Genomic DNA, 57,671 nt, shown 5'->3' on the forward strand with positions numbered 1-57,671 from the left:
CAAGTTTATATAGGCTATTTAAAGCCCAATAAATCATTTTATATGAAATTAGCAGCATAGCTGCAGTAAATAACGAATTATGTGGTAGACAAGGTAAAGGAAGAATAGAAAAGAGGATGTATCAATTTTGACACACCCTCTTAATTTAATAATCTGTGAGCGGAATACGGGAGTCGAACCCGCCTCACAGGCTTGGGAAGCCCGTGCACTACCGATGTGCTAATTCCGCTAATGGAGCCGATACCCGGACTCGAACCGGGGACCTACGCATTACGAATGCGTTGCTCTACCAACTGAGCCATATCGGCGGTAATGCGATGCAAAGATACATCAAAAAAAACAAACGACCAAATTTTTGTTTTACGTTTTTGTTTTTACTATTAATGAAAGTACATATTCTGTTTCTTCATAGCGTCATAACTAATTTAATAGCCTCACGTTGTAATCTATAATTATCCAAGGTCTATTCCACAATGATTATTTTTCTTGAGATTTAACAATCTCTTGCAGTGAATTATAGCATTTATTTTTTGTCTTTCTTCATTATTATTGATAACTTTGCAATAGATATAAATAAGTAAGGATAGTAATCTTCTTTTCAGTATTCTTCCTGCTTATATAATTTAATTTGAAAATTCCTGATTTAATTAAAGACCTATGAAGAAAATTATTACACTTTTATTCTTGGCGCTCGCTATGACTGTTTCTGCCCAAGATTTCAGTTCTTATTTCGATGATGCAACTCTTCGTCTGGATTACATTTTTGCTGGTAATGCACAGCATCAGACGATTGCTGTAGACGAGTTGTCACGTATTCCGCACTGGTATGGTAAACATGAACGTTTAGCAGAGGTCCCTGTTGAAGGGAACGGACAGGTAATTGTTCGTGATCATCGTACGCAGAAAGTTATTTATCGCAATTCTTTCTCAACTCTTTTCCAAGAATGGTTAACGTATGATGAAGCAAAGAAGCCGTCAGAAAAATCCTTTGAAAATGTTTTCCTGGTTCCTTTCCCCAAAGATACTGTGGATATCACAGTTGAATTAAGAAACAATCGTCGTCAACCAACTGTGTCTATGAGTCATACAGTTAATCCAAAGGATATTCTTATTCGTCATATTGGCGAGCATTCTGTTACGCCTTACGAAACATTACAGAAAGCTGCCGATACGACACGTTGTATTCATATTGCATACATAGCAGAGGGATATACTGAAGCAGAGATGCCTAATTTTATTGAGGCATGCCAAACTGCTAATGAAGCTCTTTTCGCACACGAGCCGTTTAAATCATTGCGTCAACGCTTTAATGTTATTGCAGTTAAAGCACCTTCTGTAGAGAGTGGCACTTCAGAACCATCAAAAGGTATATGGAAAAACACAGCTCTTCACTCTCATTTCGACACGTTTTATAGTGATCGATATCTTACGACATTGCATTTGAAAGACCTACACGACTGGTTGGCTGGTACGCCTTATGAGCATATTATAGTGCTCGTCAACACAGAAAAGTATGGTGGAGGAGGTATTCTTAACTCATATAACCTCTCAATGGTTCGCAACTCTTATTTCAAACCTGTTGTTGTTCATGAGTTTGGGCATTCTTTTGCAGGTTTGGGAGACGAATATGCGTACGAGAAAGAACAGATTAATATGTACCCTACTGATGTGGAACCTTGGGAGCCAAACTTGACTACCTTAGTAGATTTCCATGGTAAATGGGAAAAGCTTATTGACAAGAAAACCCCTATACCAACACCACAACCAGCCGATCTTGACAAAGCTAATGTTCGTCGAGATAAGTGGAAGGTTGGAGTTTATGAGCCTGCAGGCTATTCTCAGCATGGTGTTTATCGTGCATACCCAGACTGCCGTATGCGTACGAATATGCATCCTGAGTTTTGTCCAGCTTGTAATTTGGGTCTGACAAAGCTTATTAAGTTCTATACGGGAGAGTAGGGGATATTTGTTTAGCTTACATCTCTTTTTAAAGTAATTTATTGATAGTTTTATAACTTGGCTTATGTGTTCCATCAGATATGTTCTGGGAATACATAAGCCATATTGTTTGGGTGAAGTGATTAAGATTCATCTTTTGTGTTATACAAAAATACAATGTCTTTGGGTTCTCCTGTTAAATAGATAGATTTGTGCATTGATTAAGATTTAGAGTATAGCTCCTTAAAATGCAGCTTGGTTGTTTTCAGCTAACAGAATATTGTGCATTGTATAGAAATAGTACGCATTGCTATTTTCTTTAACATTCAAAAGCCTTATCTACGCATTTAATGGAAGAACTAATTATTTTCTATACTATATAAAAAGGTGTGCCATTCATTTGGCACACCTCTGTTGTTGTTTAGTATCTTATAAAGTTGATACCTCTTAATTCTTATGTTTAGTAAGCGAAAAGAGGATAATCCTTCATTGTCTCATTCACTTTCTCACGAACTCGCTTGATAACCTGTTCGTTCTCAGGATCTGATAAGACTTCGTCGATAAGCTCGGCACAGAGAAACATCATATCTTCTTTGCAACCACGAGTAGTCATGGCTGCTGTACCAAGACGTAATCCACTGGTCTGGAAAGCAGAACGCTCATCGTATGGAACCTTATTCTTGTTTGCTGTGATATCTGCTGCAACAAGAGCATTCTCAGCAACTTTACCAGTAAGGTCTGGATACTTTTGACGTAGATCGAGCAACATAGAGTGGTTATCCGTGCCACCGCTAACGATACTGAAGCCCTTGTCAACAAGTGCCTGTGCGAGTACGGACGCATTCTTCTTCACTTGCATTGCATATTCTTTCCAGCTTGGAAGGAGGTTTTCACCAAAACCTACAGCCTTAGCTGCGATAACATGCTCCAATGGTCCGCCCTGATTGCCAGGGAATACAGCAGAGTTGAAGAGCATTGACATAGGCTTTAAGTCGCCCTTCTTTGTTGTTAAACCCCAAGGGTTAGCGAAATCTTTACCCATAAGAATAACACCACCACGAGGACCACGCAATGTCTTATGAGTTGTGGTTGTAACAATATGTGCGTACTTTACAGGATTATCAAGCAAACCTGCTGCGATAAGACCAGCTGGATGAGCCATATCAATCATCAATAAAGCACCAACCTCATCAGCTATCTGACGCATACGCTTGTAATCCCACTCACGACTGTAGGCAGAACCACCACCAATAATGAGCTTAGGTTTATGTTCACGTGCAAGACGCTCCATCTCATCATAGTCTACACGTCCTGTTTCAGGATTGAGCGTATAACCGACGTGATTATAGAGTATACCAGATGTGTTCACCTCGCTACCATGAGAGAGATGGCCACCTTGGTCAAGATCAAGTCCCATGAATGTGTCGCCTGGTTTCAGTACGGCAAGCAAGACTGCTTGGTTAGCTTGTGCACCAGAATGTGGCTGCACGTTGGCATACTCAGCACCAAAGAGTTCTTTTACGCGCTCAATAGCGAGTGTTTCAACTTTGTCAACCACTTGGCAACCACCATAATAGCGTTTACCTGGATAACCTTCAGCATACTTGTTGGTTAAGTAGGAACCCATAGCTTGCATCACTTCGTCACTGACAAAATTCTCAGATGCAATCAGCTCCATTCCTTTGAGCTGGCGCTTGTGTTCCATCTCAATAAGGTCAAAAATTTCTTGATCTCTTCTCATGTGTATTGAATGTTTAGTAGGGAGTCATTTTCTTCAAATTAATCCCTGGTTAGTGATAATGTTGCAAATATACGAATTAATGTTTTAACTTGCAAGTGTATCAAAAAAATAATGTAACTTTGCAATAGAATAGTGTGATTATTATTTGCTTATCTCAGTATTGTAATGTGAGAAAAGTGCTGGTTTACAATATATTATAAGTTTATATATGAAATTAAAAGAATTATTCCAAGCTTACAGTTTTGATGAGATTTATCCTCTAATCGGACTGATGTTTCCTAAAGGTAGGCATTTGCGTACTCAGTTTGGTAATGCATACGACTTGTTGTTAACACTTAATCCTGTCGCATCTAAGAAGCAGATTCGTTATCAGTTGATGGAGGATCCTGATACAAATGAGATGTTTTTCGGAGCTGATGACCATGATTTTAATGGTCCATGGGAAGTATTACTTGGTAAGGAAGTAAAGAAAGAGCCTAAGGTTGACCTTACTAATGAGGAGATGGTGGCTAATTGTTTGTTGAATACAGTATTAATAGGTAGGCATCCACGCTCTTTCGAAAGTGATTTTCAAGTTATAGTCAAGTAAATAATCACGCTACTAAAGTATTTAGTAGATTAACAAAACGAGTTGACAAGTCGCTGTAGTTTAAGGCTCTAATTCCCTTTTTCAAGCAACTTGTCAACTTGTTTATTCTAGTTCTTGAGGTTTTATAAACCTTGATAAACTGTTATCTGATTTATTAAAGAAATTGTTATCTTGTCGAGCAATTTTATTAATCAACTCGTCACCCCACAGTCTTATCCTCTAATCATTGTAATAATCATCTTAAATTTTTCGGGTGCATTTACAGAGTGGGGAGCTCCACTTGGAATGATGAAACTTTCGCCCGTTTTGATGATATGCTTAACCTTATCAACTGTCAGTTCCATCTTTCCGTCGACAACTTGAATAAAAGCATCGAATGGTGCTGTATGTTCTGAAAGTCCTTGACCAGTATCGAAACTGAATAAGGTTACACTACCCGCATTGCTGTGTACCAATTCTTTGCTTACTACGCCACCTTCAGAATAGTCTATAACTTCGTTAGACTTGAATACAACTGCTTTTTCTACTTTAGCCATGTTTTTATCTATTTTGTTTGTAATATGTTATTATCTCTTTATAAACCTACGCAACAAAGTTAATGCCAATGCTGCAGGTAGGAACAAATGTTACTTCTAACCATAAACGCTGAGTCACAATTGTGTGTTCTCGTTTCTTTAAAACTTTTTTACGGTGATATTTCGTTTAAGACCTTCGAACTTAACACGCTTTACAGCTGAACCTTTGAACAAACGCTGATACTCCTCAACGGTAAGATTATGCCACTTTTCTTTACTCATACTAAGTAGTTCGGGCTTTGGTTGCAGCGTTGGTTCCGTGTTTGGTGTTGCATATCTATTCCATGGGCATGCTGTTTGACAACGGTCACAGCCATAGATTGTATCACCCATAGCTGCTTTTGCCTCGTCAGATAATTCTCCTCTGTTTTCTATTAGTTGATAAGATAAGCAGCGTTCGGCATGGAAATCCTCATCAGGAATAATGGCTCTGGTAGGACACGCATCAATGCATCGATGGCATCTGCCACACCGATTGGGCATTGGCTCATCATAATTATCGGTGTCAAATGGGAGGAATATTTCACCTAAAAAGAACATAGATCCAGCATGAGGAATAATGAGTTGATGATTACGCCCAACCCATCCAAGTCCTGCTTTCTGTGCCCAATAGCGTTCAAGGACAGGAGCTGTGTCACAGAAACAACGTATGGTAGGCTTTTCATCTTCTTTATTTTGAGGAATTTGATACTGTTCTGCTATCTTTGTTGCTAATTCTCTCATCTTTCGTTTCATCAAGTCATGGTAATCCTGACCAAGTGCATAGGCTGCTATTTGGTATTCCCCTTCTGGTATCTGTTGAGCAGGTGCATAGTTGAGGGCAAGCGATATGATACTACGTACACCTGGAACAAGGAGACAAGGATTAAGTCGTTTCTCCAAGTAGTTGGCCATATAGGCCATTGAAGCTTCTTCTCCTTTTTTCAACCATTGTCGATATTTCAGTGCAATTACCTCATCAACAGGTGCTGCCTTTGCTATGCCACAAGCAAAGAATCCCATCGAGTGGGCTAAGGACTTAATAACTGATGATTGAACAACAGAGGAGTCCATTCCATGTGTGTTAGTGTTGAAAGTATCTATTGATGACATACAATGAATTTAATATTTTCTTTCTGCACCTTTTCTTAGCAGATACAGGTGAATTAGTGAGGAGATACTCCATGTAGAATGGTATGTTATACCATGAAATGTTATCCTTTTATTTAAATAGTAATGTTGTAAGACAATATATTATTAAAAGGTCTCAGCGGGATCATCGGGGAATACCTTAAACGCATATCCTTGCTCTTTCAACCATTGCAACGATTCTGGAAGTGCTGTACGAAGTTTATCTATACTTTTAAGAGAATCATGGAAAGTAATGATAGAACCATTTCGTGAGTATTTTTTTACATTCTTTACAACATCATCAGCCGTCAACCATTTGGAATAATCTCGTGTTACAAGATCCCACATAACGACGCGATAATTCTGTTTCACCCACCAATAAACTGTATGACGGAGCCATCCATGTGGTGGTCGGAAGTAAGGGGTATTGAGTAAAGCGTCTGCCTTCGTTACATCTACTGCGTATGTCAATGTCCAATGCCTAAAGGAACCAAGGTGATGATAGGTATGGTTACCGACTTTGTGACCTCGTCGAATAACCTCTTCATATAGTTCAGGATGTTTTCTAACGTTGTCAGCAACCATGAAAAACATTGCTTTCGCATTGAATTGGTCGAGTATGTCGAGGATAAAAGGTGTTGCCTCAGGTATAGGTCCGTCATCAAATGTCAGATAGACCGAATGATCCTCCTTGTCCATACGCCAAAGTGCATGTGGATATAGGATACGTAGCCATCGTGCAGGTTGTTCTATTATCATATAATGTAATCCTCTTTGTTCTCCTCTAAATCCATTAATTAGGGAGAGGTTTGTTATTTATACATGGTTTTTCTTTATTTATCTTCCATAGATTTAAAGGAGGATATAAAGCAAAAAGCCAGAGTTTGGTTATCTGTTATGATAACCAGATTCTGGCTTTTAGATAATTATTTTAAATGGAGAGCTTCTGCTCTCTAAGTTTATAATGACCCACCTTTTGCTTTGAAGATCTGGAACAGGTTGTTAAGCTGATTTGCATGCTTCTCAGCCCATGCACGATTGGTCTGGTCATTGTCATTGACAAGATTCATCATTATCTGGAAGTGCATCTTACATGACCCTTCTGACATGTTGAAAAGACGAGGAGGAAGATTCATATAGTAGTTTGCATACTGAAGAGAAATCTTCCACAACGCATCATAGAGTTGACTTGCTTTTGCCTTTTGTCCCAACAATGCGTATGCACGTGCCATATCACCAGAACCACTCATATAGCTGACAGGTACATTATAGGTAGGTATCTCCTTCTCAACCTTCTGTAAGACCTTCAATGCTTTAGCCTTCTCACCCTTTGCAATGAGGTGAAGTGCAAGGTCGGCCATCTCACGACGATGTGTATAGCACATACGAGCTACAGTTTCATCGATGTAAAGTCCTGGCTTGCTAAGGCCACCCCACTTAAAGCGGTTCATCATTACATCGTATGTCTTCTCTGTATCGAAGTTACGCATGTTGATACCTTCTGAATCCTGACTTTGTACTGTTGAGAATGGTGTGATACGATTGACCAAACCTTCTTGAACAAAGTTATCACCTAAGTTCATAAAATTCTCTGAACCAACAGTGATTGCTACGTAGAGAGGACGTGTCCAGTTGCAGTTAGCTATCATCTCAAGCATCATCAAGTCGTTCTTATACAACGCTTGTTTTCCTGCCAGAGAGATGACCATACGGTCTGGAATTGAATCGCCAGGGAGCATCATACCACTTCGACGTACAGCTTCCTTATCGATAGTCATATAAATGGTATCGGTAGGAATACAGTGGGTCTCATCATTCTTTGAGCGTACCCAATATTTGAGGATATTCTTTAACTCAAATGGGTCGTCACCAAATTGTGCCTTTGCAGAAACTGGATCCTGCTTGTAGAATTCCTTAATCTGTTCCTTATACTGTGGTTCAACTCGTACAGCCTCATTAGTACCACTTACATAATCGAGGCGTGGCCATGAGATAGGGACGCTCGGGGATTTATATGCAGGACGTCGCATCTGGTCAATATACCAGTCTGTCTGTAGGTAAGAAAGGTTACATACGCGTGTATCTGTACGTACTCCTTCAACCTCTTGGTTGTACCATAGTGGGAAGGTGTCATTATCACCATTTGTGAAGATGATTGGATTACCCTTCTGCTGTAGTGAGTTAAGGTAGTTCTGACCAAAGTCGCGACATGTGTATCGGCCTGAACGGTCATGGTCGTCCCATGTCTGAGATGCCATCTGAATAGGAACAAGCAGACAGACGAGTGAGATGACTAATGCTGACAATACCGGTGCAACTTTCAATTTACGTACCCAATCGTAGAGTGCCAATACACCTAAACCACACCAAATTGCGTAGGCATAGAATGAACCTGCATAGGCATAGTCGCGCTCACGTGGCTGACTTGGTGTCTGGTTCAAATAGATTACGATAGCAAGACCTGTCATAAAGAACAGGAAGAATACCACCCAGAACTGCTGTATACCTCGTTTGCCACGCCACGCCTGCCAAAAAAGTCCAATAAGACCAAGTAACAGTGGTAAGCAATAGAATACGTTATGACCCTTATTAGCTTTCAGCTCATCGGGCATTAAGTTCTGATTACCATAGAGTGCATTGTCAATGAATGAGATACCAGTAATCCAGTTGCCATGTTCGGGCTCACCATTACCTTGTATATCGTTCTGACGTCCTGCGAAATTCCACATGAAATAACGCCAGTACATGAAATTACACTGATAAGAGAGGAAGAACCTTAGGTTTTCCAATTGTGTTGGCATCTTCACGCCGTCAACGTCATGTCCGACAATACCTCCCATCCACTGCTCATATTGAGCCGCATGGCTAGGGTCATACATACGAGGGAAGAACATATTCTGGTCAAACACCTGTGTTGCTTTATGACGTACAACGAAATAAGAATCTTTCTCATCTTTAGATGCTTTCTCCTTACGTTCATAGACAGGTGCACCCTCATCGAACTTATAATGTGTACCATCATCTGTAACAGAAGGCTGACTTGAGTAAGCCTGTCCGTAGAATAATGGATGGTCACCGTACTGATCACGGCTCAGATAGCTACCCAAGGTAAAGATGTCCTCTGGTGAGTTCTGGTCCATAGGAGGATTGGCTGTTGAGCGAATAACAATCACTGCGTATGAAGAATAGCCGATAATCAACATCAGCATACACAGTAGGGCTGTATTCTTTACACGTGGTGATATAAGAGCAACACGTTGTCTTTTTCCTTCTTTGTTGAATGGACGCTGCCACTGTAGTAGCACATAAACGACAGCCAGTACAACAAGACCTGTGAAGAAAGCAGTCCAACCATAGCCATAGAATGGTATACCAATTAAAGCTAATGCTGCTAAGAATGCAATGTTCTGCCGTCTTGTGTCTTTGTTTTGATATGTCTCATATATACCCCATACAAAGGAAGCAATAAGAAGAGCTATATATACAATGGTACCTGTATTAAATGGCATGCCAAGGGTGTTTGTGAAGAATAGTTCAAACCACCCTCCAACGGTGATAATACCAGGTACAACACCATAGAGTACAGCTGCGACAAGAACCACAGAGAGTACTAAGGCTAATAATGATCCCCTTAGATTAGCCTCAGGAACCTTCTTATAATAGTAAACCAGTACAATAGCTGGGATACAAAGGAGATTGAGCAGGTGAACACCAATAGATAAGCCTGTCATATAGGTAATGAGAATCAGCCAACGATCAGAATGTGGCTTGTCTGCATTATCTTCCCATTTTAAGATGAGCCAGAATACTACTGCGGTAAATGCTGATGAATAAGCATATACCTCTCCTTCAACGGCAGAGAACCAGAAAGTGTCACTGAACGTATAAATCAGTGCACCAACAAGACCTGCACCCTCTATAGCAATGGTTTTTGCAAGTGATGGAGCTTCTCCGTCACGCACGATTAGTCGACGTGAGAGGTGGGTGATGGTCCAGAAAAGGAACATGATACACGTTGCTGAAAGCAATGCGCTCATGGTGTTAACCATGCGTGCTACCTCTGTAGGATCGCTTGCAAAATGTGAGAAAAGATTAGCTGTAAGCATGAAGAACGGTGCCCCAGGAGGGTGTCCAATCTCCAGTTTATAGCCTGTTGTAATGAATTCTGGACAGTCCCAAAAGCTGGCTGTCGGTTCAATTGTGGAGCAATAGACGAAGGCTGCAATAAGGAATGCAATCCATCCGAAGATGTTGTCCACCAGTCTAAATTGTTTCATTTATGCGATTAGAATTTACTGTCTACTCATCTTTCTTGGATAAGCAGAGATATTTATTTCGAAATAATCGGTGCAAAGATAATAATATTAATCAAAACAACGTAAAGAGAGTGGAGAAATTATAATAAAATGTGATGAAAAGGACATGACTAACGTTTGGAATTGACTTTATTTGCTTGGGTTAAAGCATAAAGGTAAGATTATGTAAATGTGTTTTTTGAAGTTTTATACTCGAATAGGAGGATTATATTACACATCTTATAAGAATATTTTTTATTTTAAGTTGCTGTCATTTTTAACATTTAATGTAATACCACTGTAAACTAATAAGTTATATAATGATTTTGGATGACAGTAGTGACAGCAAAATTATTTTTTGAGAAATACTTAGATCTCTTTATACTGAGTTTGGGCGCTTTAAAGAGCATTCGTTTATTATGAATATGCCAATAAGGTTTCGGGAAACGCAAATGATTGTGTTTAAGAATGATGATTAAATTATGGGTCTTCAGGATTTTGGAGTGATAAGTTTTGCCGCTTGTGTTTAGAGTTTGAAGCAATGTCACACGGAGGCACGGAGAGGACGGAGGATTATTAAAACAAAGCAATGGAAGTAACGGAGGCACCGACGGTGCATAGAGCCACGGAGCTTGTTTGCCAATTCTATTAGCAATTTATATACAAAGCGTTTACCTCAAAATAGTTATCAAGAATCTGTACGATATACCTCCGTCGCTCTTTGTGCCGTCGGCACCTCCGTGACATAGCATTACCTCCGTTTCTCCATTACTCCGTGTGCCTATTATATAAGACTTTTAGTTTATCACTCCATATTTCGGAAGAACCCTTTTTAAAGCTCTACCAACCATACGCCATCTTTCTTAAGATAAACGATTGGCTCTACATCAAATTTGAAGCCCTCAATGGGGGTACGTTCTTCCCAAATGTCAGTTACTTCATTCACAAAAGAATCATAAGGTAAATGAATTCTTCTATCATCATAAAGATGTAACCCTAATTTTTTCTTTGTCTCTAATTCAGGAGATAATATAATCTCATTTTTTTCTAAAATGATATTTTCTAAATAATACTTTCCAGCCTGATAGTTACAATAATTCTCCCTCCGAAAAGCACTCTGTATCTGTTCTGCGGATAGAGTTATGAAAACTTTATCTGATAAAAACTCATTTGTTTTGCAATTTTCATATCTTTTAAATCCAATACTCAATAGCCCTTCTTTAAAAGAGGTTTGAAGACGATATAAGTTTTCTTCTACTTTCCAAAACCGACATTCTATACCTTTAAAAAAAGCATAGTCATTATTTTTTATTTTCAACATAACACATCATTTTATGATAATATTTTTTCATCTTCTTTACTGTAGGTTGCCCTTAAATTTCTTTGCCATTATTAGACACCTCCCATATTTCATCACCTTCATTAAATTTTACTCTTCGTAGCAAATTCCATTCAGGTATTCCTAATCTACCATTATTACCAGGGGTAAATCCATATCTTCTGAAGTAGGGATGACAAGTATCTGCGGGGTATCTTCTTATTTAAATCGGATTACTGTTATTCATTCGCGCTTTATTTGATGTTTCTCTTATACCATGCACCATGCAGATTCTCTTCAATATATGAATTATCTTTGAACAGATAAACTAATGGTTCTACATCAAAAACAAAATCAGAAATAGGCTTTCGCTCTTCCCAAATGATTGGAGATGAAGCTATGAATTCCTCATAAGGAACTTCTATTCGGCTATCATCATGGTCATATAATTTTAAGTATCTTCTCGTCTTACGTTCGTTTGGATATAGTATGAATAATCCATGCCATATATTCTCAATATCATACTTGTACCCCAAGTAAATGCAATACATGCGACCCTCATAGGCAGAATAAGGATACTTCTGATCCATTTTAAGGAATAGCTTAAAATACTCTCCGCTTTTTGAGAATAACCTTGAATCAACCTCTTCTTTCGTATAGATATACCAGAACCACATATTGTCATTATTACAGTAAGTATCTAATCGTAGTTCTTTTCCATTTATTAAGATTCGCTTACCTACCTTTTTTTCTATTTTCATCATTTGATAACTATAAATTTTTCTTCTTTAAATACTGCATATAAAGTTTGCTTACCATCACGTGTTGTCTTCCAAATTTCAGTTCCATCTTCAATAGAAACTCCAAGACCTCTTGGTATTGTAAATTCTGAGACTCCGATTCTCCCTTTTATTCCAGCTGTAAAACTATGTGAAGTGAAAGGATAAACCTAATCATCAAATGTACCACCTTTGGGGATAACAATATTCTCAGGAATATCTTTTGATTTGAACTTTATGACCACACAACTATTTTTTGAAAGATGCAACTTAATGTCCTTGTTTTACTCCTCCACCAACCAAATACCATCTTTTTTAAGATAAACGATTGGCTCTACATCAAATTTGAAACCCTCTATTGGTTTGCGTTCCTCCCAAATGTCAGAATTTTCCTCTTCTATCGCCTCATATATGGGGTCATATCCCTGTCTTGGAAAATCTTTAAAATATTTCATTGCTTCTTCTAATGGACGAAGTATAAATTTGCCTTCTGAAGAATTTTCTACAAAGAAATTAAATCCCTTATATTTAACAAAGGTTATTGTATTAAAGGCGCTTGAAATATCTTTTTTTGAAACATATTTATAGCTTATTATATTATTATGTTGCAAGAAACCTATTTTGCTCAACTTTTCATATTGGCACTTTCTATCTATTAATTCAAACATATCAGGATTATCTGTTTTATAAAAATAATACTTTTGCAATAGATAGATAGCAAAATTTCCTCGTTTGTACGTTCTCATAAAATTACTTTATAGATATAAATTTATTTTCGTTCTCGCTAAATATTGCTTTTAATATCTCTCTGCCATCGCTAAAAATTCATACAACTCTGCTCCGTCGTATAGCTCGGCATAAAATTGGTTTCTAAATTTAAATTTGGCAAAGTCAAGTACCAAGTGCGAATTTACTTAATCTTTTTGTTAAAAACAAATTCTGGGGGTCTACATTTCTATTTTTATCTTTATCCTGTGATTTCGATACTTCAATTGGTAACATGGTAAGTGGACAAGTCAATGAGTAGATAAGTGAACAAGTTGCTTGTATCAAAGATAAAGTAACATGGTAAGTGGACAAGTGAACGAGTGGACAAGTTAACAAGTTGCTTGCGAAGCCGAGACCCCGTCCTGTTTCTCCAATGAAAGACGAGATAACAGGTGACCGATGCCAAAAAGATAAAATAAATCATCATTCATTCAAGTTTTAACACTCAAAAGTTTGGATAACTCGCTTATTTTCTTTATTTTTGCTTCCATAATAGTTGTGTTGTCTTGTCTTTAAAATCAGTTGTTTAGCAATTACTAATTTACAAAGAAAATTCGACAAACTGTTATTTTTCTATTTATTAGGGTGGGAAACTTTTGTTAAGTACATATAAGTAAAATATTTGATTATGAAAAGATATATAACGATAACCTTCTTATCATGCATGTGTTTCTTTTCTATGTATGCGCAGCACTCAGCTAAGGATTGTTTATATGATCTTTATAAAGTTCTTAGTACGTGTCATAATAAAGATTACATTGGGATAGGAGACTGTAATTATTCTATTAGCTCCCTTTACCAAGGAAAGAATGAGCGAATAATTTTTGATGCGATAAAAAATGCGTGTATATTTAGCTATGGCAACCCCCTTGACTCTGTTGTAGAAGTTAATTTAGGGAATAAAGTACTATATTTTATGGTGAATACAGAATCACCTCGTAGCTTTAAATATTCTGATATTAATTCTATATATGATGGAAATGGGCTCAGTCTTGTAGATAGAGATGATTATATGAAATTTCCAGCGATTATTAATGACTCTGACGGCTTTACTTACGTTAGAGAGGGGCCTTCTAAAAAGTATAGGGTTAAAGGTAAAATATTGAAAAATGATATTTTTTTGTATACGCCTGTTTTAGACGGAGATTGGTATAGGGCCTATTCTAAAAATGGTAGTGCATACCTTGGATATGTATATCGCAAACGGATTCTACCTTATGATAAATGTCCTATTAATATAAAAAAGAAAATGGAGAAAATTATGTTTGACTAAGTATCCTATATCTTTGATGTTTGTAATTAAGTCAAAGAATATGGCTTGGTAATAAATAACTAAAGTTTCCCACCCCTTCAAACACAGACTTTTCTCATTCCCTTTTGCCTGTCGTTCCCCTAATATCCATTGACTTTTAACACATGACTAACTGAGGTTATTCAGTGTGTCCATATACTTCATCCCGTTTTTCCAATGCTTCAGCCATTACGAGGATTTTGGACATCGCTTTGTTATTACCGCTGATTGTATCCATAAGGTGTTGGGGGTGTCACCCCAAGCGTTTCTCCAATGACAGGCGAGATAACAAGTGACCAATGCCAAACTTATCAAAAAGATGAAATAAATCATCACTTATTCGAGTTTTAACACTCAAAAGTTTGGATAACTCGCTTATTTTCTTTATTTTTGCTTCCATAATAGTTGTGTTGTCTTGTCTTTAAAATCAGTTCTTTAGCGATTACTAATTTACAAAGAAAATTCGGCAAACTGTTATTTCTCTATCTATTTATTAGGGTGGGAAACTTTAGTATATCATTAATGTCCCGATTTTAATGGGACACTAATGACTCGAGAACAAAGATGTCAAACGTGCCCTAAAAAAGGACAAAAATATCTTTGAGAATGATAGTATTTAATAAAAAAATGATATTCCTTCTGAAAAGACAGCCTATTTCAAATAAGCTGTCCAAAGGACTTGCGAATCTTTTAAAAGAAGGAATCACTGTCAATGGACAATGTATTTTCTTTAAACGTTTTTATGTCAATAATCCACATATAACATTAGATTTGTTTGATGATATGGCGGCGTATGAATGTTTTCTCAATAATGTCCACATTGAAGATTTTTGTCGTAAGGATATCTTATCAAATGCTTTTATTTTCGCAGATAGATTGGGGAATATACTAAAAGAAATGAAATGTGAATATGAGATTATATTAACCATAGACAGAGAGTCATGTGTACTTACATTCCATTCGTTACATGAATCTGAAGCAGATTGGATGGATCTCTGTAAAATCGATGATTATAAATGTGGAATAGCTCTTTTTAGGTCTCAAGGGTAATGCTCCGAATCCGAGGACACCAAAATAAAAGATTAGTTACTTTATTGGTAGTAGGGTGAACTTTTTATAATAGTGTTGTGTGTCAAATAAGTGGTTTTGTGGATACTTGGATTTATTTTTGAATGTTGCAGTATGAAATCTATGAAGAGGAATACAAACAAATACGGACACACATAAGCGTGTGTCCGTAAATGATTTTAAGGTGTTAGACGTGAAGTCTGTCAACCCTATTAGTAAGTTAAAGCGTTTTTACAATAATGTTTGTTATGCGTTCTTGGTTTCAGTAACCGTTTCTTTACATAACTTCTCATTTGTTGTATTAACTGTATATTTATCTTCTCCTGCATAGAAACGGCGGTGTGCTTCCTCCTGGCGAGGTACAGAGAAGTTACTAACACGTTTCATGTAACCAATGATGCGAGTGAGATAATCAACATTCTTAGAATGGCAATGTGGACATTCGTGCATATAACGTTTGTCGATATGACCGCAATCATTGCAGATAGTGTTAGGAATATTGAATGTGAAGTAGTTGCAACCTTCCTGTGCAGCGACACGCAACAACTGGCGATACTGTGGCTCAGAGAGGTGCTCTTCGAGGTTCATGTGAAGTGCAGAACCACCAGTTAGATGTTCTATATAAGGTGCTCCGTGCAGTTTGAACTTGTCAAGAATCGTCAGTGAATTGTCTTCTACACGATAGAAATAGCTGTTATAGCAGTTACGCGGAACGAAATAGCCATCTTCGGCATCCCATTTTGCATGCTTAACACCAACATTCTCCGCAGGAATCATCTCGCAGTTGAACATTGCTTCTTTAGTTCGGAAAGCCTTGTTCTGCGTTTCTATCAATCCAAGTACAGTCTGTACGAACTTCTTATACTCCTCATTCGGTGTGATGTCAAGTCCCATGAATTCTGCTGCTTCTACAAGACCATTGATACCAATGGTGAGATACTGGCGATCAATGTTGATGTATCCAGCATCAAAGAGTGGGAGCATGTGATTACGCAGTAACTCCTTGAGGTTTTCATTGTATGCTAATTGTACCTTATGGCACAACTCGATAATACGCGTCAGATACTCCTTGTAATCAAGGTTGTTGTTGACTGCATACTGAATACAGCGATTGAGATTGATTGTCAACACACTCTTTGATCCAGTTGAGACGCCACCAGCACCGAGCGTATAAGAGAATCCATTGTCTTGAATTTCATTACGTAGACGACAGCATGAACTTAGTGAGTCGGCATTGTCGCTCATGTATGTGAAGAAACTATGTCCATCAGAATACATCTTAGCTGCAAAGTCACCCCATTCCTTATCCTTACAATCACCATTCTCTGCTAACAAAGCCATTGTTTCTACAGGGAAGGTGAGAACAGTCTTTAGTCGTTCTTGATTGAACCAAGTCATGAATCGCTTTTGTAACCATGACAAACTCTCCCAGTCAGGTTGTGAACCATCAGGAAAATAGAAGTTCCCGAAGAGTGATTCAAAGTAAGGACGATCATAATAAGAGATATTCCAGAAAACTGCTTGATAGTTACGTGCTCCCGTAGGTTGGTTCAAGGAATAGACTATCTGTTCAAAGTAGTCTGTAATAACCTTGTCTATCGTACGTTTTCTGACGCTCAAGTCAACTACCTCATCGGCATGTTCCCAATAGTCTTTACCATATTCTTTCTGAATAAAGTAGTTCATATACATCAAGAACTCTGGTGTTGCACAGGCACCAGCAAGCATTGATGAGACCATGAAAACCATGTTTATAAATCCACCGCAGAAGCTTTTTAGATTTGTAGGGGCTGTGGAATTTCCTCCGATAGAGGTTGTACCACCAATAAGCCATGGATACATTGTGATAGAAGCACAATAGTTGGCAAGGTTTGTCTCATCGTTCTTATATATAAAGTGGTGGGTTAGGAGATTGATATATTCATCAGCCAAGTCCTTACCATACATCTTCTTGATACGATCAACGAGTAGTCTTCGATTGAGACGGATGAAACCTTGCTTTGGAAGTTCGCCAATAAGTGTTGCAATGTTTTTGTGTTCGACATTAGCATTGGCGTCAAACTTTGAACCTGTGGCAGCGTTGGTGGCAATGCAATAGTCTGAGAGGAACTTCATCTTCTCAAGTGTTTCGCGGTCTTCTGTGTGTTGCTGACGATAAACAATGAAGCTCTTTGCTACATTGTAATATCCTTCTTTCATCAATGCCAATTCGACCTGGTTTTGGATGTCTTCTACCTTGATGTCGTTTTGAATATCAAGATTAGAAATAATCTTAGATAATACACCTAAATCAGTTGGTTCGTTAACACTCTCAAAAGCCTTGAGTATGGCGTTCATGATTTTGTCGAGGGAGAATCTTTCCTTTGAACCATCACGTTTAGTGATTGTGAAGTTCTTTATTTCCATTGCTATTTTAGTTTTTAGACGTTTATTATTTTATATGTATTTATCCTCAAAAAAGTATAAGTTAGATACCAATTTTCTCTTTATAAGTTGTCAGTTTTGGAAAACTTTTTTCGTATTCAACTTTCAAAAGTTTCCTGTTTTGATAAACTTTGTGCTGCAAATTTAAGTAAAAGTATTCAATCAACAAAAGATTATTCGACTAAAAAATATTGGATAAATTACTAACTTTTGATGCTTTTTCGTCTGTATTGTAGACGTATAAAAGGGTTGGCGATGATCTCATCTGATAAAATATTTTTTTTATGAGTGAGCTCTTTTAATTTTATTAGGATGGTTATTCGTTTTTCATAAGTCGACCTCTATTGTCGTATCATTATATAGGAAAACAGCATGATTTACGCTTATTTTTATTCAGTCTCTTGTCTTTATAGTGTATTTTATATGGTTTTTATGGTTGTAGTATATATAAATAATGTAATTTTGCAGTTCGAAACAAGAAAGTTATGAAAGATATATCATTGATAGCCTTTGATGCTGATGACACACTATGGGAGTGTCAAACTTACTTTGAGACAGTGGAGAGAGAATATTGCGAGATACTAAGCTCATATTCTTCTGCAGATGAGATCTCAAAAGCTCTCTTTGCTGTTGAGACGGCTAACATGCCTCTTTTGGGGTATGGTAGTAAGGCTTTTATATTGTCATTGCTGGAGAATGCAATAGAGATAAGTGATGGGAAACTAAAAGCAGAGGAAGTTAAACGAATTTTAGCATTGGGAAAAGAACTCCTTCAACTGCCTGGTAAGCCTATGAAGGGAGTCGTTGAAACTTTGAAGGTGTTGCGTGAATTAGAGAAATATCATTTAGTTGTATTTACTAAAGGTGAATTACTTGATCAAGAGAATAAATTTCATCGTTCGGGTTTGGCCCCATATTTTGAGGATATTATAGTTGTTTCGGATAAGACGGAGAAGTCTTATCATCAGTTGTGCGAGCGTTATTCGATTGGAGTAGGGGAGCTACTGATGGTTGGTAACTCTTTCCGTTCGGATATAGAGCCTGTGCTAAAACTTGGGGGGTGGGCTGCTCATATACCTTTTCATACAACTTGGCAACATGAGGTGATAGAGGAGTACAAACATCCTCATTTGTTGAAATTAGAGTTCTTTACGCAGTTGAAGGAGGTATTATAATAATGTTTGCTTATTTAATTATAGTATTTAACAAACAAGGTTATTATCGATAAGGTTCTTTATTTAGCTTTTTCTGTTTGTAAATAAATATGGTTTAACTCTCATCAATTAATAAGAATAACAATGTTAGCACCACAAATAGATTTTTCTGATCGTGAGGAACGAATTGAATTCATCCAAGAACGTTTCCACTGTAAGGCACCCTCATGTGGCGGTTGTGGGTCGTGTAATCTGCCTGACGGTGTTCCTGCCCTTGAATATTTTGCTGATTACATAGATGGTAAGGTTGAGTTTGTAAAGCTTGCAGCAAAAATATGGGAGTAGGGGAAGTGTTTCCACTCTTGACGTATTAGCTTATAACAATGAGTAAGCTGGGTTGATTTTACTTTTCAAGTAGCTTAGAAGCAGCCTTATCATGCTAAGATACAAATAAATGGCTTTATTTATTTCACTTTGCTTTACTATTTAATATTAATTTGAGTACTGCCATAATAATGGTATGGTAATGTCTACTAAGGTCATGACGATATAATACTCTATTTTACAAGAAAAGTTTAAATTCATTTTGCTGTCACATTTAACATTTCATGTAAACCCACTGTGTATTAGTAAGTTAGACGTTGATTGCGTATGACAGATGTGACAGCAAATCTAATTTTGGCTGAATTGTGTTGTTAACGATGTACAGAAGATGGACTTGTTGGTTACATTCGATTGCGATGGAGTTATCAAAAGGTTTATAGAGAGATTTGTGCGAGTGCAATAAAGAATAATGGCTATGTTATTAGAGAAATAAGTAAAGGCATAACAAGGTGATGATTCTAAAGTTAGGCTGGTTTTAATGGGCATGGCAATGAACGTCACGTTCATAGATAAAGACTATCCGTATAACATGGGTTAAGTTGTAAAAACAATAGGGTTGGGTAGGGGAGAGGGTAGGATTAGTATCATCGTTATAAAACTACACCTGGTATTATTGTAAAGTCTTTTTCGTACTCTTCCAACTAAGTAGTTATCCTCTGTGGTTTAAGGACATGCCCTTTAAGGTTCAAGAACATGCTCCTCTTGGGTATTGTTAACGCCCTTCTTGAGACTAATTAGGCACCTTCTCCTTTGTAGCTTTTAACTAATTGATTTCAAGTTAGTTGTTAGTTTGATTATAACGAGTAATTTTACTCTTGTTTGTAACTATGTTTATGAAAATATGTCGTGACTTTTTATTAGCAATGGAGGAGATTAAATGATAGAAAGACAAGATGTGTAGAAACCTTATAGTTGTAGCTGTTTGGAAATAAAGATTGCTTTCCTATAAAGTTTAAGTTGTTTTTTTCTTTTCGTAAAATAACTTTACATGTAATAAAACATGCGTAGGAGGAGAGGGTAATGATTATCGCTTTTTCTATTCAAAGATGGTTTAAGTATGAAGTCAGTTCTTGGATAGAGGATTAAAAGAGGTTGCTTGTGAGTGTACTTTTAATCTTTTGCAGAGAAAGCCACTATTAGTTGATATAGTGATAAACAACTTTATCGTTCATTAGTTCGAAAGATTGTTTTGTCTGATACTGTTTTTTTCATTCTTTTGTACAGTAAATCTTTTATGTTTGAAGGCTGAAGAAGAGGCTAACGACTATTTGAGAATTTGTGTGTTTATTATCACTACATGCGTTATTGATTGTCAATACTCCGTTATTCTATTGTTTCGATGATAATGATTTAGGGGTAATTGTTCGTTAATGGCGGATGGTAAGTGTTTGAAAAAAAGCAATTTAGGGACAATAAAAAAAAGAGCGGCCTCTTACGAGAACCGCCCTGATGAAAGGAGGAGTGGTACCACCAGGAATCGAACCGGGGACACAAGGATTTTCAGTCCTTTGCTCTACCAACTGAGCTATGGCACCATCTATATCTTGCTTTGTTTTAAGAAGCAGTGTTGCTATTTTTTAATTGCGATGCAAAGGTAGTACTTTTATTTTATTCCTCCAAACTTTTATAAAGAAAATTGCCGATATTTACATCCTTTAACAAGTGGGTCAATCCTTTGTAATAGGCCATCCTTGCGCCTTTAACTCGAATTCATTTCCGTCTCGAGCGATAAGGAATGAACCCAGGCTCTCCTTTGTTATATAACCTATCTGTCTGATATTCTCCATCTTATCAATCTTCTCATGGTCGCCAATTGGTACTGTAAAAAGAAGTTCGTAGTCTTCTCCACCATTTAATGCAGCAGTTGTAAGGTTCATATTAAATTCTTCGCAGGTTGCTGCAGTTTGATAATCAATAGGGATATTCTTCTCATAAACTCTACAACCACAGTGACTCTTTTCGCAAATATGTTTCAGTTCGCTTGCCAATCCGTCAGAGATATCAATCATAGCTGTTGGATGTATTCCTGCTTCTCGTAGTTGGTTGAGAATATCGCCACGTGCTTCTGGCTTCAACTGGCGGTCGATAAGATATTCTTTCCCTGCAAAGTCGGGTTGAAAATCTTCAATGGCTGCACGTTCTTGGCGCAGTGCTTCGAGTCGCCTCTCGTCTTTATTGTTTTGAGCTTCCTTCACCTTATTATTATACTCTTGCACTTGCTGATAGTAAACAGATTTCTCTCGTTCGAGAATCTGTAGTCCCATATAAGCAGAACCAAGGTCGCCTGTCACACAAATGAGGTCGGTCTCGTTTGCACCACTGCGATAAGTGACATCTTCTTTAGCTGCTTCACCAATACAAGTTATGTTGATAGCAAGTCCTGTGTACGAAGAAGTGGTATCACCTCCTACGATGTCTACATTCCATTTGGTACAAGCTTTGTTCAGTCCTGCATAGAACTGCTCGATGTCTTCCACCTTAAATCGCTTTCCCAAGCCTAAAGACACGATGATTTGACGTGGTTGCCCATTCATAGCAAAGATATTACTCATCGCAATCATAGCCACCTTATAAGCAAGATGCTCCATGTCGATGTAAGTCAAGTCAAACTGTACTCCTTCCATGAACATCTGTGAGGAGACGAGAGTTTCTTTGTTTGTATAATTCAAAACAGCTGCATCGTCACCCACTCCCATAATGGTAGAGCTATTAATTGGTTGAATATCTTTTGTAAGACGGTCGATAAGTCCAAACTCACCAAGTTCTTTTATTTCCATTGATTATGTTAATTGCTTTGTGATAAAAAGTCTAAGACGTTCTTTATCTATTTGCTTATAGATTAAAGAACGTCTTGAGATAGTCTTATTAAATATGTGTTATGAGCGCTTAATCATCTCACGCATGATTTCTGTCATACGTGGTTGTGCTGCATTAGCAGCCTCCTGAACTTCTTCGTGGCTGACCTTTACTGGTACATCAAAGCCACCAAGGTCGGTAATCACACTGATACCAAATACCTTTATCCCACTGTGTCGAGCAACGATAACCTCTGGCACGGTGCTCATTCCTACTGCATCACCTCCCATCTTATGGTACATACGATATTCTGCAGGTGTCTCGAAGGTAGGACCCTGTACTCCCATATACACTCCATGCATAACTCTGATATTCTTTTCTTTGGCAATAGTGTCTGCAAGTTCTATAAGTTTATGGTCGTAAGCCTCGTGCATATCAGGAAAACGAGGACCTATAGGAAAATTTCGTCCACGTAGTGGGTGCTCTGGGAACATATTGATATGATCGGTAATAATCATCAAATCGCCAATCTTAAATGAAGGGTTCATACCGCCAGAAGCGTTAGAAACAAATAACGTCTCAATACCTAATTCGTGCATAACACGAATTGGGAAGGTTACATCCTTCATATTATATCCTTCATAGAAATGGAAACGACCCTCCATAGCCATGATATCTTTATCTCCAAGCTTACCGAATATAAGTTTTCCGGCGTGACCTTCTACAGTAGATACAGGGAAATTAGGTATATCTTGATATGAGAAGGCATAACTATCAGTTATCTCTGAAGCTAATTGTCCGAGGCCTGTGCCCAGAATGATGGCTGTCTTTGGACTTGTGGTCATCCTCTCTTTTAGCCAAGATGCTGTTTCTTGAATTTTTTCGTACATAAGATATGATTTTTTGATTAAATGTCTCTCCCTTATCAAGCATAAAACTTACTTTAATCGGGAGCGCATATATGTTCGCTTTTACTTCTTCTGATAATTTCTCAACATCGATTAGTCGTGCCTTATCTTTCTCTGTTGTGACAATCAACTTAGGCTCAGGCATTTTTGCAAAGGTCTCATTTATTCGGTTAATATCCTTTGTTGTAAATGCGTGATGGTCGGGGAAAGAGAGGGTAGTCAGTGCATTGTTACCTGTAAAAGAGTTCAAATCTAACTCTAACTGTTTAGGTGACATGATACCTGCAAGCAGCAAAATATTCTTTCCTCTTATCTCTGTAAGTGGTATGTTTCGTGTCTTACTGAAGATAGGCTCTAAATCACAATAATCTAAAGTAGTGAAATAAAGCTGTTGAAAAGGGTAAAGCTCCATTGCTTTACTCAATACACGATAGTCTATAGGGTTAAGACTTTTAGGACATTTGGTGATAATCACTATGTCTGCGCGATTCTTTCCTGACAATGGCTCACGAAGTCGACCAGCAGGAAGAAGCTTGTCATAGATGATTAATCGATGATAATCAACTAATAGAATATTAATTCCAGGTTGTACATAACGATGTTGAAAAGCATCATCTAATAGAATAACATCAACATCTTTTGTCTCTTCATCTGATGTTAACCTGTCTATTCCTTCACAACGATTCTTGTCTACTGCAACGCGAATGTCAGGAAACTTCGTCTTCATCTGATAGGGTTCGTCTCCAATCTCACGCATAGGCGTGTTCTCGTCAGCCAAAACATAGCCATGACTTTTACGTTTATATCCACGCGAAAGTACAGCAACCTTCATCTTATCTTTCAATAATCGGATAAGATACTCTACATGAGGGGTCTTTCCAGAACCCCCAACAGTGATGTTCCCGACGGATATAACAGGGATACCAAATCGTCGTGTCTTAAGAATATTCAACTCAAATAGCTCGTTGCGCAGACCCACTCCCAATCCATAGAGCCAGCTAAGCGGTATGAGCCATTTGTTTATTTTGATGTGATCTCCTTCCATATCTAATTAATGGATGTTAGGATAAAAAGGCAGACGAGCCTGAATAGCACTTTGTTGATTAATTGTCTTCAAAAGTGTAAATGGCTCATAATAGTCGCCTAAGTTTGCACGTAGTTCATCGCTCAGATAGGTGTCAGGTTTTACCTGCTTTAGTATCTGGTCCAAGACGTCGTCAGCCTCTGGATATGCTGATGTCCTGTAGTTTGGTAGTTTAGCAAGTTGAGCAGCTTTTGCAACTGCAACATCTAATCCACCAAGTTGATCAACGAGTCCAATTTTCTGCGCATCTTGTCCTGTGAATACGTGCCCCTGTGCAATTTTCTCCACTTGATTATCTGTCATCTTGCGTCCTTCTGCAACACGATGACGGAAGAGTTTATAACCTCTGTTCACATACTGGCTGAGATATGACATCTCTTCTTCTGTGAAAGGGCGTGCACGTGTGCCAAAATCAGCATACTTGTTGGTCTTTACCTCATCAAATTTCAGTCCCAATTTCTCCCTAAAGAGATTGCTTACGTCGGGGAACATACCAAAGATACCTATTGAGCCAGTGATTGTTGTAGGCTCAGCGACAATCCAGTTTGCTGGTGCCGACATATAATAACCACCCGATGCAGCCATTCCTCCCATGCTTACAACAACTGGTTTTAACTTCTTCATTTCCATAATCTGGTGCCATATCTGTTCTGATGCGTAGGCCGAACCACCACCAGAATTGATACGTATGACAACAGCTTTTACGTCTTTATCTTTCGCTAAATCCGCTAAGTCTTTACAAACTACTTGTGCATCAATCTGATGACCTTGTGAGAAAAGACCTCCTACGGCACCATCTACAATGTCGCCATAAGCGTAATAAACAGCCACTTTGTTGTTTTCATCACCTTGGTTCTTCGCTTCCGTATTCACCATGTCAGCGATTGTAACCTGTTCGATATCGTCGTCAGAATCAATCCCTAACTGTTTCTTGACAACAGTCTTTATTTGGTCAGTATATAATAAGCCATCAACAAGTTTAAGTTTAACATATTCTTGTGGATCTGCAAAGGTAATCATACTATCAGCATAGGCGTTCAACTGTGCTACAGATAATCCTCTGCTTGCACCAACCTCTTTTGTGATATTGCCCCAAATACTATTTAGATAAGCTGATGTTTGCTCACGGTTGGCATCGCTCATCTTGTCGCCTGTAAACATTTCAGTAGCACTCTTGTAGGCACCCACCTTAACAACCTGCATCTTAACACCAAACTTTGCCAAAAGATCTTTGATAAACACGGGCTCAGAAGCAAGTCCATGCCAATCAATCTGACCTTGTGGATTAAGATAAACTTTATCTGCAACAGACGAAAGATAGTATGTTCCTTGTGTGTAAGTGTCTGCGTATGAGATAATCCACTTCCTGCTTTTCTTGAAATCTAACAGTGCATTGCGAAGAGCTTGCATTGATGCGTATGAATCAGCAGCAAAGGCACCAGCCTCGATGTATATCCCTTTGATATTATCATTGTCTTTTGCTTTTTTGATCCCTTCAATCATATTGTCAAGTCCCAGACTATTTACTTGAGTACCTTGTAGCTGACTAAGAAAATTATTATCACTTCTTTCGGATAGTTGTCCTGAAAGGTTCAATACCAGTACAGAGTTTTCTTCTGGTTCTTTTGTGGCATCTTGTGACGTAATCATGCCAACAATGCCACAAAGAGCAAAGAAACCTGTAACGATGCTAAACAACATCATCCCGAAAAAAGAAGCAAACACGAACTTGAAAAATTGTTTCATATATAAGGTATCTAATCAGTATTTACTTGCAAAGATATATATAATAGATGTAAACTCCAAATTATTAATGAATTCTTAATAACTTTGTAGGCATTATGAAGCGTATTATTTTAGCAATTGATAGTTTTAAGGGCTGCTTATCCTCATTGGAAGCGGAAGAGGCTGCCAAACATGGCCTCAATGATCGATGGCAGGGGACAGAGGTTGTCAAGGTTCCTGTTACCGATGGTGGAGATGGTATGTTAGAAGTATTTTTACAGTTGTCTGACTGTGAAAGGGTCTTTGTCGAATGTCATGATGCACTCATGCGCCCTATTCGTGCGAGCTATGCTGTTTGTTCTGATGATACTATAATCATTGAAACAGCATTGTCTTGTGGTATCAACCTAATTAATAATCAAGAACTTAACCCATTACGTGCAACAACTTATGGAGTTGGTGAGCTTTTAGCTGACGCACTACAGAAAGGGTATAAGAAGTTTATTATTGGTCTTGGAGGGTCAGCTACAAGTGATTGTGGACTTGGGATGTTAACTGCCTTAAAGAATATTTTAGGAAATAGCTGGTGTGATAAGATCTTACATAATTTAGATGTTACTTTAGCTTCAGACGTTAGTAATCCGCTCTATGGAGAGCATGGAGCGGCAGCTGTCTTTGGTCCACAAAAGGGCGCAACGACTGAGATGATAGGCTACTTGGATCGTCGAGCTCATACTTTTTCACGTATGGCCTCTGTGAAATTAGGTGTAGATCATGCTTTTGACAAAGGTGCTGGAGCTGCTGGTGGATTAGGTTATGCCTTCCTTCAATTTATGAATGCAAAGATACAGTCAGGGGTTGATATTCTTTTTGAAACTATCAATTTCGATGCTATCATAGATAAAGCTGATTTAATCATAACAGGGGAGGGGAGTGCTGATGCTCAAACACTAATGGGGAAACTACCTGTAAAAGTCTTAGAATATGGGCTTCGCAAAAATATTCCTGTTGTACTCATAGCGGGTAGGGTAGCGGATGTTTCTTCTTTACTCAGTGCAGGCTTCTCTCAAGTAGAATGTGTTACGCCTTCAGATATTCCTTTTTCAGAGGCTATAAAACCTGTTATAGCAAAGGAAAATATCCGTAAAACGATGTTCAAGCTTTGATATGTAGGGAGAGTATCTCATAATTTGAATTACTGTTTTTTTACTTTTTCCTGATAAAACTGATATTTTAAGATATAGATTTCTTTGATGTAATACTAATATGCAAATAATATATTGTACCTTTGCAAACGATTTTAAGTTAAGTAAATAGATTGTTTTATATGGACGGAAAACAGACTGATTGTTCCAAGAGAATCCTTCGTAAGAAACTTGATTTGCTCCTTCGTACAGGACAGATATTAATGGAAAGTTCTGCAGATACGAGTCGTGTGAAACGTAACATGGAACGTACTGCTGCATATTTGGGTCTTCCTAAGGAGAACCTACACATTAATGTTGATTATTATATGTTGCAGGTGAACATAAGTGACGAAGCTCACAGCTTTTCTAAGATGCAACGTTGTGACAAGCATGTAATTAATCTACTTGCTATTCAGGAGGTTTCCAAACTCTCATGGCGTGCTATTCAGGAAGATTACTCAATAGAGAAATATGAGGAAGAACTTGAGAAGATTGCTCATGGTAGACATTATTACACCGAATGGGTTATTGCTATTGGTGCTGGTCTTGCCTGTGGTGGATTCTGTATACAGTTTGGTTGTGACTGGACAGCATTCTTCTATGCTTCTATAGCTGCTATTTTGGGTAATCGCTTACGTATGTTTTTGAATCATTCTGGTTCTAATTTGTATGCAAATTTTGCTATTGCTGCTTTTGTAAGTACGATTTTAGCCTGGTTATCGTCTTTTCTTTCTTCTCCTTCAGTTCAGATGACACTCCCTGAGTTTATCCGCCCTTATCTTCATTCTGAGACTCCTTGGCATCCTCTTTTGGCTTGTGCACTATACATTGTACCTGGAGTTCCGTTGATAAATGCTGTTAATGACCTGTTAGACAATCATATAAATACTGGTTTAGTACGAGCCACAAACACATTGCTCATTGTCGTTTCAATGGCATTTGGTATTATGTTGGCAATAAAATGTGGCTGTTTTGATGGTTTTGTAAAAACCCTTCCAACAGTACCTCACCATTCTTTCTCAGTTTATGCAATAGCTGCAGCAATCTCTGCAGTGGGTTTTGCGACGATTTATAACATTCCATATCGTTTGATGCCTTGGATAGCAGTTGGTGGTGTGATATGTGTCTGTACGCGTAACTTTGTATATCTTACCCCTGAGTCAGGGAATGTTGGCTTAGGCTTGGGACTTGTTGTTGGTTCTTTATGTGGGTCTGCATTGATATCACTCATTAATATTAAGGCTGTTCATATTTTCCACACTCCACACCAGTGTATTACGATTCCAGCTGTTATTCCTATCGTTCCAGGAGTATTAATGTATCGTGCACTTTATGGCTTCATGGAGTTGCAGGGTGTTGTTGGGGAAGTTACAAGCGCTATGTCCTTTGCTATTAATGGCTCATTGGTGTTATTTTGTATAGCTTTGGGCGTTGCAATTCCTAATATCTTTGCTAGAAAATGGATTGCTCCACACCGTAGAGCAAAGTTGGAGCGCATGATAGATGAGCGTCGCCAGCGTGGTAAGTTTGTTGATTTACATAACTATAATATTGATTAGAATTATTGACTTTGCAGAAATATAGTTTAGTCTTTTATAATATGCATAAGATGGATATATCATCTTAGCTTCATAAAAGAGACGATTCTACTAATATAGAACAATGAAATCGGGACTGTTACAGTTCCGATTTTCTTTTTTTTGCTCTATCAAGGTATGTGATATTTAATGGTAGGGTAAGTTATTTCAAGTATAGCATGAAATTTGATATAAGACCAAATATACTTAACTTAGCAAGCCTTTATTCGTTCTCTTCAGACGAAAAGTCTTTGTTTTCCTTTATATTATAGTATGCATAAGCTAATGTAACTGATTTTCTTTTTTCATTTATCGTCTTTACGTTTGTAAGTATTTTGTTATTATAGCTGGAGGTTATATTGTGTTTTAGCTATATAGTTACTTTTTTAAGATTGTTATATACTAATGATGAAGCTTTATAAGGCATAATAATAATCAGATAGCAAAATTATATGTTATAATTTACATCACCAAGAATATGCTATTAAATATTTATCTTTTATTTAATTTAGTAGATAATTAAGTTCTAAGAGCATGATTAATAACGATTTAAGAGACACTATATAATCTTAGTTGAATGTTCATTTCTTCTTAAAAAGGCCTCTCTTAAAATAATGGTCATTATGATAAATAAAGAATACAGATATTTTTTTATTCGTTTATAATGAGATGTAACATCAATGAAAGTAACTGAAAAGAGAAGATTTGAAGGCTGATAAAGTTAATGACTGACATAAGTTAAATGTCCTATGGAACATTATTATAATAAAAGAAAGAGGTAATTGCCTTTGAAAGACAATTACCTCTTTGCATATTTCTTTTACTCTGTCAAGTATTATTGACCAAATAAATTACTTCAACTTAGTATAGCCATACTTAGCGCAACGACCGAGTTCTTCCTCAATGCGGATGAGCTGGTTGTACTTAGCCATACGGTCTGTACGTGACATAGAACCAGTCTTAATCTGGCCAGAGTTTGTTGCAACAGCAATGTCAGCGATAGTTGTATCCTCAGTCTCACCAGAACGGTGTGATGTTACAGTTGTGTAACCATGACGATGAGCCATCTCGATAGCCTCGAGAGTCTCTGTCAATGAACCAATCTGGTTAACCTTGATAAGGATAGAGTTAGCTGCACCCATCTTGATACCCTTCTCAAGGAACTTAACGTTAGTTACGAACAGGTCATCACCAACGAGCTGACAACGGTCACCGATAGTAGATGTTAACTTAACCCAGTTCTCCCAGTCGTTCTCATCGAGACCATCCTCGATAGAATCGATAGGATACTTTGTGATAAGATGCTCGAGATAAGCAATCTGCTCATCAGCGCTAAGCTTCTTACCATTAGGATCCTTTGGCATACCATTCTTCAACTGACGATAGTCATAGAACCACTTACCATCCTCACATACAGCGAACTCAGAAGCAGCACAGTCCATTGCAATCTTAACATCCTTACCTGGCTCGTAACCAGCATCCTTGATAGCCTGAATGATTGAGTCAAGTGCATCCTCAATACCATCGAACTTAGGAGCAAAACCACCCTCATCACCTACTGCAGTAGAGAGACCGCGCTTCTTCAAAAGCTTAGCAAGAGCGTGGAATACCTCAGCACCCATACGGATACCTTCCTTCTCAGAAGGAGCACCAACAGGACGAATCATGAACTCCTGGAAAGCGATAGGTGCATCAGAGTGAGCACCACCGTTGATGATGTTCATCATTGGTACTGGCAATACATAAGTATTAGCACCACCGATGTAACGATACAAAGGAATATTCAATGCCTTAGCAGCTGTCTGAGCTACTGCCAAAGAAACGCCAAGGATAGCGTTAGCACCGAGCTTACTCTTTGTAGGAGTACCATCAAGTTCAATCATCTTATAGTCGATTGCACGCTGGTTCAGCACGCAGTCACCCTTCAATGCAGGAGCGATAACGTTGTTTACGTTCTCAACTGCCTTGAGGACACCCTTACCCAAGAAACGATTCTTGTCACCATCACGAAGCTCAAGAGCCTCATTCTCACCGGTAGATGCACCAGATGGAACGCTTGCACGCCCCATTACACCATTTTCAAGAGTTACCTCTACTTCAACTGTAGGATTGCCACGTGAGTCCATAATCTCGCGAGCATGTACTTTTTCAATCTTCATAACTTATGTGTTTATTAAAAATCAGTTATATTTTTAACTTTCTTTTCTCCTTGCAAAGTTAATAAAAAAAGTCGTAATCATCCCCTAACGACTCATTATATTTCTCTTTTTGACAAAATTAACGTTTATCACATTATGATGACAGTAACACCTCTGGCTGCTTGTGCACCCATAACAAGCGCTTGTTCGATATCTGCAGTCTTGCTCGGACCTGATATAAAGCAGCCATAACCATAATCAGTCATGTGAATTTTCTTGTAAGCTTCGTGCATGTTATTGACGATTTTATCACGTTGTACGAGAATAACAAGATTCTCTGAGATAAAACAAACGACCCTTTCTTTCATCGTTTGTGGCAGCCATACACATCCATTCTCAGCCACAGCAATATCACCTTGGATAATCCCGACATCCGTTCCGTTTAGGTCTTGTGCCTTAGCAACAGTATCAGGATTAAGGTTTGCCTTTATCCCTTCTACGTTAGAAGCTAATACTTTTGCATCTGGATAAGCCTTTTGTATCAACTCATTAATATCATCATCAGCCTTTGCTTCAATAACTTCACAACCAACAGTGTGGCTCATCTCAATGAACTGCTGTACTACATCTTGATATTTAATACCTTCCATCATTTTCTCAGGCATATCAAAATGTTGTTTAGTATTGCGACGCAATTTATTAAATAGTTCTTCTTTATTCATGTTTCATTTCCTCCATTGCGTGCTTAAATATGACATGGAAAGGCTTTTTCGCAAACTTTGGCATTGTATGACCAATGCTCCATGGATTAAGCTTTATATCCATTAGCGATTCTGGTATGTGATTGGCAACTGATGAATTACGAAGTAAAGCATCATAAATATGATAGTTTTCGTAAACAACTTTCATACCTTCTGCCATCACCTTCTTCTCTTTGTTCTCTGTTCCATACGTTTCAAGGCTCTGACGCCAGCGATAAATCTGACTTCCAGGGGTTACCTTTGCAGGACAAACGCAGTCACAACTCAGACATAATGAGCATGCTGATACATTACCACTGTGCTGTTTTGGATTCTTTAGCATACCAAGGTCGACTCCAATAGGACCAGGAATAAAGTAACTATATGAATAACCTCCAGAACGACGATAGACAGGACAAGTATTCATACATGCACCACATCGAATACACTTCAGTGTCATCCAATGTTCTTTATTAGCAATCATGTCACTACGACCATTGTCAACTAAGATTACATGCATCTCACCTCCTGGTCGAGCCTTACGGAATTGAGAGGTAAAGGCAGTTGATGGCTGTCCCGTACCGCTACGTGCCAATAAGCGTTGGAACACTGCTAAAGAGTCATAATCAGGAATCACTTTCTCAATACCCATAGCAACAATGTGTAGCTTTGGTATTGAAGTTGACATATCAGCATTACCTTCATTGGTGCAAACAACACAATCTCCTGTTGCAGCAACACCAAAGTTACACCCCGTCAAACCTGCTTCTGCATCCATGAAATCACCTCGAAGGTTCTCACGTGCACAGCGAGTGAGATAGGCTGGGTCATGATTGCCTTTCTCTTTTGATATTCCTTTTTCTTCAAACATCTCCCCTATCTCATCACGAGTCAGGTGAATAGCTGGCATAACGATATGTGCTGGTTTCAGATGCATGAGTTGGAGAATACGCTCACCAAGGTCGGACTCAACCACATTGATACCTCTTTTAATAAGATAAGGATTCATCTCACACTCCTCGGTAAGCATAGATTTAGACTTAACGAGCTTCTTTACTTTATGAGACTCAAGTATCCCATAAACCATTTCATTGAACTCCTGTGCATCTTTAGCAAAATGAACGATAACGCCATTACGCTCCAAGCTATTAGTGAATTGCTCTAAATAGTCTGCTAAATGGGTTGCGGTGTGTTCTTTAATACGACTTGCATGCTCGCGTAAGTCCTCCCATTCTGGTAGCTGAGCCGCAGCAGCATCTCGTTTCTGACGTAATGACCAGAATGTGCGGTCGTGTCTTTCAACCTTCTTAGGGTTCTTCAGAAACTCTTTTGCTCTTTTTGAATGATATGTTGACATAACTTTGTTGTCCTTTTATAAACCTTTTATATATATCATAAACCTGCAGCCAAGATTTCAGCTACGTGCATGAACTTGATTGGATAATGGTTCTTTGCTACTATGCCCTGCATGTGCATTAAGCATGAACTATCCGAACCTGTAATAATCTCAGCACCTGTATCCATGTGACGTTTCACCTTATCGGTACCCATAGCTGTGCTAACATAAGCCTCTTCGACAGCAAACATACCACCAAAACCACAGCACTCGTCCTTACGATCAGGTTCTTTTACGGTAATACCTTCCTTTAGTTTTAATAACTCAACAATCTTATTAGTAGGTTTCTCTTGAAACTCTGAAGGCGTACTAAGTGTTAACTCACGTACACCATGGCAAGAGTTATGAACTGATACGACATGAGGAAAACTTCCAGGGAGTTCCTTTACCTTCAAAACATCATGTAAGAACTCTACTAACTCCACTGTCTTCTTAGGGGTCTGACACTCATGGTCGAGTATCTGTGGATAATTAACACGCACAAAAGCAGCACAAGATACACTTGGTATAACTACATAATCAAAATCCTTAAACTTATCCTCAAAACGCTCAGCGAGATGATCAGACATACGCTGGAAACCACCGTTTGCCATAGGCTGACCACAACATGTCTGGCGTTCGGGATAGACTACATCTACTTTAAGCTTTTTCAAAAGCTTAAAGGTTGCTACGCCTACATGTGGGTAGAGTGCATCGACGTAGCATGGGATAAAGAGTCCAACTCTCATAATTTTATCTTTTCTTGTTCGTTTCTTTGCTACAAATTTAGATAAAATAACTTAGATAGAAAAAGAAAAACGCAAAAAAAGATAGGTATGAAAAACAGTTTAAGTCTCCTATCGAATATTTTTCTTACCTTTGCAAAGGTGAAAAGAAGGAGTGTAAGGTATAGGAAGAGATTTGATATAGTATAAAGCATGAAAGTTTGCATAGCCGAGAAACCAAGTGTAGCTAAAGATATTGCTCGTATCCTTGGTGCGAATAGCACACGTAACGGGTATATGGAGGGCAATGGATACCAAGTAACATGGACCTTTGGCCACCTTTGTGAGCTAAAGGAACCACATGACTATACCCGTAACTGGAAGTATTGGAGCCTTGGGTCTCTGCCCATGATTCCTTCACGCTTTGGTATTAAGCTGATTGAAGACGAAGGAATAAAAAAACAATTTGATGTTATAAAAGGTCTTTTTCAGGCTGCTGACGAGATTATCAATTGTGGTGATGCTGGTCAGGAAGGTGAGTTAATCCAACGATGGGTTATGCAGAAAGCGGGTGTAAAGTGTCCTGTAAGACGACTTTGGATTTCGTCTATGACGGACGATGCTATTCGTGAGGGATTTGCTAACCTCAGAGACGAAGCGCAATATCAACCCCTCTACTTAGCTGGCTTGTCTCGTGCTATCGGTGATTGGCTTTTGGGAATGAACGCAACACGCCTTTATACGTTAAAGTATGGCAATAATAGCTATGGTAGAGGGCAAGTGTTGTCTATTGGTCGAGTTCAGACACCAACCTTAGCACTCATCGTTCAGCGACAGAAGGAGATAGATAACTTTAAGCCAGAACCTTATTGGGTATTGGCTACAGTCTATCGTGACACACAGTTTACGGCTACAAAGGGTAAATTCACCTCTAAGGAAGAGGGCCAAAAAGCTTTCTCTACAATTGAGGGAAAGCCTTTTACGATTACAAGTGTCACTAAGAAGAAAGGTTCTGAACTGCCCAAACAACTTTATGACCTCACCTCTTTGCAGGTAGATTGTAACCGTAAGTTTGGTTTCTCTGCTGAGATGACACTTAATACAATTCAGACTCTATACGAACGCAAGCTTACTACTTATCCACGTGTTGACACACAATTCCTTTCTGATGATATTTATCCAAAGTGTCCACAGATTATGAACGGACTCTTTCAGACTGCCTTTGCTGGTAAAAAGCCTTATGCTGACATCGTAAAGGCGTTGGGTGGCAAGCCTTTACCTAAGACAAAGCGTGTCTTTGACTCCTCAAAAGTGACGGATCACCATGCTATCATCCCGACAGGTGTACTACCGCAAGGGCTGACAGATGCTGAACAGAAGGTATATGATCTCATTGCTCGCCGTTTTATCGCTGCTTTCTATCCTGATTGTAAGTTCTCTACGACAACGGTATTAGGTGAGGTGGATAAAATAGAGTTTAAGGTCTCTGGCAAAGAAATTTTGGATTTAGGTTGGAGAGTATGCATAGATACGTCAGCAGGTACTTCCTCTACCCCATTGGATGAGGGACAGGAAGGAGCAGCTACTGGCTCACCATTACTACCAAACTTTAAGAAAGGGGAATCAGGGCCGCACACCCCTACTCTAACAGAAAAGCTTACTACTCCACCAAAGCACTACACTGAGGCCTCTTTGCTTCGTACAATGGAAACAGCTGGTAAGCTTGTTGAGGACGAGACCTTGCGTGCTGCCATGAAAGAGAACGGTATCGGTCGACCTTCTTCACGTGCAGGAATTATTGAGACGCTCTTCAAACGCCACTATATCCGCCGTAAAAGAAAGAATATAGAGGCTACAGAGACAGGTATTGCACTTATTGATACGATTCACGAGAAACTTCTTACATCAGCCGAATTGACGGGTATTTGGGAGAAGAAACTCCGTGATATTGAAGCTAAAAAGTATGATGCCTCTCAATTTATCAATGAACTGAAAGAGCAGTTGACTAATATTGTTAATGATGTATTAGCTGACAATTCTACTCGAAAGATTGGTGAGATAGAGGATAATAAAGGGAAGTAAAAGCATTGTTTGTTATGCTTCCATCGAGATAACAGTCTTCTGATAGGCGACGTGATTTAGGTCTCCAAACAAGTGAAATATTATAGCAAAATATACAAGAAAAGTTTTGTTTTAAGTTGCTGTCACATTTAACATTTCACGTAACAGTACTGTAAATTAACGTGTTAAGTGTTGACTTTGACTGACAGAAATGACAGCAAAATTGGTTTTAAGTTAGATCTCTTTTTGTCAGTATGCAGAGGAAGAGTGGTTATGGATTTCAACTTCCATAGAGAACTCAAACAATTTCGAATGAAATGGGAGTAGACGCAATAAAGGGCCAGTTACTATATCATTCGTAATATTCGATGAACATGAAATAACAACGATGCTGTTGTCTGTTGTTTTGTGTTGTGATAAAAGTATTCATGAGCAGACATACTGTGATATTATTCACTAAATTAGCTCATTTTTAATGGTTTACATCTTCTTTACATACCAATCATTGCCTACATACTTATACTCTTGTTTATGTTCTTCAAAAAGATATAAGCCATCGTGATAGCCTTTCTTTATTTTTATATAGTCAATGCCATTAGAAATTACTCTTATTATCTTCTCATTATCTACACGACAATATGATAAGTTGAATTTCTTGTAAGCCTTGATAAATTTCATAATCTCTTTGTCTTGTAAGGGATAATTCTTTGGCTTTTTTACTATTCTTAGAGCCTTGTCAACAAACACAAGTCCACTACCTTTCGTCTTGAATGATTCGAAAAGTATCATGTCAGCATCTCTATTATAGATTAGGCACCCATCTAATATGCGATAATCATAGTTTGTTATTTGACTATTATAGCTTACTTTGGATGTACAACTACCGAAGAGAAATTGAGATAGAAATAAAAGCAATGTCAATATCTTAGAATTCATGTTGTAGTTTTCTGCAAAGATATAAAACTTCTTTTCTAAATCAAAATATCAACTTCGTTCTTTTAGAAACTTTCGAGAAATGGATCGATTAAGCTAATGAAAGTAAGATATTGAGGAGAAACAGTCGTTTCTATGAGCTCTATACAGATGCAAAAAATTGATACTCTGATGAGAATGAGATTATTGTTGCATCTCTTCAAGACTATTAATAAAAGGAGTAAAAATACTATATGTGTAAGTGCGAATTGTAAAGATGTTTCAGTGATAGTTTCTTTCTTTATTCGAGAAAAGCTCGGTGAGGAGACAAGAAGAGGCCTTTTTACGTTCAAGAACATGCCCTTCTTGCGTGTTAAAGACGCCCTTCATGGGGCATGAAGAGCGTCTTCTTCATAGCTATTCATAACATTCTGTTTTATTGACTGTTATGAGCTTTGTTGTTAGGAAAGATATGCTCCTGCATTAAGGTTGTTTCGTTTTATGCTTTGTAATATTATTTTACTGTCTTAAAGACTTTTTCGAGGTGTGGAATGATTACTGAGGTTCATCTATGGAGATATAGATAAATGTAGTAGTGTATGTTTATTTTTTACAGAGCAATGCAGAGAGTATTCTTATTCAGATATGGTTGTTTATCAGTATTAAAGAACGACTATTCGTATGCACTTTATCTACTTAAACCTTGGGTGGCTAATGCTCTGAAAAAAGAAAGGGCAATAGAAGTCCGTTATCGGATACCTCTATCACCCTTTTAGAATTTATCTGGAAAAATAGGAGTACTATATCTTAGTAAGCATGGTCGTCCTCAGCAATTTCCTTACGGTCAATAGCCTTCTTGTCGATTGCACGCCAAGCATAAACAATGTATGCCAAAACGAATGGAACAAGGAAGCTAACATAGAACATAGACTTCAATGTGAACTCACTTGAAGAGCTGTTCTTAAGTGTCAATGAGCTTTGGAGCTCGGCTGTTGATGGATAATAAGCTGTGTTGTTCCATCCTGCAATGAGGAAGAGAACCAAAACAACCAATACAACACCAATACCTGCAGGCCAAATACCACGGACATACTCTGGCTTAAGAACAGTTTTAACGATTCCAAAAAGCAAGAGAACAACACCTACAAGCAGAATGATAGCTAATGGCCACATTGCTAATAAGTTGCTCAGATACTTCATTGGCTCCATAACGATAACGCCAGCTTCGTTTACTGCGTAGCCCTCGCCAACCAATGTAACAATCAGGAAAGGCAAGAAGAACAGTAAGAAGAGAACGGTGTTAACGAGCAGTTGCTTTCGAACACGTCCACGGATAATGTCATCGTCCACATTATTATTAATATAGAGCGTGCCGAGGATACGTGCAAGGAATACTACTGAAATACCAAAGATAACTACCCAAGGATTGAGCAGTACGTCAAGTCCACGTGAACCATTTGCCCAATGAGAGATAACAGGCTGCATGAAGTCAGTAATGTTACCTTTCTCTACGATGAAGTTAGAACCTGTAAAGAAGGTTGCAACAGCTCCACCTAAGAGCAATGGACCAAGAATACCATTGATAATCAATCCAATCTGGAAGGTACGAACGCCAAAGAGATTACCAGCCTTGTTCTGGAACTCATAGCTGACAGCCTGAATGATGAATGTAAAAAGTATCAACAGCCATACCCAATAAGCACTACCAAAACTCGTACTATAGAACAATGGGAATGAAGCAAAGAATGCTCCGCCGAATGTTACAAGTGTTGTAAAGGTGAACTCCCACTTACGACCTGTTGAGTTAACGAGCATGCGACGCTCTTCTTCAGTCTTACCTAACTGGAAAATCATGGAGTTTGCACCCTGTACGAAAAGTAGGAATACAAGCAGTCCACCTAAAAGTGAGATGATGAACCACCAGTAGTGTTGCAGAAAATCGTATGTCATAGTTCTGGTCCTTTCTTAATTTGCTTACACATAATACTTACTTCGACTGCTAACATTGCAGTAAAGAGAACAAGGAAGAGGAAGAAGGTGAATGCGATACCGCCACTTGAGAGGTCGCTCACTGCTGCCCATGTTGGAAGCATGTCCTGGATGGTCCAAGGCTGACGGCCAAATTCGGCAACAAGCCAGCCACACTCACTGGCAATATAAGCCAATGGGATGAGTGCAATACCCACCTTCTGCAACCAGCCAAAACGGGTAATGTCTTTTCTATAAACGATGAACAACATCAGTGCAAACACAGCGATGAAAAGACATCCAAGCCCAACCATGATGCGGAATGACCAGAAATTAATAGGAATGAATGGTACAATCTGCGTAGCATCTTTGATGTATCCATAACCAAAGTACTTCATGTCTTTTTCAAGAACCTTGAGATTAGCCTCTTTGTTCTTACCGGCACGATAGTCTTTGAGGGCTTGAATGGCATTACGACCACGTTCTTGCTTTTCTTTCAGAGAAGGTTCCTGTGTGCCGTCAGCCTTCTTATAACCACGGATAATATCCTTTACACCAGGGACATAACCATGAGCATCCTTTGTTGCAAGGACAGAAAGCATGTTAGGAACCGCTATTCGCATAGGTGGCTCGGTCTGCTTCATATAGTCAGGCTGGTCGAATGGGTTTACCCAAGCTACTGCTGTTAAACTCTGATCGTTACCTCCTTCATAGAGAGCTTCCATTGCTGCAAGCTTCATAGGCTGTGACTGTGCTACCATATAAGCAGAGTTGTGACCTGTAGAACCTGCTAAAAGAGAGGCTACAAGACCAACAGCTGCACCCACTTTGATACTTGCTTTTGCAAGTTCAATATGACGTTTACGAAGCAGATACCAGCAACTTACTGCAACAGTGAATGCTGCTCCTAATACCCAAGAAGATGTAACAGTGTGTGTGAACTTGTCGATTGCGAATGGACTCAATGCAACGTCGAGGAACGAGGTCATCTCGTTGCGCATCGTATCGGGATTGAATGTACAACCGATAGGATATTGCATCCATGCGTTTGCTACGAGAATCCACCATGCTGAGATAGTTGCTCCTAAGCCAGTAAGCCATGTTGAAGCGAGGTGGAAGCCAGCTGAAACCTTGTTCCAACCGAAGAACATCACTGCAACGAAGGTTGACTCCATAAAGAAAGCCAGGATTCCCTCGATGGCAAGTGGTGCTCCAAAGATGTCACCAACGAACCAAGAATAGTTGCTCCAGTTAGTTCCGAACTCGAACTCAAGGATGATACCAGTGGCAACACCCATGGCAAAGTTAATACCAAACAATCGCTGCCAGAAACGAGCTGCAGTACGCCAGAACTCCTTCCGGGTGCGATAATAACAAGTCTCCATGATTCCCATTACGACAGCTAAGCCCAGTGTCAAGGGAACGAAAAGCCAGTGATAGATAGCTGTCAGCGCAAACTGTGCACGTGACCAGTCTACAGTGCCTGGATCAATGGCTAAAAGTAGGTTTTCCATTGCTTTTTGTTATTTGTAATAATGTTATAAATTAAATATATATACTTGATTCTTTAAGGTGGTAACGTAAGACAACTCATCGCTTCATGAGCTGTTGCTCGATGAATTCACCTTCTTTTCCTGCCTTTGCATTCTCCTTAAGAAAGTTCGGGAAGAAGAATATCTTTAAAACAAGAAACATGATAGCCAGTTTGATAATGATAACTGTCCACAACGTTTTGCCCAATGTCATGTGTCGAAAACCATCGTAATAGAGGTCAAAGACACGGTAAAAAAAACTGCTTTTGTTCACTGCGTGAAATGTTTTCGTACTTGTATTTTATACAAAAGGATTGTGCAAAGATAATCAATTATTTCTAAAGTTGTTCTAAAACTCCCTAAAAATAGACATATTTTTGTATTTTAATGAATAACAGCAGCAATTCTCTTGCTTATCAATCTAAAAGCACTAATTTTGCAGATAGTACTTTCAGTGATATTTAATAATGATAAAGTTATTTACTATAGCAGTGCTATTGGGGTCATCTTTGTGTGTTCAAGCACAGGAGGTGTACTCGTTACAAAAGTGTAGAGAGTTGGCCTTGCAGAACAATCGGCAACTAAAAATCTCGAACATGACTGTAGATGTAGCAGAAAATACGCGTAAGGCGGCTAAGACTAAATATCTACCACGTGTAGATGCGCTCGCTGGTTATCAGCACTTTTCACGTGAGATTTCACTCCTTAGTGATGATCAGAAGAATACTCTGAGCAATCTTGGAACAAATACCTTTGGGCAGTTAGGTGGTCAGATAGGCCAAAACCTTTCCTCTTTGGCACAGCAAGGTGTTCTTAGTCCACAGGTGGCTCAGCAGCTTGGTCAGCTCTTAAGCAATGTTTCTACACCACTCACTCAAGCCGGTAATAACATCGGTCAAAGTATTAATGATGCGTTCCGTTCAAACACGAAGAACGTATATGCCGGTGGAATTGTAGTCAATCAACCTATTTATATGGGTGGGGCTATCAAGGCTGCGAACGATATGGCGGCTATTGGTGAGCAGGTTGCACAGAACAATATCAGCCTTAAACGACAGTTAGTACTCTATGGAGTCGACAATGCATATTGGCTTGCTATCTCTTTGAAGAAGAAGGAAGCGTTAGCTATTCGCTATCGTGACTTAGCACAAAAACTGAATGAAGATGTCAAGAAGATGATACGTGAGGGTGTTGCTACTCGAGCAGATGGATTGAAGGTTGAGGTAGCTGTTAACACAGCTGATATGCAAATCGCTCGCATACAAAGTGGTGTTTCATTGGCTAAGATGGCCTTATGCGAACTTTGTGGACTTGATTTGAATGGTGATATACAATTGTCTGATGAAAGAGATGCCGACCTCTCTCCTACTCCTTCAACCCAGTTTGATAATTACACTATCCCTGCTTCAGACAGTACAAGACTTAATGAGACTCGTCCAGAGCTACGCCTCTTGCAGAATGCGGTTGATATGAGCAAACAGAATACCAAACTTCTTCGTTCGCTTTATCTCCCTCATGTACTTCTCACAGCCGGTTATTCCGTATCAAATCCAAACCTTTTTAATGGCTTTCAGAAACGTTTCACGGATCTATGGAACATTGGTGTTACTGTTCAAGTACCAGTATGGACTTGGGGAGAAAACAAATATAAGATACGTGCAAGTAGGACTGCTACAAGTATAGCACAGTTAGAAATGGATGATGTACGTAAGAAGATTGACTTAGAGATAGAGCAGAACAGGCTCCGTCTTAAGGATGCTAATAAACAACTTGCGACGTCTCATAAGAACATGGCTGCCGCTGAAGAGAACCTTAGATGTGCAAATGTAGGCTTCAAGGAAGGCGTTATGACGGTAACAGAAGTTATGGCAGCGCAGACTGCATGGCAGACTTCACGTATGGCAATCATTGATGCTGAGATCAGTGTTAAACTGGCTCAAGCTGGTTTACAAAAAGCTCTTGGTGGCTTATAAAGTGTGTTTAAGCCATGAGACAGGTCTTTAAGAGATAGTTGAAAGGTCATAAACACATATATAAGAAGTTCAATTAAGTAGAATAAATACATAATATATAAAATCAAACCACAATAATATGTCAGCAAAATCACAACATAAGAACATACTTTTAGCCGTTCTGGGCTTTGTATCTGTGGTAGTCATCGTGGCTGTCATTGGTTATTTCACCATTGATCGTACAGAGGATACCATCCAAGGAGAGGTAGAAGTAAGCGAATACCGTGTTGCTTGTAAGTTCCCAGGACGTATCACAGACATCAAAGTAAAGGAAGGTGACGTCGTTCATAAAGGCGATGTCCTTGCGACATTGGCTATTCCAGAGGCAAGTACACAAGAGAAAGTGGCTGAAGCAGCGGCTGGTGCAACAGATGCATTGAGTGCTTTGGCAGAAGGTCCTACACGTCGTGAGACCGTTGAAAGTGCCTATCAGGTTTATCAGCAAGCTATAGCAGCAAACGGTATAGCCGAAAAGACTTACGGTCGTATGCAACGTCTATATGATGAAGGAGTAATGAGTGCGCAGAAACGAGACGAGGCTATGGCAGCATACGAAGCGACAAAGGCTGGTGTAGAGGTTGCTAAATCACAGTGGGAACTTGCTAAGAACGGTGCTCAACGTGAGACGAAAGAGGCTGCAAGAAAGCAGGCACAGGCTGCCCGCTCTGCTGTTGATGTTGTTCGATCAGTGTTGAAGGAGACTGTACAGCGTGCTACTGCTGATGGAGAAGTTGAGACAATCTATCCAAAGGTAGGCGAACTTGTCGGCTTAGGTAGTCCTATCATGAGTATATCAATGGTCGATGATATATGGGGAACATTCAATGTACGTGAGGATCAACTTAAGGATATGAAGGTTGGGACAGTTCTGAAAGCCTACGTTCCTGCGCTTGATAAGAATATAGAACTGCGTGTAACCTCCTTAAAAGATAAAGGGTCTTACGCCGTATGGAAGGCAACGAAGACTAATGGCCAATATGATTTAAAGACATTCCAAGTAAAGGCTAAACCAACAAAGAAGGTTGAAGGGTTAAAACCTGGTATGTCTTTGATATTAAAGAAGTAGGCTCGCTCTCTACGCTCTCGGGGGAGGTAAGCTACCTAAGGAGATAAGCTTAATGAAGGTTTCGTGCTTTCCTTAGATTTTCTTCTTTATAGGTTAGTCATCAGATAATGGCAATGACACCCCTCTCCCACCCTCTTCTATGCTATTTTTGACAATCATCACGCATTGAGTTGTTGACAAATAGCAATGGCGTTGAGGCTTGACACACATAATCAATACACTTACTTCGCCAAGTGACTATAACGGTTTATTATTGTAAAGACCATCTATCAAAGGCTATTAAAGCCATTCATCGCTTCTAACATACCTTTATAAAAGGAGTTACAAGAGTTTACTAATTATAATGAAGAAACTACGTATATATATAAGAAGACTTATCAATCTCTGGGCCCGTGAAGTTGATTTGATGATACACAACCCCATCTACATCTGCTGTATGGTGGTCTTCCCCCTTGTCGTCATCTTCTTCTTTACTTCTTTGATGAGTACAGGACAACCAGAGAAGCTTCCGTGTGGTGTAGTCGACCAAGACAACACTTCAGTGACACGTGCAATGATTCGTCAGTTGGATGGTCTTCAAGGAACTCAGGTAGCAGGACATTATAACAATGCAACCGAAGCGCGTAAGGCTATACAGCGTAATGAGATATATGGTTTCCTCTATATTCCAGAAGGAACAACGGCTAAGCTTGTTTCTCAACGCCAACCTGAAGTATCTTTCTATTATAGTAATGTGACACTCGTAGCGGGTGGTATGTTGTTTAAAGACCTAAAAACAGTTACTACTCTGACCTCAGCTGCTGTCGGCGCTGCGAAGTTACAGATGCTTGGAAAGACTCCTAACGAGATTAAAACAATCATACAACCGATAGGACTCGACGTACACATGATTGGTAATCCATGGATGAATTATAATGTTTACTTGAGTTGTATTATGATACCAGGTATATTAGTCCTGTTTATGTTGCTCATCACGGTCTATTCTATTGGTACTGAACTAAAGTTTGGACGGGCGAAAGAATGGATGTCTATGTCTGGTAACAATATTCTTATTGCACTTGCTGGTAAGCTATTACCACAGACACTTATCTTCTTAACCATCTTCTTAGGTTATGAATGGTATGTCTATGGATATCTGAATTTCCCTCATCCAGGCGGACTGAGCATGATTGTTTTCCTTGCCATCCTTACTGTCTTATCCTCTCAAGGGTTTGGTGTGTTTGTCTTCGGCTTAATGCCTTCCCTTCGAATGTCAATGAGTATCTGCTCTCTTTGGGCTGTTGTTGGCTTCTCTGCCTGTGGTGCTACCTTCCCACTGTTCGCTATGGACGGTATGATTGAGGCCTTAGCACAGATTATCCCACTGCGACATTACTACATGATATATCAGATTTGTATCTTCAATGGTTATCCTTTAATTAATGCGTGGGTGAATGTTGTGGCCTTGGTAGCCTTTGCATCCCTTCCTATTCTGGTCGTTAGGAATATTAAACGAGCGATGATAGAGTATGTGTATATACCATAAGACGGTATTTGTCTTACTAATCAATAGTCATCAGAGGCAAATTTATATGCCAAATATGGCAACAGACAAAGTGTGATTATGGTTCATTTCACTATTAATTATTCATCACTACGTAAATAACCTTTCGTAGATGCAGACTCAATAAATTGTCAATTATGTCAGAAACAAAGAATACTACAAAGCCAAATAATAAACGGAAAGCAAACTCAGGACCGCTGGGCTTCCTCTCTTCTCTTTGTTATATATGGTGGTTGGAGATGAAGAGTACGATTAAAGACGAAGGAGTTTTAATCTTCTTCCTACTTGTTCCTTTGGCCTACCCTCTGCTTTACTCATGGATATATAACAATGAAGTGGTGCGTGAAGTACCTGTTGCTATTGTTGACTTGTCTCATTCTGCATCTTCTCGTGAGTTTATTCAAGACTTTGATGCGTCTCCTGATGTGCGTGCTGCCTACTATTGTAATAACCTACAAGAGGCCGAAGCATTAGTAGGAAAGCAGGTTGTACATGGCATACTTTATTTCCCAAGTGATTTTGATCTCACTTTACATCGTGGCGAAAAGGCTCACGTAGGAGTCTACTGTGATATGAGTTTAATGCTTACCTATAAAGCTATCTATCAGACAGCACTGGCAGTATCAATGGAGATGGGTACTGACATGAAGAAGGGGCAGTCCATGTCTTTTACAGAAAGAGATGAAGAGGTAAGTACAGAACCTATGGTTGTAGACGCAGAACCCATTTTCAATACAACAGGGGGATATGGTAATGCAATCCTCCCAGGTGTGTTAATCCTCATTCTACAGCAGACCTTGCTTCTTGGTATTGGTCTTTCTGCTGGTACAGCACGTGAAAACAATCGGTTTCAAGACCTTGTCCCTATTGGTAAACACTATAACGGGATTATGAAGATAGTACTGGGTAAGTCCTCTTGCTATTTCATGATCTATTGTGTTATGGCTGCATACGTAACAATGGCAGTACCCCATTTCTTCAACTTTACAATGCTTGCGCGTCCTGCTGACTTGTTTTGGCTTCTTTTGCCATACCTGTTAGCAGTAATCTTCTTCGGTATGACCATCTCTTGTCTTGTACGTTATCGAGAGAATGTAATGCTTTTGGTGGTCTTTACATCAATTCCCTTTCTCTTTCTTACGGGTGCATCATGGCCACAAAGTAGTATTCCTGGCGCCTGGCAAGGTGTTAGTTGGCTGATTCCCTCTACCTTTGGTGTGCGAGGATATCTGCGTATTGCATCAATGGGGGCAACGATTGATGACGTATTACCAGAAGTTCGTGCGTTATGGATACAAGCAGCTGTTTACTTTGTAACCACTTGCTTTGTCTACAGGTTCCAGATTATCAATGCACGTAAGCATGCTATCTCACACTATCAGATGATTCAAGACAGAATAAAGACTGCACGTGAGAAGAGACCTACGGGTAAATAATCATGTTGGAGTAAAGACTTTCGGATGTAATACACTTTGTAGACGAGTCGTTAAGGTCCTTCCGATAGAGGACGTGATCAGTGAGGTTGCCCTTATAAAGTCATTCATAAAAGCAGATGGAATGCTAAACATGACGATACGAAACGTTAAGATTTTTCAACAACCATTCTCCTCTCTATTTGAAGAGAGGCCATTATAGAAGCAAGAAGAGGCCTAATTGCATTTGAGAACATGCCCTTCTTGCCTATAGAAGACGCCCTTCTTGAAGCAAGAAAGGCGTCTTCTTTGTTACTATTTGTAACCTTTTGATTTAATGAAAGTTATGAGCTAAGGATTAAGGGATAGTATATCTCTGAGATAAGGATGTTTAGCTTGATATGATGTAAAGATATTTTGCAGTGTTGCTAATGGATCTCATAAGTGGAAACATTCTTGGTATGTCTCTATTGAGATGGTGTCAGATTTAGTAGAAGATAACATCTCTCACTTTAAGCAACAAACTTTTATACACTTGTTGATGCTATAGAGAGTTATTAGGAATGTTTTAGATAAGAGTTTAAGTTTCTTCTGTACATGATTAAAACAATGAGAATACAGGTTTATACGTCTACTTTTATACATTTGCAATAGGCGTATAAACTTGCATCCTCATAATGATTGTATCTTTTTATCTCATCTTCGAGCAGATACAACATCTCTGTGTAGATACTATAAGTAAGCTAACAAGGAGCTAAAGATGAACGTGGTTACTTCTTAGTCTCTCTATGTAGCACACTTCCACTTGCCTGATGGGTTGCAAGGACAAGCACTTCAGCTATCTGAACATGAGCAGGTGCGGAAGCAGCATAGAATACTACGTCAGCAATGTCAGCCCCTGTAAGAGGTTTAACTCCTTCGTACACCTTGTCTGCTCGGGCGTCATCACCATGGAAACGCACGTTAGAGAAGTTAGTCTCAACCAATCCTGGTTTCACATTCGTTACTCGTACAGCGGTGTGTGCAAGGTCGATACGAAGTCCGTCGGTAATTGCTTTTACCGCAGCTTTCGTACCACAATAGACATTACCACCAGCATAAGCAGCATCACCAGCAACAGAACCGATGTTAATAATGTGTCCACTGTCACGAGCTACCATCCTTGGTACGACAAGACGGGTCATGGTTAGGAGTCCTTTAATATTCGTATCAATCATCATGTCCCAGTCTTCAAAGCTCCCTTCATACTCTGGTTCTAAGCCAAGTGCTAACCCCGCATTATTAATCAAGACATCAATCTGCTGCCATTCTAATGGTAAACTCTTAATAGCTGCAGTAGCCGCTTTACGATTACATACGTCGAAGGCAAGTGCGAGCACCCTTACTCCGATTGCTTCAAGCTCTTTCTTTAGGTCTGCAAGGAGCTGGGCTCTGCGCCCAGTAATGATGACATCGTATCCACCCTGTGCAAACTTACGTGCACAAGCTTTGCCAATTCCACTGGTTGCACCAGTGATTAATGCTATTTTCTTCATATTATGATTAAGTAATTATTCAAAGACTTTGTTCTTATGTCAGTGCATGATATTTCTAATCTGTGGTTGAGTTGACGAGATATAGTGTCTTCTTAATGAGCTGAAATCCCCTATCCTATTTATTCGAGACAGCTACACCTATTAGAATTAATGCGCTTCCCACATACGCTATGGCCGTCATTGGCTCATTAAGGAAGATAGCGCTGGCCGCTACTGTGGTGATAGGGTTAAGATAAAGATAGTTTGATGAGGTCATAGCACCAATCTTCGCAATGACTAATGTCCACAGTACAAAGCAGAGGAAAGAGGCTACAAGACCGAGGAACAATAGGTTTAGGATTACTTTCGGCGTAAGAAGCATAGAGGTAGTAGCCGTCCATGGATCAAAGAGAAAGGCTGGCAGTACTGTCACAAGCCCATAGAAGAATATCTTACGGGTGATGAATACTGCAGAATAACTATGTGAAATCTTTTTCATCAACAAGGAGTAAACTGCCCAACATAGCGATGCTAATAAGGTGAGGAGGTCGCCCCATGGATTTAGGTGAAGTACGAAACTACCATTGAAGATGACAGTTGCTACTCCTAATAACGCTATCAACGAACCAAGAATCAGCGACCAACTCGCTTTGATGCTCTTTACAAAGGTTATACCGAGTAGTACGGTAAGTAATGGAGCAGTACATACGATGAAACTAACGTTATTGACATAAGTTAGTCCCACGGCATAGTTTTCTGCAAGAAAGAATACTGAACCGCCCGTTATACCTAATAAGACCATGATTAACTCATCACGCCATGTGCGAGAGAAGAGCTGGCGCGGCGAGATAAACCATATACAGATATAGGCAATGACAAAGCGTAGGAAGAAGATTTCCAACGGTGTTAACCCACTGTTATAAAGTACTTTTGTGTTAACAAAGGTCGTGCCCCATACGGCAACGATGGCAATGGCAAGGAGATGCCAAAGGATGTTTTTATTCTTCATGATTGGCAAATTTTCGAAGAGGATTAGGTAAGGTTTTGCCCTTTGTGATAAGGAGTATTACGGAGGTTATGATGAGTACACTACCAATAACGACTGATGTCGTAAGTGGTTCGCCCATGAGTGCAATACCGATTGTCATTGCTGTCAATGGTTCAAAAGCACCTAAGATGGCCACACTGGCTGAGTCAATCAAGGTTAGAGAGCGTACTAAGGTAACATTACTGATGGTGGTCGGGATTAAACCCAATAGCATCAATGACAGGAAAGAGTCGGCAGTAGTGATTCGCTGTACGCCTCCTGTCGTAAATGTTGCATAAAGAATTAGTAGCAACATTGCCATAAAGAAGATATAGAAATTAACCTTCAAGGCTGGTAGTTTACTGATACGCATGTTAGGGAAAAGTACCATATAGATGGCATATAACAGTCCTGACGACATTGCAAGAGTGACGCCCCACATCGATTTAATACCATCTGTATGCCCTATCCCACCAAGAAAAGCTACACCAGCAATGGCAAGTAAAATAGCTAAAGATATGCGGATTGTGAGCTTCTCATTAAAGAAAAGGATGAGGAGTATCTCTGTCCACACAGGATAAGAGAATAACAACGTTGTTGCTACACCACCTGGCATATATTCGTAACTGCTGAAAAGGCATACTGCTGACACTGCATAAAGGATAGAAAGGAACGTAATACGGAGCCCATCTCCCCATCGTATGTGTAGATTCTGCCTACGCCATAAGAGGATAGCCATCATGAATAGACAACCGAAAGCAAATCGATAGATCAATACGGACGGCAGTAACATACCTGACTCCATTACCGGAATGGAGAAAAGCGGTATTGTACCGAATGTTATTGCAGACAGGCTGGCATAGCCATAACCCTTTATGGTGGATGAATTATTCACAGTTTCTATGTGTGTTGAATATCTTTAATATGAATGCAAATTTACATAATTTTCTGTAATAATGCTGTTGAAAATCAATAAAAAAACAAGTCTTGAGGTTAGTCTGACGCTTGTAGAATGGCTTATATATGTTTTTTCTATTTTTATACTTCTAATATAAGATTTTAGTATAGCTTTACTTGTTTGGAAACGCATGGGAGTGTATAGCTGACTCACAAGTAGATGACTGTCTTAAACTTTAGCGTAAGCTGCTTTAAGGACACTGAACTAATAATTAAACACATTGTTTAAAAGTTGGTATTCCCTGTTTTCTTTTTTTCACTCATCTAAGAAGCGAAAAATAGAAAAGATAGGTATGTACCTCAAACCCATTGATTCTGTAATTTTCAAAGGAATATACTTCAACATTGTTGCTTCTTTGATAACTATAAAAGTCTTCTGTTGAAGCATTCTGTTAACCCAAAAGTGCGACTCTACATCCCGTTTTTTAACATCCACATGATATAAAATCACATCCCCAGAGAAGTAATAACAAGCGATGAGCTGTTTATAATTTTTCTTCGAATAATACCAACAACCTGATGATGAAACGATGTTCCCATCGTAAGTATATTCAAATGGTGACAGTCCTAAATCATACTTATAAACACCTTTCTGAGCATCTAAAGCAAAATCTTCATTAATGTATTGTTTATAGTCTGCCGTGTCCTTGGGATTTATAAACCTCCGAATGCTGGCATTTTCCTCTACTTTTACATAGAAAGGGTATGTCTTGCCGTTCACTGTTATCGTACGTCCTAAATGACAATAAGTGTTCTTTTGTTGTGAGTGGTGGTCAGGTAACGCATAAAAACTTTGTACAATCCCGTCTTGAATATGCATAATTTTTGCCGTTAATTGCGCATTCAATATAGTTGCTTGTAGTGAAAAGACTATGCAGAGTATTCCTTTGAGATAATATTTAAGGGTCTTCATTTCTTTTATTCAGTTTATGTTTGGTTTTATTTCTATGCGGTTTAATCCTATCGTATTACTTCTTAACCATATAGAAAGATGATTAGTTTGATGATAAGCAGTTCACAAGGCAAAGATAAAGATTTCCAATTATAAAAAACAACTTTATCAGCTGATTTTTTACTCTTTAGGGGTAATAAGGCTTAGAATGATAAGAATGGAGCTACTAAACAAGCAACAATTATTCCTTCCGTCCTATGCTTGTATTCTTACCCTACTGTTCATATAAACATTTTACAATTAATTAGTTAAGAAAAGATGATAAATTAATGGATTAATATGAAAGTATTGTTTTATAGAAGATGCCTACTGCCACCATAGCTATTAAGTCATAATAGAAAAGCCAACCGTTAGAATCTCATCAACTCCTCGTCTATAATAATGTTGACCCTTCTCCTTAATCTATAAAAGGTAAATATTTGCAAGTATTACAAATTATGTGTACCTTTGCACTGGACTAAGTATTTAAGTTGAATAACTTAGATATAAGAGGTTACCTGAGGTAGTAAACGAATAAAGAAATCCCTTGACATTCAAAAAGAAAGGGATTGTTTATAGTACATATAATAATTAATTCAAATTAGGTAAATAGCAATGAGGATAGCATTTTTCGACGCAAAGTCGTATGACATTGAGTCTTTCAACGAGGTAAACAAGGATTATAATTTCGATATTCGCTATTATCAAGAGCGTCTTAGTATAAGTACAGTACCTTTGGCAAAGGGTGCTGACGTTGTATGTATCTTTGTTAATGCAGAGTGTGACGCACAAGTTATTGACGAGTTGGTGAACAATGGAGTCAAACTTGTTGCTCTTCGCTGTGCTGGTTTCAATAATGTTGACCTCAAGGCTGCCGAGGGTCGTATTAAAGTAACACACGTTCCTGCTTACTCTCCACATGCTGTTGCGGAGTATGCCGTAGCCTTGATGTTGAGTCTTAACCGTAAGATTTATCGTGCTGTGAACCGTACACGTGAAGGAAACTTCACCTTACACGGTCTGTTAGGCTTCGATATGTATGGTAAGACAGCTGGTGTTGTTGGTATGGGCCGTATTGCAAAGGAACTTATCAAGATTTTGCACGGCTTTGGAATGAATGTTATGGCATACGACCTTTACCCTGATCAGGAGTTTGCTAAGCAATATGACGTTAAGATTGTACAGCTTGATGAACTTTATGCCAACAGTGATATTATCTCTCTCCATTGTCCTTTGACACCTGACACTAAGTTCCTTATTAATAAGGAGAGCATTTCTAAGATGAAGAAGGGCGTGATGATTATCAATACTGGTCGTGGTCAGCTTATTCATACAGAGGACCTTATCGAAGGATTGCGTACTAAGCAAGTGGGTTCAGCAGGTCTTGACGTATACGAAGAAGAGAAGGAATACTTCTATGAGGACAAGAGCGACAAGATGATTGATGATGATGTCTTGGCTCGTTTGCTCATGGTTCCAAATGTAGTACTAACTTCTCATCAGGCTTTCTTTACCAAGGAAGCACTCTACAATATCGCTGTCTCAACCCTTAGCAGTGTGAAAGAACTCTCTGAGGATAAGGCATTAAGCTGCGAGGTGAAGAAGTATTAAGTCTTTGATAATCCTGAGAGATTATAAAGGACAGTATAAGCTTTATAATAAGGTGGATTGCAGAGAGATTTCTTCTCAATCCACCTTTTTCTATGTAATTTATTACTCGTTGAAAGATATAAGTACTATTTAACGCGAAAACCTTTGTGTTTACATCAGTTTCTTTTAACTTTGCGCCCGTAATAAACAAGAGTATACAATATAGAATTTCTCTTTTAAGGAATTAAAAAGCCTACGGAGAGAGGTGAAATAAAGGATAACTATAGAAAAGAATATACTTAACAAAAAAACAAAGAGTTATGAAAAAGATTTTAGTTGTAGCTGCACTGATGCTTTCATCAGTATCTACATTCGCACAGCATGCAGTTGGTTCTTTCAACCTCCAGCCAAAAGTTGGTGTTAGTATTGCTAATCTCACAGAATTAAAGGATACAGATCCTCGCGTAGGAGTTGTAGCTGGTGTTGAAGGTGAGTATCAGGCAAGTGATATCATCTCTGTAAGTGCAGGCGTACTCTACTCTATGCAGGGTTCTAAGTACGAGAAAGAATTAGGGAAACTGAAATCTAAATCAACTAATAAGCTTGATTACATTAACGTTCCAATTATGGCTAACGTTTACGTAACAAAAGGTTTAGCTGTGAAATTAGGTGTTCAGCCAGGTTTCATGGTAAGTGGTTCTGAAAATTCAAAGTTAAATATTCCCGTTGCTTCTATTGGTGGTACACATGATGTTAAGGCTAAATCAGTTGATTTCTCTATCCCTGTAGGCCTCTCTTATGAGTACAACAATTTCCAGCTTGATGCTCGTTACAACTGGGGTTTAACTAAGGCATTTGAGAACGGCAAGGCTAAGAACAGCGTATTCCAGATTACTTTAGGCTACAAGTTCGACTTGTAAATCATTGATACACATACTTTATTGTTAGGAGGGAGCCGTTTGGTTCCCTCTTTTTGTTTGTATTTTTTCTTCCTCTCTAAAGTTTACATAATCCTTAAAAACAGTTTATTACGAATTATTTTCATGAAGATAAATATTTCTTCTCACGTAAATAATCATTTCTCTTCATGATAATAAATTAGAATGATCTACGTATTAGTTAACATTCAGGGTGGTTCACTCATTAACATAGAGGTTATCATGGATCGGACAGACACGTTTTACTTATACAGGAAATAACGTTCTATTCTATTAACAATATCGTGTTATTATCATTAGAAGAGTAAGTAATTTAAGAAAAACGCATGAAAATACAGTTATTTTTCGTACCTTTGCAGCGCACTTAGGATAATATAATAGCAATAAATAGTATGTCATATCAATTTTCAAAGTACGAAACACACTATCGAAACCTTACTTATTTAGGTGTTCCAATCATCATTGGTCAATTAGGAAACCTTATTCTTAATTTTGCTGATACGCTAATGATTGGACATCATAGCACAAAAGAACTGGCTGCAGCGGCATTTGTCAATAATATGTTTACGCTGGTCATTATCTTTGCTGTGGGTTTCACATACGCTATTACTGCTCTCGTCGGTACGTTATATGGTCAAGAGAAGACGCATCGTATTGGGGAACTCATGAAAAGTGCAGTAGCCGCAAACACTTGTATGGCTGTGTTTTTATCGGCTATTATGTGGGTATTGTATATTAATCTTGGTAATTTAGGACAGCCAGAGGAGCTGTTGCCCCTTATGCGCTCTTACTTTGTCATTCAGCTTGTGTCCCTTCCTTTTGTCTGTTGGTTTAATACCTTCCGACAATTCACAGATGGTATTACCGATACGCGAGTAGCTATGTGGATTTTAATTGGAGGGAATATCATGAATGTGTTTGGTAATTGGGTTCTTATCTATGGCTATCTGGGGATGGAAGAGATGGGCTTGATTGGAGCAGGACTTTCTACTATGATTTCTCGTATCGTAATGGCTATTGTCATGGTTAGCATCTTCTTCTTTAGCAAGCGATATAAGGAATATAGAAAAGGATGGCGTCAAGGGAGTATCAATCGCACTGATTTCAAGCAAGTTACCGTACTTGGTTTACCACTTGCACTACAAATGGGTATGGAGACAGCCGCTTTCAGCTTGTCAAGTCTGATGGTTGGTTGGTTTGGAACAACTGCCTTAGCAGCACATCAGGTTATGCTTACAATCTCGCAATTGGGTTATATGATTTATTATGGTCTTGCTGCAGCTGTAGCAGTACGTATCAGTAACTTCATGGGACAGCGAGATTATACGGCTGTGAAACGTACGGCAACAGCTGGCATACACCTTGTCTTCTTCTTGGCCATGCTGACTTCAATTCCAGTCTTTATCTTCCGTCATAGTATCGGAGGACTATTTACTGACAGTTCTGAGGTAGTATCGATGGTTTCTATGACTATTATACCATTTATGATCTATCAGTTTGGAGACGGAATGCAGTGTAACTATGCTAATGCCATGCGTGGTATTGCCGTTGTGAAACCATTGATATGGATAGCCTTCGTTGCCTTCTTTATCGTTTCATTGCCATTGGGTTATCTCTTTGGAGTGGTTATGAACTATCAGCTCATTGGTATCTGGTATGCTTTTCCATTTGGTTTAACAACAGCCGGATTACTCTATTATGTCTATTATCAAAAGGGATTGAAACGTATTGAGGAGTCTGCTAAATAAGCCGTAGGGGCATAATACTTCTTTGAGAGTTAAACGTCTTTGTGGCTTACACCTCCTATAAGTATTAAAAAATAGCTCCCCCTATTGCTTGTATGGGCAGTAGGGGGAGTTTGTATTTGTACGCTAATTCAACTAAACCCAATGAATCATGTTGGATTAAAGGGATAGGAAGCGTGTCTTACATTTAAGACAATGAATCTTCTCATCATATTAATGCTGATAGATTAGGATTACTTTGTTCTCTTCTAACGTTCAATTGATATGTTTACGTCGAGAGCTTGTAAGGTGCTATGCTATCAATATGCATGTTGCATAACGTTAGCACCATAGATTTCTGCCTATAAAATGATGCGTGATGAAACATAATACCAAAGGAGAATATTAGGAGAAAGGTCTATCACTGTCTGTGAGTGTTATGCCGTGAGAAGCTGATAACTAACTTACTTGGGTATGTTCTATAGTACAATTCTATACTAAAATAGTTGACAAAGTTATTGTCAACTATTTTAGTAAAGCTTAAACCACCTTATTCTTTATAATGAATGGCCTCCATAAAGCGCTGTATAACCTCTGGTTTGCCAGTATGCTTTCCTTTATCTTCAGATATTTTACAAGTGTCATTATAGAATGGCCACCGCTCAGTTATCTTAACTGCAACAAGTTTGATAACGATGTTCATTGGTTTTACATGTGGGAAATCGTTAGTGAAATGAGTACCAATACCAAACGATGGTTTCACCCGATTCTCTGCGTAATGTTGTATCTCAATTGCTTTGTCTGTATCCAATGCGTTTGAGAATAACACCTGTTTGTCACGTGCATCGATGCCAAAAGACTTATATTTCGCTATGATTTTCTCTAATTGTTCGAAGTTGTCACCAGAGTCTATGCGTAGTCCCTTGAATTGATTAGCAAAGTCTTCTGAGAAATTGTAAGAGAAGATGTCCCAGCCAAAGGAGTCATACAAATAGGTTCCTAACGCTCCACGATAAGTCCGACGCCAGGCCTCCATTGCCATGTAATTGGCCATTTGAGGACCAAACATACCACCGATAGCACAGATAAACTCGTGTGCCATTGTTCCAACTGGTGTCAGATCGTATTTCATTGCAAGGTGAATATTACTTGTACCGACAAATCGTCCCTTCCACTCTTTACTATCATAACAATCCTTCATAGCTCTCACTGCAGTTTCTTCTGCTACCAAACTGGCACGGCGGCGAGTACCAAAGTCTGAAAAGACACAGCCTGCTTTAAGTAAACGCTCGGTCTTATGGTAAGTGTTGTCATAAAGTTCTTGATAATCAAACTCCTGTGCCTGCTTGTTAAACATGTAGAATAACTCAGAGATGATAGCAAGTATCTTCACCTCTAACAAAATAGTGTCGGCCCATAAACCTTCTATTTCAATATGAAGATGACCTTCTTCATTTTGCCAAACCTTGACCCAATCACGTGAAAAGCGGAAGCCACGTAGATAGGTTAGAAACCATTCGGGAAGATAATTACACTTCTTTCTTAGGAAGTTTATCTCTTCATCGGTTATAATGACAGTTTCCAGTAATTCTATCTGGTGCTCCACTTCCTGTGCGAAGCCTTTGGGATATACCGTATCATCACGATCTACGAACTGATAACATACGTGTGCACGTGGGTAATTGTCAATGACTGCACAACACATTGTTAACTTGTACAGGTCATCATCAGTGAAGTGATTAATGATTTGTCTCATCTTTATTTAGCTTTTTCAGCTGCCAAAAGTATAAAAAAGATATGGAAGAACAAAGCTTTTTGATAAAAATATAGTTTCATATAGGTGTTGATAGGATATAAAGAGAATAAATACTTGCTATAACATGAGAAAGTTTCATAACTCATTACTCTCTTTACATGATATAAAGAGGTTAAATATATGGTATAACATGATCTTCTTCTTTTCATTTACGCACTTCTTTCATTTTTTGCAACCCTACTTTCTTTTTTATTTCAATAATGTGATAGAGCAAGGAGTTGACAATGTAGATAGAAAGAATGTTCTGATTGTAAGAATGCTATTCGGAGAGAGAGGTGTGGTGCTTGAGGGTTGATAGTATGTTTGTTTACCTCGGCTGTATCATTAATTCCTTATAGGCAGAAGAAAAGACAAAATAATTTTGCTGTCATATCTGTCATACTTTACGAATGAGTAAATGATTTATATTCAGACAGTTAATTGTAAATGTTAAAATAACAGCAACTCAACTTAAAACTTTATCTGTGTTTTTTGTTAATGTTTTTCTTATTATTTTCAAACAAATCTTATCTCTTCAACAATCGTATAAGACGAAAAAACTGTATCAAAAGTTATGTTGCAACTCTTGATACAGCGTTATTTTTTTAAGTCTAAATGAATGGTAATAAACCTAACTCTAACTTAGATTATATGTATGGACACTGACACCTTGCGCAGAAGGAAGATAATTAATTCCCCACCAGCACATCTGTAGTAGACAGAAAGCTATGATAAGTATCCATAAAGCTGGACGAACAGTGCGAGAATGGTATTGGCGGTAGTGTACATAGACCAAATAAGCAAGCCAAGTGATGGCAGCCCATGTCTCTTTGGGGTCCCATGACCAATAATGTCCCCATGCCTCCTTGGCCCACAAAGCTCCCATCAGCATGCCAAGTGTCATAAATGATAGTCCAACGTAGGCGAGGTTATCGGTTATCTCCATCTCTTTGTCTATGTCTGAACCTTTCTTAAAGAATAATAGATAGACCGACATGAC

At 38.7% G+C, this 57,671-nt stretch carries 44 protein-coding genes, 3 tRNA genes and 1 pseudogene (1 of these 48 running past the window's edge); 16 read left to right on the plus strand and 32 right to left on the minus strand.

The annotated features are described in order from the left end of the window. Positions 1-158: 158 nt before the first annotated feature. Positions 159-229: transfer RNA gene (locus CHB62_RS07685), tRNA-Gly, on the minus strand. Positions 230-232: 3 nt separating this feature from the next. Beyond that, positions 233-308 (minus strand) — tRNA-Thr (locus CHB62_RS07690). Positions 309-657: 349 nt separating this feature from the next. Between CHB62_RS07690 and CHB62_RS07695 the strand changes: the two genes are divergently transcribed. Beyond that, complete coding sequence (locus tag CHB62_RS07695; RefSeq protein ID WP_089366373.1) at positions 658-1,959, plus strand: M64 family metallopeptidase; 1,302 nt, start codon at positions 658-660, stop codon at positions 1,957-1,959. 439 nt (positions 1,960-2,398) lie between these two features. On the opposite strand, the gene glyA is transcribed toward CHB62_RS07695, so the two are convergent. Beyond that, positions 2,399-3,679, minus strand: coding sequence for a serine hydroxymethyltransferase (glyA, locus tag CHB62_RS07700; protein WP_089366374.1), 1,281 nt, complete (start codon positions 3,677-3,679; stop codon positions 2,399-2,401). 208 nt (positions 3,680-3,887) lie between these two features. Here glyA and CHB62_RS07705 point away from each other — a divergent pair, with 208 nt between their 5' ends. Continuing rightward, complete coding sequence (locus tag CHB62_RS07705) at positions 3,888-4,268, plus strand: hypothetical protein (RefSeq protein WP_009011985.1); 381 nt, start codon at positions 3,888-3,890, stop codon at positions 4,266-4,268. A 212-nt stretch (positions 4,269-4,480) separates the two neighbouring features. Here the strand turns inward: CHB62_RS07705 and CHB62_RS07710 are convergent, their stop codons facing one another. The 8 genes and pseudogenes from CHB62_RS07710 to CHB62_RS14640 all read right to left on the minus strand — a co-directional run. Next, positions 4,481-4,804 (minus strand): cupin domain-containing protein, encoded by a 324-nt coding sequence (locus tag CHB62_RS07710; protein WP_089366375.1) that lies wholly within the window; start codon positions 4,802-4,804, stop codon positions 4,481-4,483. A gap of 138 nt (positions 4,805-4,942) precedes the next feature. Beyond that, positions 4,943-5,935, minus strand: coding sequence for a tRNA epoxyqueuosine(34) reductase QueG (gene queG / locus CHB62_RS07715; protein ID WP_089366376.1), 993 nt, complete (start codon positions 5,933-5,935; stop codon positions 4,943-4,945). A gap of 144 nt (positions 5,936-6,079) precedes the next feature. After that, a complete protein-coding gene (locus CHB62_RS07720; protein WP_089366377.1) occupies positions 6,080-6,712 on the minus strand; it encodes a polysaccharide deacetylase family protein in 633 nt (210 codons plus the stop codon). A gap of 200 nt (positions 6,713-6,912) precedes the next feature. Beyond that, entirely contained in the window at positions 6,913-10,230 is a 3,318-nt protein-coding gene (locus CHB62_RS07725; RefSeq protein WP_089366378.1) for a glycosyltransferase family 117 protein, read from the minus strand. Between the two features lie 850 nt (positions 10,231-11,080). Further along, positions 11,081-11,569 (minus strand): hypothetical protein, encoded by a 489-nt coding sequence (locus CHB62_RS07730; RefSeq protein ID WP_089366379.1) that lies wholly within the window; start codon positions 11,567-11,569, stop codon positions 11,081-11,083. Between the two features lie 251 nt (positions 11,570-11,820). After that, positions 11,821-12,330 carry a hypothetical protein gene (locus tag CHB62_RS07735; protein ID WP_089366380.1) on the minus strand — a complete coding sequence of 170 codons (510 nt, stop codon included), beginning with the start codon at positions 12,328-12,330 and terminating at the stop codon, positions 11,821-11,823. 299 nt (positions 12,331-12,629) lie between these two features. Then, complete coding sequence (locus tag CHB62_RS07740) at positions 12,630-13,091, minus strand: hypothetical protein (RefSeq protein WP_089366381.1); 462 nt, start codon at positions 13,089-13,091, stop codon at positions 12,630-12,632. Between the two features lie 363 nt (positions 13,092-13,454). Beyond that, positions 13,455-13,604: pseudogene (locus CHB62_RS14640) on the minus strand (IS4 family transposase); the annotation flags it as partial. Between the two features lie 137 nt (positions 13,605-13,741). Between CHB62_RS14640 and CHB62_RS07745 the strand changes: the two are divergent. Then, positions 13,742-14,386: an SH3 domain-containing protein gene (locus CHB62_RS07745; RefSeq protein WP_089366382.1), complete on the plus strand. Its 645-nt coding sequence runs from the start codon at positions 13,742-13,744 to the stop codon at positions 14,384-14,386. Between the two features lie 271 nt (positions 14,387-14,657). On the opposite strand, the gene CHB62_RS14875 is transcribed toward CHB62_RS07745, so the two are convergent. Beyond that, positions 14,658-14,804: a hypothetical protein gene (locus CHB62_RS14875; protein ID WP_158296830.1), complete on the minus strand. Its 147-nt coding sequence runs from the start codon at positions 14,802-14,804 to the stop codon at positions 14,658-14,660. A gap of 206 nt (positions 14,805-15,010) precedes the next feature. Between CHB62_RS14875 and CHB62_RS07750 the strand changes: the two genes are divergently transcribed. Next, positions 15,011-15,454 (plus strand): PM0498 family protein, encoded by a 444-nt coding sequence (locus tag CHB62_RS07750; protein ID WP_089366383.1) that lies wholly within the window; start codon positions 15,011-15,013, stop codon positions 15,452-15,454. Positions 15,455-15,718: 264 nt separating this feature from the next. Here the strand turns inward: CHB62_RS07750 and nrdD are convergent, their stop codons facing one another. Next, positions 15,719-17,878, minus strand: a complete 2,160-nt coding sequence (nrdD, locus tag CHB62_RS07755) for an anaerobic ribonucleoside-triphosphate reductase (RefSeq protein WP_089366384.1) — start codon at positions 17,876-17,878, stop codon at positions 15,719-15,721. Between the two features lie 503 nt (positions 17,879-18,381). Between nrdD and CHB62_RS07760 the strand changes: the two genes are divergently transcribed. Together CHB62_RS07760 and CHB62_RS07765 are read left to right on the plus strand one after the other, a co-directional pair. Further along, positions 18,382-19,071: an HAD family hydrolase gene (locus CHB62_RS07760; RefSeq protein ID WP_089366385.1), complete on the plus strand. Its 690-nt coding sequence runs from the start codon at positions 18,382-18,384 to the stop codon at positions 19,069-19,071. A 123-nt stretch (positions 19,072-19,194) separates the two neighbouring features. Then, the gene (locus CHB62_RS07765) at positions 19,195-19,395 is read left to right on the plus strand and encodes a hypothetical protein (protein ID WP_009011115.1); all 201 of its coding nucleotides are present in this window, start codon (positions 19,195-19,197) and stop codon (positions 19,393-19,395) included. A gap of 1,501 nt (positions 19,396-20,896) precedes the next feature. Here the strand turns inward: CHB62_RS07765 and CHB62_RS07770 are convergent. The 5 genes from CHB62_RS07770 to sppA form a co-directional block, all read right to left on the minus strand. Further along, a tRNA-Phe gene (locus CHB62_RS07770) sits at positions 20,897-20,969 on the minus strand. A 132-nt stretch (positions 20,970-21,101) separates the two neighbouring features. Continuing rightward, positions 21,102-22,211, minus strand: a complete 1,110-nt coding sequence (locus CHB62_RS07775) for a thiamine-phosphate kinase (protein WP_089366386.1) — start codon at positions 22,209-22,211, stop codon at positions 21,102-21,104. Between the two features lie 99 nt (positions 22,212-22,310). Beyond that, positions 22,311-23,120, minus strand: coding sequence for a purine-nucleoside phosphorylase (locus tag CHB62_RS07780; RefSeq protein ID WP_089366387.1), 810 nt, complete (start codon positions 23,118-23,120; stop codon positions 22,311-22,313). Further along, positions 23,005-24,183 (minus strand): tetraacyldisaccharide 4'-kinase, encoded by a 1,179-nt coding sequence (gene lpxK / locus CHB62_RS07785; protein ID WP_089366388.1) that lies wholly within the window; start codon positions 24,181-24,183, stop codon positions 23,005-23,007. The genes CHB62_RS07780 and lpxK overlap by 116 nt, the downstream gene beginning before the upstream one ends. Before the next feature lie 6 nt (positions 24,184-24,189). Beyond that, positions 24,190-25,968 (minus strand): signal peptide peptidase SppA, encoded by a 1,779-nt coding sequence (gene sppA / locus CHB62_RS07790; protein WP_089366389.1) that lies wholly within the window; start codon positions 25,966-25,968, stop codon positions 24,190-24,192. A 95-nt stretch (positions 25,969-26,063) separates the two neighbouring features. Here sppA and CHB62_RS07795 point away from each other — a divergent pair, with 95 nt between their 5' ends. Both CHB62_RS07795 and CHB62_RS07800 read left to right on the plus strand, forming a co-directional pair. After that, complete coding sequence (locus CHB62_RS07795) at positions 26,064-27,113, plus strand: glycerate kinase (RefSeq protein ID WP_089366390.1); 1,050 nt, start codon at positions 26,064-26,066, stop codon at positions 27,111-27,113. A gap of 161 nt (positions 27,114-27,274) precedes the next feature. Further along, a complete protein-coding gene (locus CHB62_RS07800) occupies positions 27,275-28,693 on the plus strand; it encodes a threonine/serine exporter family protein (RefSeq protein WP_089366391.1) in 1,419 nt (472 codons plus the stop codon). A gap of 869 nt (positions 28,694-29,562) precedes the next feature. Here the strand turns inward: CHB62_RS07800 and eno are convergent. The 4 genes from eno to CHB62_RS07820 all read right to left on the minus strand — a co-directional run bounded on the left by eno (position 29,563) and on the right by CHB62_RS07820 (position 33,713). Further along, a complete protein-coding gene (eno, locus tag CHB62_RS07805; protein ID WP_009011123.1) occupies positions 29,563-30,870 on the minus strand; it encodes a phosphopyruvate hydratase in 1,308 nt (435 codons plus the stop codon). A gap of 128 nt (positions 30,871-30,998) precedes the next feature. Continuing rightward, positions 30,999-31,571, minus strand: coding sequence for a LutC/YkgG family protein (locus CHB62_RS07810; protein WP_089366392.1), 573 nt, complete (start codon positions 31,569-31,571; stop codon positions 30,999-31,001). After that, positions 31,564-32,946: a lactate utilization protein B gene (locus CHB62_RS07815; RefSeq protein ID WP_089366393.1), complete on the minus strand. Its 1,383-nt coding sequence runs from the start codon at positions 32,944-32,946 to the stop codon at positions 31,564-31,566. Before CHB62_RS07815 ends, CHB62_RS07810 begins: the two co-directional genes overlap by 8 nt. A 35-nt stretch (positions 32,947-32,981) precedes the next feature. Continuing rightward, on the minus strand, positions 32,982-33,713 hold the full coding sequence (locus tag CHB62_RS07820; RefSeq protein WP_089366394.1) for a (Fe-S)-binding protein: 732 nt from the start codon (positions 33,711-33,713) through the stop codon (positions 32,982-32,984). 189 nt (positions 33,714-33,902) lie between these two features. On the opposite strand from CHB62_RS07820, the gene CHB62_RS07825 reads away from it, so the two are divergent. Further along, complete coding sequence (locus CHB62_RS07825) at positions 33,903-35,771, plus strand: DNA topoisomerase 3 (protein WP_089366395.1); 1,869 nt, start codon at positions 33,903-33,905, stop codon at positions 35,769-35,771. Positions 35,772-36,230: 459 nt separating this feature from the next. Here CHB62_RS07825 and CHB62_RS07830 read toward each other — a convergent pair whose 3' ends face one another. The 4 genes from CHB62_RS07830 to CHB62_RS07850 form a co-directional block, all read right to left on the minus strand. Next, positions 36,231-36,539 carry a hypothetical protein gene (locus tag CHB62_RS07830; protein WP_240616248.1) on the minus strand — a complete coding sequence of 103 codons (309 nt, stop codon included), beginning with the start codon at positions 36,537-36,539 and terminating at the stop codon, positions 36,231-36,233. Between the two features lie 930 nt (positions 36,540-37,469). Further along, a complete protein-coding gene (locus tag CHB62_RS07840) occupies positions 37,470-38,612 on the minus strand; it encodes a cytochrome d ubiquinol oxidase subunit II (protein WP_089366398.1) in 1,143 nt (380 codons plus the stop codon). After that, positions 38,609-40,144 carry a cytochrome ubiquinol oxidase subunit I gene (locus tag CHB62_RS07845; RefSeq protein ID WP_089366399.1) on the minus strand — a complete coding sequence of 512 codons (1,536 nt, stop codon included), beginning with the start codon at positions 40,142-40,144 and terminating at the stop codon, positions 38,609-38,611. Before CHB62_RS07845 ends, CHB62_RS07840 begins: the two co-directional genes overlap by 4 nt. Before the next feature lie 76 nt (positions 40,145-40,220). Further along, positions 40,221-40,436 (minus strand): DUF4492 domain-containing protein, encoded by a 216-nt coding sequence (locus CHB62_RS07850; protein ID WP_089366400.1) that lies wholly within the window; start codon positions 40,434-40,436, stop codon positions 40,221-40,223. 193 nt (positions 40,437-40,629) lie between these two features. On the opposite strand from CHB62_RS07850, the gene CHB62_RS07855 reads away from it, so the two are divergent. From CHB62_RS07855 to CHB62_RS07870, 4 genes are all read left to right on the plus strand, one after another. Further along, positions 40,630-42,135 carry a TolC family protein gene (locus CHB62_RS07855; protein WP_089366401.1) on the plus strand — a complete coding sequence of 502 codons (1,506 nt, stop codon included), beginning with the start codon at positions 40,630-40,632 and terminating at the stop codon, positions 42,133-42,135. Between the two features lie 118 nt (positions 42,136-42,253). Next, a complete protein-coding gene (locus CHB62_RS07860) occupies positions 42,254-43,240 on the plus strand; it encodes an HlyD family secretion protein (RefSeq protein WP_089366402.1) in 987 nt (328 codons plus the stop codon). 343 nt (positions 43,241-43,583) lie between these two features. After that, positions 43,584-44,765, plus strand: coding sequence for an ABC transporter permease (locus tag CHB62_RS07865; protein WP_089366403.1), 1,182 nt, complete (start codon positions 43,584-43,586; stop codon positions 44,763-44,765). A 155-nt stretch (positions 44,766-44,920) separates the two neighbouring features. After that, the gene (locus CHB62_RS07870) at positions 44,921-46,219 is read left to right on the plus strand and encodes an ABC transporter permease (RefSeq protein WP_089366404.1); all 1,299 of its coding nucleotides are present in this window, start codon (positions 44,921-44,923) and stop codon (positions 46,217-46,219) included. Positions 46,220-46,965: 746 nt separating this feature from the next. Here the strand turns inward: CHB62_RS07870 and CHB62_RS07875 are convergent. The 4 genes from CHB62_RS07875 to CHB62_RS07890 all read right to left on the minus strand — a co-directional run bounded on the left by CHB62_RS07875 (position 46,966) and on the right by CHB62_RS07890 (position 50,606). Further along, positions 46,966-47,730: an SDR family oxidoreductase gene (locus CHB62_RS07875; RefSeq protein ID WP_009011137.1), complete on the minus strand. Its 765-nt coding sequence runs from the start codon at positions 47,728-47,730 to the stop codon at positions 46,966-46,968. Between the two features lie 115 nt (positions 47,731-47,845). Next, entirely contained in the window at positions 47,846-48,718 is an 873-nt protein-coding gene (locus tag CHB62_RS07880; RefSeq protein WP_371556940.1) for a DMT family transporter, read from the minus strand. Continuing rightward, positions 48,708-49,631 carry a DMT family transporter gene (locus CHB62_RS07885; RefSeq protein WP_089366406.1) on the minus strand — a complete coding sequence of 308 codons (924 nt, stop codon included), beginning with the start codon at positions 49,629-49,631 and terminating at the stop codon, positions 48,708-48,710. Before CHB62_RS07885 ends, CHB62_RS07880 begins: the two co-directional genes overlap by 11 nt. A 318-nt stretch (positions 49,632-49,949) precedes the next feature. Further along, entirely contained in the window at positions 49,950-50,606 is a 657-nt protein-coding gene (locus CHB62_RS07890; RefSeq protein WP_089366407.1) for a hypothetical protein, read from the minus strand. 633 nt (positions 50,607-51,239) lie between these two features. Here CHB62_RS07890 and CHB62_RS07895 point away from each other — a divergent pair. From CHB62_RS07895 to CHB62_RS07905, 3 genes are all read left to right on the plus strand, one after another. After that, positions 51,240-52,235 (plus strand): 2-hydroxyacid dehydrogenase, encoded by a 996-nt coding sequence (locus CHB62_RS07895; protein WP_167386053.1) that lies wholly within the window; start codon positions 51,240-51,242, stop codon positions 52,233-52,235. A 299-nt stretch (positions 52,236-52,534) separates the two neighbouring features. Next, a complete protein-coding gene (locus tag CHB62_RS07900; RefSeq protein ID WP_089366409.1) occupies positions 52,535-53,134 on the plus strand; it encodes a porin family protein in 600 nt (199 codons plus the stop codon). A 410-nt stretch (positions 53,135-53,544) separates the two neighbouring features. Continuing rightward, complete coding sequence (locus tag CHB62_RS07905) at positions 53,545-54,900, plus strand: MATE family efflux transporter (protein ID WP_089366410.1); 1,356 nt, start codon at positions 53,545-53,547, stop codon at positions 54,898-54,900. Between the two features lie 526 nt (positions 54,901-55,426). On the opposite strand, the gene pncB is transcribed toward CHB62_RS07905, so the two are convergent. Further along, positions 55,427-56,632, minus strand: a complete 1,206-nt coding sequence (gene pncB / locus CHB62_RS07910) for a nicotinate phosphoribosyltransferase (RefSeq protein WP_089366411.1) — start codon at positions 56,630-56,632, stop codon at positions 55,427-55,429. Between the two features lie 676 nt (positions 56,633-57,308). Continuing rightward, a protein-coding gene (gene ccsA / locus CHB62_RS07920; RefSeq protein WP_089366413.1) for a cytochrome c biogenesis protein CcsA crosses the window boundary here: on the minus strand, positions 57,309-57,671 show its final stretch. 426 nt of this gene lie beyond the right edge of the window; the window shows 363 of its 789 coding nt (coding positions 427-789); its start codon lies beyond the right edge, outside the window — the gene reads right to left on this strand; its stop codon occupies positions 57,309-57,311.

The organism is Prevotella jejuni, assembly GCF_900187995.1.
GTDB classification, from domain to species: domain Bacteria; phylum Bacteroidota; class Bacteroidia; order Bacteroidales; family Bacteroidaceae; genus Prevotella; species Prevotella jejuni.

What these genes read in the sequence shown, in the direction of transcription:
- CHB62_RS07820 (WP_089366394.1), bottom strand. Translation starts at nt 33,713, where the DNA reads ATGAGAGTTGGACTCTTTATCCCATGCTACGTCGATGCACTCTACCCA.
- sppA (WP_089366389.1), bottom strand. Translation starts at nt 25,968, where the DNA reads ATGAAACAATTTTTCAAGTTCGTGTTTGCTTCTTTTTTCGGGATGATG.
- CHB62_RS07735 (WP_089366380.1), bottom strand. Translation starts at nt 12,330, where the DNA reads ATGATGAAAATAGAAAAAAAGGTAGGTAAGCGAATCTTAATAAATGGA.
- CHB62_RS07705 (WP_009011985.1), top strand. Translation starts at nt 3,888, where the DNA reads ATGAAATTAAAAGAATTATTCCAAGCTTACAGTTTTGATGAGATTTAT.
- CHB62_RS07845 (WP_089366399.1), bottom strand. Translation starts at nt 40,144, where the DNA reads ATGGAAAACCTACTTTTAGCCATTGATCCAGGCACTGTAGACTGGTCA.
- CHB62_RS07795 (WP_089366390.1), top strand. Translation starts at nt 26,064, where the DNA reads ATGAAGCGTATTATTTTAGCAATTGATAGTTTTAAGGGCTGCTTATCC.
- lpxK (WP_089366388.1), bottom strand. Translation starts at nt 24,183, where the DNA reads ATGGAAGGAGATCACATCAAAATAAACAAATGGCTCATACCGCTTAGC.
- CHB62_RS07855 (WP_089366401.1), top strand. Translation starts at nt 40,630, where the DNA reads ATGATAAAGTTATTTACTATAGCAGTGCTATTGGGGTCATCTTTGTGT.
- CHB62_RS14875 (WP_158296830.1), bottom strand. Translation starts at nt 14,804, where the DNA reads ATGGAAGCAAAAATAAAGAAAATAAGCGAGTTATCCAAACTTTTGAGT.
- eno (WP_009011123.1), bottom strand. Translation starts at nt 30,870, where the DNA reads ATGAAGATTGAAAAAGTACATGCTCGCGAGATTATGGACTCACGTGGC.
- CHB62_RS07775 (WP_089366386.1), bottom strand. Translation starts at nt 22,211, where the DNA reads ATGGAAATAAAAGAACTTGGTGAGTTTGGACTTATCGACCGTCTTACA.
- CHB62_RS07760 (WP_089366385.1), top strand. Translation starts at nt 18,382, where the DNA reads ATGAAAGATATATCATTGATAGCCTTTGATGCTGATGACACACTATGG.
- CHB62_RS07780 (WP_089366387.1), bottom strand. Translation starts at nt 23,120, where the DNA reads ATGTACGAAAAAATTCAAGAAACAGCATCTTGGCTAAAAGAGAGGATG.
- CHB62_RS07725 (WP_089366378.1), bottom strand. Translation starts at nt 10,230, where the DNA reads ATGAAACAATTTAGACTGGTGGACAACATCTTCGGATGGATTGCATTC.
- CHB62_RS07900 (WP_089366409.1), top strand. Translation starts at nt 52,535, where the DNA reads ATGAAAAAGATTTTAGTTGTAGCTGCACTGATGCTTTCATCAGTATCT.
- CHB62_RS07830 (WP_240616248.1), bottom strand. Translation starts at nt 36,539, where the DNA reads ATGATACTTTTCGAATCATTCAAGACGAAAGGTAGTGGACTTGTGTTT.
- CHB62_RS07765 (WP_009011115.1), top strand. Translation starts at nt 19,195, where the DNA reads ATGTTAGCACCACAAATAGATTTTTCTGATCGTGAGGAACGAATTGAA.
- CHB62_RS07710 (WP_089366375.1), bottom strand. Translation starts at nt 4,804, where the DNA reads ATGGCTAAAGTAGAAAAAGCAGTTGTATTCAAGTCTAACGAAGTTATA.
- CHB62_RS07750 (WP_089366383.1), top strand. Translation starts at nt 15,011, where the DNA reads ATGATAGTATTTAATAAAAAAATGATATTCCTTCTGAAAAGACAGCCT.
- CHB62_RS07825 (WP_089366395.1), top strand. Translation starts at nt 33,903, where the DNA reads ATGAAAGTTTGCATAGCCGAGAAACCAAGTGTAGCTAAAGATATTGCT.
- pncB (WP_089366411.1), bottom strand. Translation starts at nt 56,632, where the DNA reads ATGAGACAAATCATTAATCACTTCACTGATGATGACCTGTACAAGTTA.
- CHB62_RS07860 (WP_089366402.1), top strand. Translation starts at nt 42,254, where the DNA reads ATGTCAGCAAAATCACAACATAAGAACATACTTTTAGCCGTTCTGGGC.
- CHB62_RS07895 (WP_167386053.1), top strand. Translation starts at nt 51,240, where the DNA reads ATGAGGATAGCATTTTTCGACGCAAAGTCGTATGACATTGAGTCTTTC.
- CHB62_RS07695 (WP_089366373.1), top strand. Translation starts at nt 658, where the DNA reads ATGAAGAAAATTATTACACTTTTATTCTTGGCGCTCGCTATGACTGTT.
- CHB62_RS07840 (WP_089366398.1), bottom strand. Translation starts at nt 38,612, where the DNA reads ATGACATACGATTTTCTGCAACACTACTGGTGGTTCATCATCTCACTT.
- CHB62_RS07890 (WP_089366407.1), bottom strand. Translation starts at nt 50,606, where the DNA reads ATGAAGACCCTTAAATATTATCTCAAAGGAATACTCTGCATAGTCTTT.
- CHB62_RS07815 (WP_089366393.1), bottom strand. Translation starts at nt 32,946, where the DNA reads ATGTCAACATATCATTCAAAAAGAGCAAAAGAGTTTCTGAAGAACCCT.
- CHB62_RS07745 (WP_089366382.1), top strand. Translation starts at nt 13,742, where the DNA reads ATGAAAAGATATATAACGATAACCTTCTTATCATGCATGTGTTTCTTT.
- queG (WP_089366376.1), bottom strand. Translation starts at nt 5,935, where the DNA reads ATGTCATCAATAGATACTTTCAACACTAACACACATGGAATGGACTCC.
- CHB62_RS07905 (WP_089366410.1), top strand. Translation starts at nt 53,545, where the DNA reads ATGTCATATCAATTTTCAAAGTACGAAACACACTATCGAAACCTTACT.
- CHB62_RS07875 (WP_009011137.1), bottom strand. Translation starts at nt 47,730, where the DNA reads ATGAAGAAAATAGCATTAATCACTGGTGCAACCAGTGGAATTGGCAAA.
- nrdD (WP_089366384.1), bottom strand. Translation starts at nt 17,878, where the DNA reads ATGGAAATAAAGAACTTCACAATCACTAAACGTGATGGTTCAAAGGAA.
- CHB62_RS07720 (WP_089366377.1), bottom strand. Translation starts at nt 6,712, where the DNA reads ATGATAATAGAACAACCTGCACGATGGCTACGTATCCTATATCCACAT.
- CHB62_RS07740 (WP_089366381.1), bottom strand. Translation starts at nt 13,091, where the DNA reads ATGAGAACGTACAAACGAGGAAATTTTGCTATCTATCTATTGCAAAAG.
- CHB62_RS07800 (WP_089366391.1), top strand. Translation starts at nt 27,275, where the DNA reads ATGGACGGAAAACAGACTGATTGTTCCAAGAGAATCCTTCGTAAGAAA.
- CHB62_RS07865 (WP_089366403.1), top strand. Translation starts at nt 43,584, where the DNA reads ATGAAGAAACTACGTATATATATAAGAAGACTTATCAATCTCTGGGCC.
- glyA (WP_089366374.1), bottom strand. Translation starts at nt 3,679, where the DNA reads ATGAGAAGAGATCAAGAAATTTTTGACCTTATTGAGATGGAACACAAG.
- CHB62_RS07810 (WP_089366392.1), bottom strand. Translation starts at nt 31,571, where the DNA reads ATGAATAAAGAAGAACTATTTAATAAATTGCGTCGCAATACTAAACAA.
- CHB62_RS07730 (WP_089366379.1), bottom strand. Translation starts at nt 11,569, where the DNA reads ATGTTGAAAATAAAAAATAATGACTATGCTTTTTTTAAAGGTATAGAA.
- CHB62_RS07880 (WP_371556940.1), bottom strand. Translation starts at nt 48,718, where the DNA reads ATGAAGAATAAAAACATCCTTTGGCATCTCCTTGCCATTGCCATCGTT.
- CHB62_RS07870 (WP_089366404.1), top strand. Translation starts at nt 44,921, where the DNA reads ATGTCAGAAACAAAGAATACTACAAAGCCAAATAATAAACGGAAAGCA.